General features: G+C 72.4%; 51 protein-coding genes (2 of these 51 only partly in view). 22 read left to right on the top strand and 29 right to left on the bottom strand.

Going from position 1 to position 56,918, the window contains the following annotated elements; all coding sequences use genetic code 11:
- Positions 1 to 1,099 carry the 3' portion of an acetyl/propionyl/methylcrotonyl-CoA carboxylase subunit alpha gene (locus Saso_RS23150; RefSeq protein ID WP_189920326.1) on the top strand. The gene continues 674 nt to the left of window position 1, outside the view, so 1,099 of the gene's 1,773 nt are visible here — the last part of the coding sequence; its start codon lies off the left edge, out of view; its stop codon occupies positions 1,097 to 1,099.
- A 170-nt stretch (positions 1,100 to 1,269) separates the two neighbouring features.
- Here the strand turns inward: Saso_RS23150 and Saso_RS23145 are convergent, their stop codons facing one another.
- Positions 1,270 to 2,235, bottom strand: a complete 966-nt coding sequence (locus tag Saso_RS23145) for a DeoR/GlpR family DNA-binding transcription regulator (RefSeq protein ID WP_189920328.1) — start codon at positions 2,233 to 2,235, stop codon at positions 1,270 to 1,272.
- Positions 2,236 to 2,422: 187 nt separating this feature from the next.
- Positions 2,423 to 3,871, bottom strand: a complete 1,449-nt coding sequence (locus Saso_RS23140; protein WP_189920330.1) for an NAD(P)H-quinone dehydrogenase — start codon at positions 3,869 to 3,871, stop codon at positions 2,423 to 2,425.
- Positions 3,872 to 3,968: 97 nt separating this feature from the next.
- Between Saso_RS23140 and Saso_RS23135 the strand changes: the two genes are divergently transcribed.
- The 4 genes from Saso_RS23135 (at position 3,969) to Saso_RS23120 (ending at position 7,437) form a co-directional block, all read left to right on the top strand.
- Entirely contained in the window at positions 3,969 to 4,415 is a 447-nt protein-coding gene (locus Saso_RS23135; protein WP_189920333.1) for a gamma-glutamylcyclotransferase, read from the top strand.
- Between the two features lie 52 nt (positions 4,416 to 4,467).
- Entirely contained in the window at positions 4,468 to 4,749 is a 282-nt protein-coding gene (locus Saso_RS23130; protein ID WP_189920335.1) for a type II toxin-antitoxin system RelE family toxin, read from the top strand.
- Between the two features lie 105 nt (positions 4,750 to 4,854).
- Positions 4,855 to 5,679: a purine-nucleoside phosphorylase gene (locus Saso_RS23125; RefSeq protein ID WP_189920337.1), complete on the top strand. Its 825-nt coding sequence runs from the start codon at positions 4,855 to 4,857 to the stop codon at positions 5,677 to 5,679.
- A gap of 126 nt (positions 5,680 to 5,805) precedes the next feature.
- On the top strand, positions 5,806 to 7,437 hold the full coding sequence (locus tag Saso_RS23120; protein WP_189920339.1) for a phospho-sugar mutase: 1,632 nt from the start codon (positions 5,806 to 5,808) through the stop codon (positions 7,435 to 7,437).
- 547 nt (positions 7,438 to 7,984) lie between these two features.
- Here Saso_RS23120 and Saso_RS23115 read toward each other — a convergent pair.
- The gene (locus Saso_RS23115; RefSeq protein ID WP_189920342.1) at positions 7,985 to 9,670 is read right to left on the bottom strand and encodes a hypothetical protein; all 1,686 of its coding nucleotides are present in this window, start codon (positions 9,668 to 9,670) and stop codon (positions 7,985 to 7,987) included.
- A 240-nt stretch (positions 9,671 to 9,910) separates the two neighbouring features.
- A complete protein-coding gene (locus tag Saso_RS23110) occupies positions 9,911 to 10,627 on the bottom strand; it encodes a PH domain-containing protein (RefSeq protein ID WP_189920344.1) in 717 nt (238 codons plus the stop codon).
- A gap of 123 nt (positions 10,628 to 10,750) precedes the next feature.
- Between Saso_RS23110 and deoC the strand changes: the two genes are divergently transcribed.
- From deoC to Saso_RS23095, 3 genes are read left to right on the top strand one after another with little or no spacing between them, the layout of a single operon-like run.
- A complete protein-coding gene (gene deoC / locus Saso_RS23105; protein WP_189920564.1) occupies positions 10,751 to 11,743 on the top strand; it encodes a deoxyribose-phosphate aldolase in 993 nt (330 codons plus the stop codon).
- Positions 11,744 to 11,748: 5 nt separating this feature from the next.
- Positions 11,749 to 13,185, top strand: a complete 1,437-nt coding sequence (locus Saso_RS23100) for an aldehyde dehydrogenase family protein (protein WP_189920346.1) — start codon at positions 11,749 to 11,751, stop codon at positions 13,183 to 13,185.
- A complete protein-coding gene (locus tag Saso_RS23095) occupies positions 13,178 to 14,065 on the top strand; it encodes an aldehyde dehydrogenase family protein (protein WP_189920348.1) in 888 nt (295 codons plus the stop codon). The genes Saso_RS23100 and Saso_RS23095 overlap by 8 nt, the downstream gene beginning before the upstream one ends.
- Positions 14,066 to 14,304: 239 nt before the next feature.
- Here the strand turns inward: Saso_RS23095 and Saso_RS23090 are convergent, their stop codons facing one another.
- Positions 14,305 to 14,712 carry a hypothetical protein gene (locus tag Saso_RS23090; RefSeq protein WP_189920350.1) on the bottom strand — a complete coding sequence of 136 codons (408 nt, stop codon included), beginning with the start codon at positions 14,710 to 14,712 and terminating at the stop codon, positions 14,305 to 14,307.
- A gap of 58 nt (positions 14,713 to 14,770) precedes the next feature.
- On the opposite strand from Saso_RS23090, the gene Saso_RS23085 reads away from it, so the two are divergent.
- On the top strand, positions 14,771 to 15,481 hold the full coding sequence (locus Saso_RS23085; protein WP_189920352.1) for a nucleoside/nucleotide kinase family protein: 711 nt from the start codon (positions 14,771 to 14,773) through the stop codon (positions 15,479 to 15,481).
- A 236-nt stretch (positions 15,482 to 15,717) separates the two neighbouring features.
- On the opposite strand, the gene Saso_RS23080 is transcribed toward Saso_RS23085, so the two are convergent.
- Positions 15,718 to 16,461 (bottom strand): SigE family RNA polymerase sigma factor, encoded by a 744-nt coding sequence (locus Saso_RS23080; RefSeq protein ID WP_189920354.1) that lies wholly within the window; start codon positions 16,459 to 16,461, stop codon positions 15,718 to 15,720.
- A gap of 574 nt (positions 16,462 to 17,035) precedes the next feature.
- Here Saso_RS23080 and afsQ1 point away from each other — a divergent pair.
- The 5 genes from afsQ1 to Saso_RS23055 all read left to right on the top strand — a co-directional run bounded on the left by afsQ1 (position 17,036) and on the right by Saso_RS23055 (position 21,005).
- Positions 17,036 to 17,713 (top strand): two-component system response regulator AfsQ1, encoded by a 678-nt coding sequence (afsQ1, locus tag Saso_RS23075; RefSeq protein ID WP_057584528.1) that lies wholly within the window; start codon positions 17,036 to 17,038, stop codon positions 17,711 to 17,713.
- Entirely contained in the window at positions 17,710 to 19,359 is a 1,650-nt protein-coding gene (locus Saso_RS23070; protein ID WP_189920356.1) for a sensor histidine kinase, read from the top strand. Before afsQ1 ends, Saso_RS23070 begins: the two co-directional genes overlap by 4 nt.
- Positions 19,360 to 19,361: 2 nt before the next feature.
- Positions 19,362 to 19,979, top strand: a complete 618-nt coding sequence (locus tag Saso_RS23065; protein WP_189920565.1) for a hypothetical protein — start codon at positions 19,362 to 19,364, stop codon at positions 19,977 to 19,979.
- 175 nt (positions 19,980 to 20,154) lie between these two features.
- On the top strand, positions 20,155 to 20,706 hold the full coding sequence (locus tag Saso_RS23060; RefSeq protein ID WP_189920358.1) for a VanZ family protein: 552 nt from the start codon (positions 20,155 to 20,157) through the stop codon (positions 20,704 to 20,706).
- 95 nt (positions 20,707 to 20,801) lie between these two features.
- On the top strand, positions 20,802 to 21,005 hold the full coding sequence (locus Saso_RS23055; protein WP_189920360.1) for a PspC domain-containing protein: 204 nt from the start codon (positions 20,802 to 20,804) through the stop codon (positions 21,003 to 21,005).
- Positions 21,006 to 21,087: 82 nt separating this feature from the next.
- Here Saso_RS23055 and Saso_RS23050 read toward each other — a convergent pair whose 3' ends face one another.
- Complete coding sequence (locus Saso_RS23050; protein WP_189920362.1) at positions 21,088 to 21,441, bottom strand: ATP-binding protein; 354 nt, start codon at positions 21,439 to 21,441, stop codon at positions 21,088 to 21,090.
- Positions 21,442 to 21,619: 178 nt separating this feature from the next.
- The gene (locus Saso_RS23045; protein ID WP_189920364.1) at positions 21,620 to 22,744 is read right to left on the bottom strand and encodes an adenosine deaminase; all 1,125 of its coding nucleotides are present in this window, start codon (positions 22,742 to 22,744) and stop codon (positions 21,620 to 21,622) included.
- Positions 22,745 to 22,857: 113 nt separating this feature from the next.
- On the opposite strand from Saso_RS23045, the gene Saso_RS23040 reads away from it, so the two are divergent.
- Positions 22,858 to 23,631 (top strand): alpha/beta hydrolase, encoded by a 774-nt coding sequence (locus tag Saso_RS23040; protein ID WP_189920366.1) that lies wholly within the window; start codon positions 22,858 to 22,860, stop codon positions 23,629 to 23,631.
- Positions 23,632 to 23,693: 62 nt separating this feature from the next.
- On the opposite strand, the gene Saso_RS23035 is transcribed toward Saso_RS23040, so the two are convergent.
- Positions 23,694 to 24,665 (bottom strand): LysR family transcriptional regulator, encoded by a 972-nt coding sequence (locus tag Saso_RS23035; RefSeq protein ID WP_189920368.1) that lies wholly within the window; start codon positions 24,663 to 24,665, stop codon positions 23,694 to 23,696.
- Between the two features lie 63 nt (positions 24,666 to 24,728).
- Between Saso_RS23035 and Saso_RS23030 the strand changes: the two genes are divergently transcribed.
- Positions 24,729 to 26,000 carry an MFS transporter gene (locus Saso_RS23030; protein ID WP_189920370.1) on the top strand — a complete coding sequence of 424 codons (1,272 nt, stop codon included), beginning with the start codon at positions 24,729 to 24,731 and terminating at the stop codon, positions 25,998 to 26,000.
- A gap of 218 nt (positions 26,001 to 26,218) precedes the next feature.
- Entirely contained in the window at positions 26,219 to 27,235 is a 1,017-nt protein-coding gene (locus Saso_RS23025; RefSeq protein ID WP_189920371.1) for a sigma-70 family RNA polymerase sigma factor, read from the top strand.
- On the opposite strand, the gene Saso_RS23020 is transcribed toward Saso_RS23025, so the two are convergent.
- The 13 genes from Saso_RS23020 to Saso_RS22960 all read right to left on the bottom strand — a co-directional run bounded on the left by Saso_RS23020 (position 27,119) and on the right by Saso_RS22960 (position 42,683).
- On the bottom strand, positions 27,119 to 27,505 hold the full coding sequence (locus Saso_RS23020; RefSeq protein WP_189920372.1) for an STAS domain-containing protein: 387 nt from the start codon (positions 27,503 to 27,505) through the stop codon (positions 27,119 to 27,121). The genes Saso_RS23025 and Saso_RS23020 overlap by 117 nt on opposite strands.
- A 49-nt stretch (positions 27,506 to 27,554) precedes the next feature.
- Positions 27,555 to 28,832 carry a thymidine phosphorylase gene (locus Saso_RS23015; RefSeq protein ID WP_189920567.1) on the bottom strand — a complete coding sequence of 426 codons (1,278 nt, stop codon included), beginning with the start codon at positions 28,830 to 28,832 and terminating at the stop codon, positions 27,555 to 27,557.
- Positions 28,833 to 28,947: 115 nt separating this feature from the next.
- Positions 28,948 to 29,352, bottom strand: a complete 405-nt coding sequence (locus Saso_RS23010) for a cytidine deaminase (RefSeq protein ID WP_189920373.1) — start codon at positions 29,350 to 29,352, stop codon at positions 28,948 to 28,950.
- A complete protein-coding gene (locus Saso_RS23005) occupies positions 29,349 to 30,611 on the bottom strand; it encodes an ABC transporter permease (RefSeq protein ID WP_189920374.1) in 1,263 nt (420 codons plus the stop codon). The genes Saso_RS23010 and Saso_RS23005 overlap by 4 nt, the downstream gene beginning before the upstream one ends.
- A complete protein-coding gene (locus Saso_RS23000) occupies positions 30,611 to 31,729 on the bottom strand; it encodes an ABC transporter permease (RefSeq protein WP_189920375.1) in 1,119 nt (372 codons plus the stop codon). The genes Saso_RS23005 and Saso_RS23000 overlap by 1 nt, the downstream gene beginning before the upstream one ends.
- Positions 31,726 to 33,414 carry an ABC transporter ATP-binding protein gene (locus Saso_RS22995; protein WP_189920569.1) on the bottom strand — a complete coding sequence of 563 codons (1,689 nt, stop codon included), beginning with the start codon at positions 33,412 to 33,414 and terminating at the stop codon, positions 31,726 to 31,728. Before Saso_RS22995 ends, Saso_RS23000 begins: the two co-directional genes overlap by 4 nt.
- Positions 33,415 to 33,660: 246 nt before the next feature.
- Positions 33,661 to 34,713 (bottom strand): BMP family lipoprotein, encoded by a 1,053-nt coding sequence (locus Saso_RS22990; protein ID WP_189920376.1) that lies wholly within the window; start codon positions 34,711 to 34,713, stop codon positions 33,661 to 33,663.
- 232 nt (positions 34,714 to 34,945) lie between these two features.
- Positions 34,946 to 36,010 (bottom strand): BMP family lipoprotein, encoded by a 1,065-nt coding sequence (locus tag Saso_RS22985; RefSeq protein ID WP_189920378.1) that lies wholly within the window; start codon positions 36,008 to 36,010, stop codon positions 34,946 to 34,948.
- A gap of 299 nt (positions 36,011 to 36,309) precedes the next feature.
- Positions 36,310 to 37,572, bottom strand: a complete 1,263-nt coding sequence (locus tag Saso_RS22980) for an amidohydrolase (protein WP_229901203.1) — start codon at positions 37,570 to 37,572, stop codon at positions 36,310 to 36,312.
- 352 nt (positions 37,573 to 37,924) lie between these two features.
- Positions 37,925 to 39,016, bottom strand: coding sequence for a hypothetical protein (locus Saso_RS22975; RefSeq protein ID WP_189920380.1), 1,092 nt, complete (start codon positions 39,014 to 39,016; stop codon positions 37,925 to 37,927).
- 46 nt (positions 39,017 to 39,062) lie between these two features.
- On the bottom strand, positions 39,063 to 40,010 hold the full coding sequence (locus Saso_RS22970) for an N-acetylneuraminate synthase family protein (protein WP_189920382.1): 948 nt from the start codon (positions 40,008 to 40,010) through the stop codon (positions 39,063 to 39,065).
- 13 nt (positions 40,011 to 40,023) lie between these two features.
- Positions 40,024 to 41,277: an acylneuraminate cytidylyltransferase gene (locus Saso_RS22965; protein WP_189920384.1), complete on the bottom strand. Its 1,254-nt coding sequence runs from the start codon at positions 41,275 to 41,277 to the stop codon at positions 40,024 to 40,026.
- A 20-nt stretch (positions 41,278 to 41,297) separates the two neighbouring features.
- On the bottom strand, positions 41,298 to 42,683 hold the full coding sequence (locus Saso_RS22960) for a DUF6716 putative glycosyltransferase (RefSeq protein WP_189920386.1): 1,386 nt from the start codon (positions 42,681 to 42,683) through the stop codon (positions 41,298 to 41,300).
- 198 nt (positions 42,684 to 42,881) lie between these two features.
- Between Saso_RS22960 and Saso_RS22955 the strand changes: the two genes are divergently transcribed.
- The 3 genes from Saso_RS22955 (at position 42,882) to Saso_RS22945 (ending at position 46,669) form a co-directional block, all read left to right on the top strand.
- Positions 42,882 to 43,895: a glycosyltransferase family 2 protein gene (locus Saso_RS22955; protein ID WP_189920388.1), complete on the top strand. Its 1,014-nt coding sequence runs from the start codon at positions 42,882 to 42,884 to the stop codon at positions 43,893 to 43,895.
- Positions 43,895 to 45,280, top strand: coding sequence for a polysialyltransferase family glycosyltransferase (locus Saso_RS22950; RefSeq protein WP_189920390.1), 1,386 nt, complete (start codon positions 43,895 to 43,897; stop codon positions 45,278 to 45,280). The genes Saso_RS22955 and Saso_RS22950 overlap by 1 nt, the downstream gene beginning before the upstream one ends.
- Before the next feature lie 210 nt (positions 45,281 to 45,490).
- A complete protein-coding gene (locus tag Saso_RS22945; protein ID WP_189920392.1) occupies positions 45,491 to 46,669 on the top strand; it encodes an acyltransferase family protein in 1,179 nt (392 codons plus the stop codon).
- A gap of 153 nt (positions 46,670 to 46,822) precedes the next feature.
- Here Saso_RS22945 and Saso_RS22940 read toward each other — a convergent pair whose 3' ends face one another.
- Positions 46,823 to 48,172, bottom strand: coding sequence for a polysialyltransferase family glycosyltransferase (locus tag Saso_RS22940; protein WP_189920394.1), 1,350 nt, complete (start codon positions 48,170 to 48,172; stop codon positions 46,823 to 46,825).
- Complete coding sequence (locus tag Saso_RS22935; protein WP_189920396.1) at positions 48,169 to 49,152, bottom strand: glycosyltransferase family 2 protein; 984 nt, start codon at positions 49,150 to 49,152, stop codon at positions 48,169 to 48,171. The genes Saso_RS22940 and Saso_RS22935 overlap by 4 nt, the downstream gene beginning before the upstream one ends.
- Positions 49,153 to 49,357: 205 nt before the next feature.
- Here Saso_RS22935 and Saso_RS22930 point away from each other — a divergent pair, with 205 nt between their 5' ends.
- Complete coding sequence (locus Saso_RS22930; RefSeq protein ID WP_189920398.1) at positions 49,358 to 51,142, top strand: hypothetical protein; 1,785 nt, start codon at positions 49,358 to 49,360, stop codon at positions 51,140 to 51,142.
- 91 nt (positions 51,143 to 51,233) lie between these two features.
- Here Saso_RS22930 and Saso_RS22925 read toward each other — a convergent pair whose 3' ends face one another.
- From Saso_RS22925 to Saso_RS22910, 4 genes are all read right to left on the bottom strand, one after another.
- Positions 51,234 to 52,502 (bottom strand): NAD(P)/FAD-dependent oxidoreductase, encoded by a 1,269-nt coding sequence (locus tag Saso_RS22925; RefSeq protein WP_189920400.1) that lies wholly within the window; start codon positions 52,500 to 52,502, stop codon positions 51,234 to 51,236.
- On the bottom strand, positions 52,499 to 53,008 hold the full coding sequence (locus Saso_RS22920; protein WP_229901186.1) for a GtrA family protein: 510 nt from the start codon (positions 53,006 to 53,008) through the stop codon (positions 52,499 to 52,501). Before Saso_RS22920 ends, Saso_RS22925 begins: the two co-directional genes overlap by 4 nt.
- Positions 52,998 to 54,026 carry a glycosyltransferase family 2 protein gene (locus tag Saso_RS22915; RefSeq protein WP_189920402.1) on the bottom strand — a complete coding sequence of 343 codons (1,029 nt, stop codon included), beginning with the start codon at positions 54,024 to 54,026 and terminating at the stop codon, positions 52,998 to 53,000. Before Saso_RS22915 ends, Saso_RS22920 begins: the two co-directional genes overlap by 11 nt.
- A gap of 169 nt (positions 54,027 to 54,195) precedes the next feature.
- Positions 54,196 to 54,846, bottom strand: coding sequence for a TetR/AcrR family transcriptional regulator C-terminal domain-containing protein (locus Saso_RS22910; RefSeq protein ID WP_189920404.1), 651 nt, complete (start codon positions 54,844 to 54,846; stop codon positions 54,196 to 54,198).
- Between the two features lie 70 nt (positions 54,847 to 54,916).
- Between Saso_RS22910 and Saso_RS22905 the strand changes: the two genes are divergently transcribed.
- Positions 54,917 to 56,284: an FAD-dependent monooxygenase gene (locus Saso_RS22905; protein ID WP_189920406.1), complete on the top strand. Its 1,368-nt coding sequence runs from the start codon at positions 54,917 to 54,919 to the stop codon at positions 56,282 to 56,284.
- A gap of 57 nt (positions 56,285 to 56,341) precedes the next feature.
- On the opposite strand, the gene Saso_RS22900 is transcribed toward Saso_RS22905, so the two are convergent.
- Positions 56,342 to 56,918 carry the 3' portion of an acyl-CoA mutase large subunit family protein gene (locus Saso_RS22900; RefSeq protein WP_189920408.1) on the bottom strand. Its footprint extends 1,004 nt past the window's final position, so 577 of the gene's 1,581 nt are visible here — the last part of the coding sequence; its start codon lies beyond the right edge, outside the window; the stop codon is at positions 56,342 to 56,344.

Below are 56,918 nucleotides of genomic sequence, written 5' to 3'. Positions count from 1 at the left end.
CCGTGACTGCTCCCTCCAGCGCCGCCACCAGAAGCTGGTCGAGGAGGCCCCGGCGCCGTTCCTCTCCGAGGCGCAGGTCGCCGAGCTGTACTCGTCCTCCAAGGCGATCCTGAAGGAGGCCGGCTACGTCGGCGCGGGCACCGTCGAGTTCCTCGTCGGTGGCGACGGCACGATCTCCTTCCTGGAGGTCAACACCCGTCTCCAGGTCGAGCACCCGGTGACCGAGGAGGTCGCCGGCATCGACCTGGTGCGCGAGATGTTCCGCATCGCCGACGGCGAGGAGCTCGGCTACGGCGACCCGGAGCTGCGCGGCCATTCGTTCGAGTTCCGCATCAACGGCGAGGACCCGGGCCGCGGCTTCCTCCCGGCGCCCGGCACGGTCACCGCGTTCGCCCCGCCGTCCGGTCCGGGCGTGCGGCTGGACGCGGGCGTGGAGTCCGGCTCGGTCATCGGCCCGGCGTGGGACTCGCTCCTCGCCAAGCTGATCGTCACCGGCGCCACCCGTGAGCAGGCGCTCCAGCGGGCGGCCCGCGCGCTGGAGGAGTTCCGCGTCGAGGGCATGGCCACGGCCATCCCGTTCCACCGCGTGGTGGTGAGGGACCCGGCGTTCGCGCCCGAGCTCACCGGCAGCCAGGACCCGTTCACGGTGCACACGCGCTGGATCGAGACCGAGTTCGTCAACGAGATCCCCGCCTTCGCCGCCCCGGCCGACGCCGAGGCCGAGGACGAAACGGACCGCGAGACGATCGTCGTCGAGGTCGGCGGCAAGCGGCTGGAGGTCTCCCTCCCGTCCTCGCTCGGCATGAGCCTGGCCCGCACCGGCCTCGCGGCGGGCGCCAAGCCCAAGCGCCGGGCGGCCAAGAAGTCCGGGCCCACGGCCTCCGGCGACACCCTCGCCTCCCCGATGCAGGGCACCATCGTCAAGGTGGCCGTCGAGGAGGGCCAGGAGGTCAAGGAGGGCGACCTGATCGTCGTCCTGGAGGCGATGAAGATGGAGCAGCCGCTGAACGCGCACCGCTCCGGAACGGTCAAGGGTCTCGCCGCGGAGGTCGGCGCGTCCATCACATCGGGTGCCGCGATCTGCGAGATCAAGGACTGATCCCACCGTTCGACCGTGTCGAGGCGCCCGCCCCGCGGGCGCCTCACCGCGTTCGGAGCCCGCTTCCGGCTCCGGCCGGTGGATCCGGCCCGTCCGGCGCTCGAGGACGCGGCCCGTTCAGGGCCGGGCCGGGGTCCGGGGACGCGGCCCCCGGGAGGCGGACCGCGCCGTCACCGACGACGCAGGTCCGCGACGCGCGCCCGCTCCCCGCCCGGGGCCTGCTCCCCGTGCATCGCGGCCGCCCGCAGGCCCGCGGCCGAGCCCGGCACCTGCCCCCTGCGCGGGGCCGGCAACGGAACGTCCCGGCGCTGCTGCTGATGCCGCGCCGGGACCGCGTCACCCCCCGGGTTCCCCGACGCCCCGGCCACGGCGATCTGCACCCCCTGGTCGGCCAGCGCCTGGAGCTCGGTGGCGGCACGGTCGTCGTGCGCGGGCGGCTCGTCCGTCACCAGGCGGGTGATGACGTCCGTCGGCACGGTCTGGAACATCGTGTCCGTGCCCAGCTTGGTGTGGTCGGCGAGGACGACGACCTCGGCGGCGGCCTGCACCAGCGCCCGGTCCACGGACGCCGACAGCATGTTGGACGTGGACAGCCCGCGCTCCGCGGTCAGTCCACTGCCGGAGATGAAGGCCCGTGACACCCTCAGCCCCTGGAGCGACTGCTCGGCGCCGCTCCCGACGAGGGCGTAGTTGGAGCCGCGCAGGGTGCCGCCGGTCATCACGACCTCGACCCGGTTGGCATGGGCCAACGCCTGTGCGACCAGCAGGGAGTTGGTGACGACGGTCAGTCCGGGCACCCGGGCGAGCCGGCGGGCCAGCTCCTGTGTCGTGGTGCCCGCCCCGACCACGATGGCCTCGCCCTCTTCGACGAAGCCCGCGGCGAGATCCGCGATGGCGGTCTTCTCGGCGGTCGCGAGATGGGATTTCTGCGGGAAGCCGGACTCTCGCGTGAATCCACCCGGCAATACCGCACCGCCGTGCCGGCGGTCGAGGAGTCCTTCTGCCTCCAGTGCGCGCACGTCCCGCCGCACGGTCACTTCGGAGGTCTGGACGACGCGGGCGAGTTCACGGAGCGACACGGCTCCGTTTGCTCGCACCATTTCGAGGATCAATTGACGACGTTCTGCAGCGAACACGAAACTGACAGTAACGCGGACGACCGTCTGCTTTCAGCTCTTTGCGCCGAATAGTAGAAGTTGTTCGCACAGGGGTAAGGGGAGTGGTATAGGGCCCGTTGGGGCGCCCGAAGCATCCACCCGCCCGGCAACCCGGCGACGACGCGTCGTCAACTCCCCGTGACCAGCGGGGAGTCGGAACCGGCCGTCAGCCCTCGTCCGCCGTCTTGCGGGTGTGCAGCTGGCGCGCGACCTCCGCGATCGACCCGGAGAGGGACGGGTAGACGGTGAACGCGTTCGCGATCTGTTCGACCGTCAGATTGTTGTCGACGGCGATCGAGATGGGGTGGATCAGTTCCGAGGCGCGCGGCGCCACGACCACACCGCCGACGACGATCCCCGTGCCGGGACGGCAGAAGATCTTGACGAAGCCGTCGCGGATGCCCTGCATCTTGGCGCGCGGGTTGCGCAGCAGCGGCAGCTTGACGACGCGGGCGTCGATCTTCCCGGCGTCCACGTCCGCCTGGCTGTAGCCGACGGTGGCGATCTCGGGGTCGGTGAAGACGTTGGAGGAGACGGTCTTCAGGTTGAGCGGGGCCACCGCGTCGCCGAGGAAGTGGTACATGGCGATCCGGCCCTGCATGGCGGCGACGGAGGCCAGGGCGAAGATGCCGGTCACGTCACCGGCGGCGTACACGCCGGGGGCGGTGGTGCGGGAGACCTTGTCGGTCCAGATGTGGCCCGAGTCGCGGACCTTGACGCCCGCCTCCTCCAGCCCCATGCCCTCGCTGTTGGGGATGGCGCCGACGGCCATGAGGCAGTGCGAGCCGGTGATGACCCGGCCGTCGGACAGGGTGACCTCGACCCGGTCGCCGACCCGCTTGGCGGACTCGGCGCGCGAGCGGGCCATGACGTTCATGCCCCGGCGCCGGAAGACGTCCTCGAGGACGGCGGCGGCGTCCGGGTCCTCGCCGGGCAGCACGCGCTCGCGCGAGGAGACCAGGGTGACCTTGGAGCCGAGGGCCTGGTAGGCGCCGGCGAACTCCGCGCCGGTCACACCCGAGCCGACCACGATGAGCTCCTCGGGGAGCTCGCCGAGGTCGTAGACCTGCGTCCAGTTCAGGATGCGCTCGCCGTCGGGCTGGGCGTCCGGCAGCTCGCGCGGGTGGGCGCCGGTGGCGAGCAGGACGGCGTCGGCGGTGAGGGTCTCCTCGGTGCCGTCGGCGGCAGCGACGACGACCTTGCGCGAGCCGTCGAGGGCCTGCATGCCCTCCAGCCGGCCGCGCCCGCGCAGCACACGGGCGCCGGCCCGGGTGACGGAGGCGGTGATGTCGTGCGACTGGGCGAGGGCGAGCCGCTTCACACGCCGGTTGACCTTGCCCAGGTCCACGCCGACGACCCGGGCCGCCTGCTCCAGCGGCGGGGTGTCGTCGGCGACGATGATGCCGAGCTCCTCGTACGAGGAGTCGAAGGTGGTCATCACCTCGGCCGTGGCGATCAGGGTCTTCGACGGCACGCAGTCGGTCAGCACCGACGCCCCGCCCAGACCGTCGCAGTCGACGACGGTCACCTCCGCGCCGAGCTGCGCGGCCACCAGCGCCGCCTCATAGCCGCCGGGTCCGCCACCGATGATCACGATCCGAGTCACGTACTCCATTGTCCCGCACCGGCGCGGGTGGTACCGCCCCGGGGGCCCGCGGGGGCCGCCACCGTTACGAGAGTGACGCGTGCGCGGGCTGCCGTACCCTCCTTGCATGTCGCTCTACGCCGCCTACGCCGGCAACCTCGACGCGCGGCTGATGAGCCGCCGCGCTCCCCACTCGCCGCTGCGCGCCACCGGCTGGCTCAACGGGTGGCGGCTGACGTTCGGCGGTGAGCAGCTGGGCTGGGAGGGCGCCCTGGCGACGGTCGTCGAGGATCCGGCGGACCCCGCCGCGCAGGTCTTCGTCGCGCTGTACGACGTCGCCCCGATGGACGAGGACTCCCTGGACCGCTGGGAGGGCGTCGGCCTCGCCATCTACCGGCGCACCCGGGTGCGGGTGCAGACCATGGAGGGCGAGGAGTCCGCCTGGATGTTCGTGCTGAACGGCTACGAGGGCGGTCTGCCCGCGGCCCGCTACCTGGGCGAGATCGCCGACGCCGCGGAATCCGCCGGGGCGCCACACGATTACGTGATGGAGCTGCGCAAGAGGCCTTGCTGAGCCCGGTCGACTCTAGACTCGGTGCGCATCAGCACACGAACGGGAGAGCGCGATGACCGGCAGGACTGCGTACACCGTCTTCTACACGGAGCAGGCGGCAGCGGCGCGCGATCGGCTGGACGAACAGCAGCGGGCCTCGTTCGACAAGGGCATCATGATGCTCGCCGCGGATCCGTTTCCCGATCTGTCCCGGCCCACAAGCTCCACCGGGGACGACCGGACGATCCGGCTGACCCAGAACATCCTCATCGAGTACACGGTCAGCATCGGCAGGCTGCTGATCTTCATCGTCGAGGTCTTCAACGACAAGGACATCTTCGTCACGGGCGAGTGACCGCCCGTCGCCGGGCGCCCTCGTTGGAAACGACAAGACAACGATCGCCATCCCGTCGGCTCAGTCATCTACGCGCGTAGGCCGGAAGCGGCTACCCTCAGTCGCGTGAACGCATCTCTCCTCCCGGACGACATCCAGGGCGACCCGCACGCCGCCGCCGACGCCGCCGCCGCGCGACTGCGCGAACTGACCGGCGCCGAGACCCACGACGTGGCCCTCGTGATGGGCTCCGGCTGGGCACCCGCCGTCGACGCCCTCGGCGCTGCCGACGCCGAGTTCCCCGTCACCGACCTGCCCGGCTTCCCGCCGCCCGCGGTCGAGGGCCACGGCGGCAAGATCCGCTCGTACTCCATCGGCGCGAAGCGCGCGCTGGTCTTCCTGGGCCGTACGCACTACTACGAGGGCCGCGGCGTCGCCGCCGTCGCCCACGGCGTCCGTACCGCGGTGGCGGCCGGCTGCAAGACGATCGTGCTGACGAACGGCTGCGGCGGCCTGCGCGAGGGCATGCGCCCCGGCCAGCCCGTGCTGATCAGCGACCACATCAACCTCACGGCGACGTCCCCCATCGTCGGCGCGAACTTCGTGGACCTGACGGACCTGTACTCCCCGCGGCTGCGCACCCTGTGCAAGGAGATCGACGCCACGCTGGAGGAGGGTGTCTACGCCCAGTTCCCCGGCCCGCACTACGAGACCCCCGCCGAGATCCGCATGGCCCGCACCATCGGCGCGGACCTGGTCGGCATGTCGACCGTGCTGGAGGCCATCGCCGCCCGTGAGGCGGGCGCCGAGGTGCTCGGCATCTCGCTGGTGACCAACCTCGCCGCCGGGATGACCGGGGAGCCGCTGAACCACGAGGAGGTCCTCCAGGCCGGCCGCGACTCGGCGACCCGCATGGGCTCCCTGCTGGCGCAGGTGCTGGGCCGGCTGTAAGCAGGCCGCTCCCGGGGGCTGCCGCCCCCGGCCCCCGCCCGGGCCCTGAAAGGGCCTCGTCCCCGATCGCCGGACGGGCCGAGTGACACCGGCCGGCGCCGACCCGCAACCGGAGGCTGACCCACCGTGCACGACGCTCTCCTCGCCCGCGCCCACGCCTGGCTCGCGGAGGACCCCGACCCGCAGACCCGCGACGAGCTCGCCTCGCTCCTCGCGGCCGGGGACGTCACCGAGCTCGCCGCCCGCTTCGACGGCACCCTCCAGTTCGGCACCGCCGGCCTGCGCGGGGAGCTCGGCGCCGGACCCATGCGGATGAACCGCTCCGTCGTGATCCGCGCCGCGGCCGGCCTCGCCGCGTACCTCACGAAGGAGGGCCGGGCCGGCGGCGTCGTCGTCATCGGCTACGACGCCCGGCACAAGTCCGAGGACTTCGCCCGCGACACGGCGGCCGTGATGACGGGCGCGGGATTCCGGGCCGCGGTGCTCCCCCGCCCCCTGCCCACGCCCGTACTCGCCTTCGCCATAAGGCACCTGGGCGCGGTCGCCGGCGTGGAGGTCACCGCCAGCCACAACCCGCCCCGCGACAACGGCTACAAGGTGTACCTGGGGGACGGCTCGCAGATCGTGCCGCCCGCGGACGCCGGGATCGCGGCCGAGATCGACGCGATCGAGTCCCTGAAGGACGTCCCCCGTCCCGAAAGCGGCTGGCAGATCCTCGACGAGGCCGTCCTCGACGCCTACCTGGCCCGCACGGACGCGGTCCTCGCCCCGGACTCCCCGCGCACGGCCCGCACGGTGTACACCGCGATGCACGGCGTCGGCAAGGACGTCCTGCTCGCCGCGTTCGCCCGCGCGGGCTTCCCCGAGCCGGTCCTCGTCGCCGAACAGGCCGAGCCCGACCCGGAGTTCCCGACCGTCGCCTTCCCCAACCCGGAAGAGCCCGGCGCGATGGACCTCGCCTTCGCGAAGGCCCGCGAGAGCGCGCCCGACCTGGTCGTCGCCAACGACCCGGACGCCGACCGCTGCGCCGTCGCGGTGCCCCACGAGGGCGACTGGCGCATGCTGCGGGGCGACGAGGTCGGCTCCCTGCTCGCCGCCCACCTCGTCCGGCGCGGGGCGCGGGGCGTCCTCGCCGAGTCGATCGTCTCCTCCTCCCTGCTCGGCCGCATCGCCGAGAAGGCGGGCCTGCCCTACGAGGAGACCCTCACCGGCTTCAAGTGGATCGCCCGTGTCGACGGCCTGCGCTACGGCTACGAGGAGGCCCTCGGCTACTGCGTGGACCCCGAGGGCGTGCGCGACAAGGACGGCATCACCGCGGCCCTGCTGATCACGGAGCTCGCCTCCGTCCTCAAGTCCGAGGGACGCACCCTCCTCGACCTGCTGGACGACCTCGCGGTCGAACACGGGCTGCACGCGACCGACCAGCTCTCGGTCCGGGTGGAGGACCTCTCGGTCATCGCCCGCGCGATGGAGCGGCTGCGCGAGCGGCCCCCGGCCTCCCTCGCGGGCCTGGCCGTCACCGGGGCCGAGGACCTCACCCGGGGCACAAAGAGGCTGCCGCCCACCGACGGCCTGCGCTACACGCTGGACGGCGCCCGGGTCATCGTCCGCCCCAGCGGCACCGAGCCGAAGCTGAAGTGCTACCTGGAGGTCGTGATCCCGGTCGCCGCCCGGACCGACCTCCCGGCCGCCCGCCGCACGGCGGACGACCTCCTCGCCGCGATCAAGCGGGACCTGTCGGCGGCAGCGGGCATCTGACCGGCTCCGCACGCTCCGCCTCGCGACGGGCGGCGCTCGCCCTTCCCCCGGGCGCGCCCGTCGCCGGGGCGTCCCGCACCCCCGGCGTCACGTCGGACGGCGCGCCCCGGTCCGGTCACCTCACCAGGAGCGGCCCTCGACGCGGCCTGCCGGCTGCGGGCTGTGTCGTCCGGGGGCCGCGCTCGACGACGGCGCCCGGGGTGCCCCGCTCGGCGAGGAAGAACGCGCACCGGTCTCAGACGCGGACGGCCTGCCGCATGCCGTGGGTGACGACCGCGATCGTCACGTCGTCGGAGAGTTCGCGGACCGTCTCCTCGACGCGGCGTCAGGCACTCCTCGACGAGCGTGTCCTCGGCGTCGCGGCACGCGGGCAAGGGGTTCGGCTTCCGGAACACCATGCCGATCTCGCGGCGGGCGTGGGTGATCCGCCGGTCGCGGGCGCAGCCGTCGTCGCCGTCGGCATGCGCCGGACTCGCCGCCCCGGTGACCCGGCACCGCACGCGGACCCCCGGCGTCTCACCGGACGGCCCCCGCCCGGTAGGGGCCGTCACGGCAGGAACAGCACCGCCACCGCGCCCAGGACACCGATCACGACCCCGACCGGCCACAGCGCGCGCCCCCGCTGCCGTTCGCCGGCGAGACCGGCCGGGCGGGCCCCCGGGTCCCGCACCATCGCGGTGATCTCGGCGGCCGTCCGCTCGTGAGGGTGCAGCAGGCCGAGCCTGGCCTCCAGCCGGGGCCAGCGGGGCGCGGCCACCCGCCACTCCTCGAACGAGGCCCGCCGGCTGCGGATCCGCAGCCGGGCGCCCTCGCACTCCACGGCCCGTACGTGCTCCCAGGCGAGGTGCCGGGCGGCGCCCAGGCCGTTGAACCACAGGCCTTCGCGGTCGGCGGTGATCCGCCAGCCGATCCGGCGCGGCACCATCAGGGCTGCGAGCAGGGTGACGGCCAGGCCGTAGCCGTACCTCCACCACCCGGAGTCCTCCCCGTGGACCGAGAGGAACAGCAGCACCAGCACCACGGCGGACCGGTCGGCCCATCCGGCACGCCACCGCCGCACCTGCACCGGGCCGCTCCTGCCTCCTGTCCGTTCGGCGACGGCGACCGCGGCGGCGGCCCCGCGCAGCTCCTCCTGGCGGGAATCCCGGAGCGCCCTGCCCCGCTCGGCCCTGGCCGTCCGCCGGAGCGCGGCGCCCGTCACCGGCCGCACCGGCCCCACGGACACCTCCAGCACCGGCGGCTCACCGGCCTTCTCGGCGGCGGCGAGGAACACGACCTCGGCCCCGTCGCAGGGGGACCCGTACAGCACGGCCTCCCGCAGCGGCCCGGCGCGCTCGTCGTCGATTTGTGCGATCAGCTCCCGCACACCCGCGTCGCCCTCGGTGGCGTCCGCGTCGTCGTCATCGCCGTCCGCCGTCCGCCCTCCGAGCTCGGTGGTGGCCACGGTGAACAGGGGGCGCAGCGCGGCGACGTCGTCGGTGGCGAAGACCTCCGTCTCGACCTCGCGGTTCTCCCGCACGAGCACGCGCAGCACCGGGACGGGCGCCCGGCGCAGACCGGCCGCCCGGCGGCGGGCCAGCGCCGCGGAGTGGAGCACGGTGAGACCGAGTCCGGCGAGGCACCAGCCGGCGGCGGGCACCACCTGCCGGTCCTCGGCCGGGTCCCAGAGGTCCGCGGTGGCGTACAGGATCCCGCCGGCGACGACCGTGACGAGCCCGGACCACAGCAGGAACGTGCCCCGCTCCGACCTCCCTCCCGTGGCTCCGGGCGCCGGGGGCACCGCGGCGCTCACTCCGCCGGCGGCCTCCAGCGCCAGCGCCCGCTGCCGCTGCCGCGCGGCCAGTCGCAGGCCCACGGCCGCCCAGACGCCCACGAGCGCGGCCGTGAGGCCCAGCCGCACGGGCCGCGCGAAGTCCCCCGACGTCGCGACGGCGAGGGCGGCGAAGGGCGCGAGGACGAGAGCCGCTTCGGGCCGCAGCACCAGCCACACCAGGGGCAGGGCGGTCAGCGCGGCAGCCCAGGCGGGCAGCCCGTCCGCCCGGTGCAGCAGCCCGGCAGCGGCCACGGCCGCCAACGGCAGCGCCACGAAGACCGACGTCCGCGCCCGCACGGGCACCCAGCGCGGCGGCAGCGCACGCGTCCAGCGCCCCGCCCGTTCGGCCTCCCAGGACCGGCACCCCTCGGGTATCGCCTCGCCCGGCAGCCGCAGAACCTCGGCAGAACCCGTTGTCATCTCTCCCCCGGCCGGCCGGCCACCAGTTCTCCGCCCGCGCGGCGTACGTCTCGGCCGGGGCACCTGCCGAGGACGACGGAAGGCCGTGCGCTCCACGGCACCGGCCCGATCACGAGCACTCCGCCCCGCGCGATCCCCTGTCCGCACCCGCCCCGGTCCCCGGACCGACGCCCCGCCGGGGCACGCCGCGCGACGTGCCGCCCGGCGGCGTCGCACGCCGCCACGCCCCGCCCTCCCGCGCTACCCCACCGCCAGCAGGATCGCCAGGACCACGGCGCCCGCGGCCGCCGGGCCCATGATCTCCCAGGCCCACCGGACGGTCACCTCGCCCTGGGCGCTCTCCTCCTTCTGGCGTGCCTCCCAGCGTTCCCGCAGCTCGTCCATGACGCGGTCGGTCTCGGCGCGCGCCGGTCCGTCCACCGCGGCGCCCGCGCCCCGCGACAGGCCGCCGCGGCCGCCGCCGAACCCGCCGAGGCCCCCGTCCCGGCCGCCGGTGCCGCCGTCGCGCCGGCCGGCCCGCTCCGCGGCCGCCGCCTTGGCCTCCCGCTGGTTCGCCCGCTTGCGCGCCCGCAGCGAGACGGGGACGGACCACAGCTGGAACTTGGTGCCCGAGGCGGCGACCACCTCGTTGGAGTAACCGGACCGCAGCGAGGTCACCTGGCCCCACGGCAGCACGACCACCCGGAACGGGTTGCGCACCCGCAGCCGGTCGTGACCGGAGAACACGGCGGGCCGCAGCGTGAAGGCGACGATCAGCGGCACGAGCAGGATCAGCGCGGCGAGCGCGAGCCACGGCGTGCGCCCCTCGCCCGCGACGATCGCGTCGATGCCGAGCCAGCCCACCAGGCCCAGGAGCAGCACGCCACCGGCCATCCCCGCGGGCGACCGGTAGATGCGGTCCTTGATCTCGGGTGCCGGCGGCTGCGGCGCGGGTGACTGGTCTTCCGGGGTCGTCATGGCCACGATTCTGCACGACGCCCCCCGGCCCGCTCATCCGCAGCCCCGCCGTACCCGGACCGCACGGATACATCCGCCGGGGTGTACACCTGCTACGCGCGTAGATATGCTCGTCTGGTGACCATGCCCACCAATGCACCTGCCCCCACCGCGGAGCGCTCGGGAGGTACCCCCGGCGCTCACGCGCTCATGGACGTGACCGCGTCCGACAGCTCGCTGCGCAGCTTCCTGCACGGGCTGCCCGGCGTCGACCCGGTCGGCCTGGAGGCGCGCGCCGCCGCTCTCGGCACGCGCTCCGTCAAGACCACCGCGAAGGCGTACGCCATCGACCTCGCCATCTCGATGGTCGACCTGACGACGCTGGAAGGCGCGGACACCCCGGGCAAGGTCCGGGCGCTCGGCGTGAAGGCGGTCCACCCCGACCCGACCGACCGTACGACCCCGTCGACCGCCGCGGTCTGCGTGTACCCGGACATGGTCGCCACCGCCAAGGCCGCCGTCGCGGGCTCGGGCGTCAAGGTCGCCTCGGTCGCGACCGCCTTCCCGGCCGGCCGCGCCGCCCTCGACGTGAAGCTCGCCGACGTCCGCGACGCGGTCGCCGCGGGCGCGGACGAGATCGACATGGTCATCGACCGCGGGGCGTTCCTCGCGGGCCGGTACCTGAAGGTGTACGACGAGATCACCGCCGTCCGCGAGGTGTGCGGGACGTCCGCCCGGCTGAAGGTCATCTTCGAGACGGGCGAGCTGTCGACGTACGACAACATCCGCCGCGCCAGCTGGCTCGGCATGCTCGCGGGCGCCGACTTCATCAAGACCTCGACCGGCAAGGTCGCCGTGAACGCCACCCCGGCGAACACCCTGCTGATGCTGGAGGCCGTGCGCGACTTCCGCGACCGCACCGGCGTCCAGATCGGCGTCAAGCCCGCCGGCGGCATCCGCACCACCAAGGACGCGATCAAGTTCCTCGTCCTGGTGAACGAGACCGCGGGCGAGGACTGGCTGGACAACCACTGGTTCCGCTTCGGCGCCTCCTCGCTCCTGAACGACCTGCTGATGCAGCGCCAGAAGCTGGCCACCGGCCGCTACTCCGGCCCCGACTACGTGACGGTGGACTGATCACCATGGCTTCCCAGTTCGCATACGCGCCGGCTCCCGAGTCCCGCTCGGTCGTCGACATCGCCCCCTCCTACGGCCTGTTCATCGACGGCGAGTTCGTCGAGGCAGCCGACGGCAAGGTCTTCAAGACCGTCTCGCCGTCCACCGAGGAGGTCCTCTCCGAGGTCGCCCGGGCGGGCGAGGCGGACGTCGACCGCGCCGTGGCGGCCGCCCGCAAGGCCTTCGAGAAGTGGTCCGCGCTGCCGGGCGCCGAGCGCGCCAAGTACCTCTTCCGCATCGCCCGGATCATCCAGGAGCGCAGCCGCGAGCTGGCCGTCCTGGAGACGCTGGACAACGGCAAGCCCATCAAGGAGACCCGCGACGCCGACCTCCCGCTGGTCGCGGCGCACTTCTTCTACTACGCGGGCTGGGCCGACAAGCTCGACCACGCCGGCTACGGCGCGAACCCGCGCCCGCTGGGCGTGGCCGGCCAGGTCATCCCCTGGAACTTCCCGCTCCTGATGCTGGCGTGGAAGATCGCCCCGGCGCTGGCGACGGGCAACACCGTGGTCCTCAAGCCCGCCGAGACGACCCCGCTGTCCGCGCTGTTCTTCGCGGACGTCTGCCGTCAGGCCGGGCTGCCCAAGGGCGTCGTCAACATCCTGCCGGGCTACGGCGACGCGGGCGCCGCGCTCGTCGCGCACCCGGACGTGAACAAGGTCGCCTTCACCGGCTCCACGGCGGTCGGCAAGGAGATCGCGCGGACCGTCGCCGGCACCCGCAAGAAGCTCACCCTGGAGCTGGGCGGCAAGGGCGCCAACATCGTCTTCGACGACGCCCCGATCGACCAGGCGGTGGAGGGGATCGTCACCGGGATCTTCTTCAACCAGGGCCAGGTGTGCTGCGCGGGCTCCCGGCTGCTGGTCCAGGAGTCGATCCATGACGAGCTGCTGGACTCCCTCAAGCGCCGGCTGTCCACGCTGCGCCTCGGCGACCCGCTCGACAAGAACACCGACATCGGCGCGATCAACTCCGCCGAGCAGCTCGCGCGGATCACCTCGCTCGTCGAGAAGGGCACGGCCGAGGGCGCCGAGGCCTGGTCCCCGGAGTGCGAACTGCCCTCCTCCGGTTACTGGTTCGCCCCGACGCTGTTCACCGACGTCACCCAGGCGCACACCATCGCGCGCGACGAGATCTTCGGCCCGGTGCTGTCGGTGCTGACCTTCCGCACGCCCGACGAGGCGGTCGCCAAGGCGAACAACACCCAGTACGGGCTGTCGGCGGGCATCTGGACCGAGAAGGGGTCCAGGATCCTGGCCGTGGCGGGCAAGCTGCGGGCCGGTGTCGTCTGGTCCAACACGTTCAACAAGTTCGACCCGACCTCGCCGTTCGGCGGATACAAGGAGTCGGGCTTCGGCCGCGAGGGCGGTCGTCACGGCCTGGAGGCATACCTCGATGTCTGATCGCCTGTCCGTCTTCAAGACCTACAAGCTGTACGTCGGCGGGAAGTTCCCGCGTTCCGAGAGCGGCCGGGTGTACGAGGTGACCGACGCAAAGGGCAAGTGGCTGGCCAACGCCCCGCAGTCCTCCCGCAAGGACGCCCGTGACGCGGTCGTCGCCGCGCGCAAGGCGTTCGGCGGCTGGTCAGGGGCGACGGCGTACAACCGTGGCCAGATCCTCTACCGCGTCGCCGAGATGCTGGAGGGCCGCAGGAGCCAGTTCGTCCACGAGGTCGCCGGCGCCGAGGGCCTGTCGAAGTCGAAGGCCGCCGAGCAGGTCGAGGCGACGATCGACCGCTGGGTCTGGTACGCGGGCTGGACCGACAAGATCGCCCAGGTCGTGGGCGGCGGAAACCCGGTCGCGGGCCCGTACTTCAACCTCTCCTCGCCCGAACCGACGGGCGTGGTCACGGTGCTGGCCCCGCAGGAGTCGTCCTTCCTGGGCCTGGTGTCGGTGCTCGCCCCGGTGATCGCGACCGGCAACACGGCGATCGTGATCGCCAGCGAGCGCTCCCCCCTGCCGGCGCTGTCGCTCGGCGAGGTACTGGCCACCTCCGACCTGCCCGCCGGTGTCGTCAACGTCCTCTCCGGCCGTACGGCGGAGATCGCGGCGCCCCTCGCCGCCCACCAGGACGTCAATGCGATCGACCTCGCGGGCGCCGACGAGGCGCTGGCGAAGGAGCTGGAGATCGCCGCGGCCGACAACCTGAAGCGCGTCCTTCGTCCACAGCCTGTGGACGACTGGTCGGCGACGCCGGGCACCGACCGCATGACGGCCTTCCTGGAGACCAAGACGGTCTGGCACCCCACGGGTTCCCTGGGCGCCTCGGGCTCGTCCTACTAGGGGGTGTCTGGCAAATGAGCGCGGGTGAAGGAGCGGCGTCTGGTGCGTGCGATCGCAAGGCGCCGGAGCGCCCTCGTGGCGGAGCCACGTGGGTGTTTCGGCAACGCGGCGAGCGTGCGTGCCAGACGCCGCGACGCCGCGGGCATTTGTCAGACACCCCCTAGGAACACCCCGCGGACACGGAAGCCGCGCCGCTCCTTTCGTCCGGGGGCGGCGCGGCTTCCGTCCGTGCGGGCCGCTCAGGCGCCCAGCAGCTTCGTCACCTCGCCCAGCACCGGGATCGAGCCGATCGACTGCGCCTGCGCCACCGGGCCGGTGAGCATCTGCGAGGTCAGCGGCTTGAAGTCGGCGAGCTGGGTGCCGACGCCGTTGTCCAGCGGGTCGACACCGGTACCCGCGAGGGGGTTGGGCTTGAGACCGGCGACGGCGCCGGTGACGTACGACAGGGAGCCGAGCGCCCCCTGCACCCCCGCCTGCGGGTCGAGCCGGCCGACCGAGGTGGGCCGCGTGTGCACCACGTCGAGGGCCGGCTCGCCGGTGGCGGCGGCGGCCGTCCCGGCCCCTGCGCCCAGCGCCACTCCCGCGGTCGCGAGGGCGGCGAGGGCGCGCCGGCCGGTGGAGGACTGGGGGGAAGCGTGTCGGGCCATCGCGTTGCCGCCTTCTGCTGCACAAGGTGATCGGGTCGACACGAAGGGTAGTTGAGGTGTGACGCGCGCATCAAAGCCGACCCGCGGGGTCGTTGACGGCCCGGGGCATGCCGCACACTGGTGTCCCGTGACCCCTCCGCCCATACCCACGCGAGTCGTGCTGCTCTGCGGCCCTTCCGGCTCCGGCAAGTCCCTGCTCGCGGCCCGCTCCGGCCTTCCGGTCCTGCGGCTCGACGACTTCTACAAGCAGGGCGACGACCCGTCGCTGCCGCTGGTCGCCGGGAGCTCCGACATCGACTGGGACGACCCCGCCTCCTGGGACGCGGACGCGGCCGTCGCCTCGATCGTGGAACTGTGCGGCACGGGCCGGACGAAGGTCCCCGTGTACGACATCTCGCGCAGCGCCCGCACCGGCGAGGACGCGGTCGACATCGGACGGACCCCGCTGTTCATCGCGGAGGGCATCTTCGCCGCCGAGATCGTGGAGCGCTGCCGGGAGTCGGGCGTCCTGGCCGACGCCCTGTGCCTGAGCCGCGGTCCGGTGAAGACCTTCCGCCGCCGCTTCCTGCGCGACCTGAAGGAGGGCCGCAAGTCGGTGCCCTTCCTGCTGCGCCGCGGCTGGCGCCTGATGCGCTCCGAACGCTCCATCGTCGCCCGTCAGTCGGCGCTCGGCGCGTACGCCTGCGACCGTGACGAGGCGATGGGCCGCCTCGCGGCCGCGGCGGCGGGCCGTCACCCGGCGGCGAAGAACACCGCACCCGTCCACTGAGGCTTGGTGGGCGGGGAAACGGAGAAAGAGGAGAGCGGGACCGGATGGACCCCCCGGCCCTCCAGCCCCGCTCACCCGGTGCTCCCCCGTGTCCCCCCGGGGTGGTGCTTCCCCCGTGCTGACGCGGTACCGCTCCCCTGACGTCCCCCGTCGGAGCCCCCCGGTACCGCTTCCCCCGTGCTTTCCCCCGTTCACCGGCTCCCCTGAGCGGAGCCGGGTCCTTCCCCCGTTCACCCTCAGGCGACAAGCTCCCCGAAGGCGTCCTCCTCGTCACGGCCGAAGCTGAGGACCTCGTCCTCGCGCAGCCGGCGGAGCGACCGCCAGATGCTGGACTTCACCGTGCCGACACTGATGTCGAGGATCTCCGCGATCTCCGGGTCGGTGCGGCCCTCGTAGTAGCGCAGGACCAGCATCGTCCGCTGGAGTTCGGGAAGCCGGGCGAGCGCCTGCCACAGGACCGCGCGCAGTTCCGTGCCGCGCATCGCGTCCGTGTCGCCGGGCGTCTCCGGCAGTTCCTCGGTCGGGTACTCGTTCAGCTTGCGGCGGCGCCACGCGCTGATGTGCAGGTTGGTCATCGTCCGGCGGAGATATCCGCCGACCGCGGCCTTGTCGCTGATCCGCTCCCACGCCCGGTAGGTCGAGAACAGCGCGCTCTGGAGCAGGTCCTCCGCCTCGAAGCGGTCCCCGGTGAGGTGGTAGGCGGTTGCGTACAGGGAGGCGCGGCGCTCCTGGACGTAGGCGGTGAACTCCGCCTCCGTCAGGGAGCGGCGCTCCCCCGGAGCCTCCCCGTACGCGGCTCCCCCGTGAGCCGCCTGTTCCCCCGCGTCGACCACCGTCATGAAGGTGGTGTGCTGACGCCCGGTGCCACGACCGCACCCCCGCCCGGTCGCAGCACCGGACTTCTCTGAACCCCGGTGTACGTCGTGCAGACGCGTGACGACCGCGACTGCGTTGGTGCTCATACCGTGCAGCGTGTTCATCTCGCGCCCCCCGTCGTGGACTTCCGGTGTTCGGTCCCGCTCCGGTCCGGCTTCGCTGTCGTTCGGCGCCGCCTTGCCCGTGACGAAAAGACTGCCGCTGTCACTTCATCGCCGTGTCCGCCGACTGTCACAGAGCTGTCACAGGGGTCCGTCACGGTGGCTCCACAGCCCGTTCACAACCGACGGCGGTACGACCCGCCCGCACGGTCGGCGCAGCGCGCGCCGACACCCCCCGGGGCGACCGGAGACGGGCCCGTGCCGGGTCCCCGCGACGCGCGCGCTGTTCCGGTGACCGGGCCCGCGCGGGGTCCGCGCGGGGTCCGCGCGGGGTCCGCCGGCGGCCCGTGCGCCGGTCCGCCAGGGGTCCCGGTCGATGCGCCCCGTCGTGTCCGGACGGGCCGGAACCGCAGGTCCGCGGCCTGCCGGGGGGACGGAAGTGCGGTCCCGGTACGGGCGTTCGAGGCCCTTTCCGGCCGTCCGTGGACGGCCCTGGCCGGCCGGGCGAACCCCCTCCGGGGCCTCGTCCCCTGCCCGCAGGTCGAACGACAGGCCCCTCATGGGCCAGAATGAGCCCGTGCCTTCCCTGTTGCTGATCGAGGACGACGACGCCATCCGTACGGCCCTGGAGCTCTCTCTGACCCGCCAGGGACACCGGGTGGCCACCGCTGCCAGCGGTGAGGACGGTCTGAAGCTGCTGCGCGAGCAGCGGCCGGATCTCATCGTGCTGGACGTGATGCTGCCAGGCATCGACGGTTTCGAGGTGTGCCGGCGCATCCGGCGCACCGACCAACTGCCGATCATCCTGCTCACCGCGCGCAGCGACGACATCGACGTGGTCGTCGGGCTGGAGTCCGGCGCCGACGACTACGTCGTCAAACCCATCCAGGGCCGGGTGCTGGACGCCCGGATCCGGGCCGTGCTGCGGCGCGGCGAACGCGAGTCGAGCGACGCGGCGACCTTCGGCAGCCTCGTCATCGACCGCGCGGCCATGACGGTCACCAAGAACGGCGAGGACCTCCAGCTCACGCCGACCGAACTGCGGCTGCTGCTCGAACTGAGCCGGCGACCGGGTCAGGCCCTGTCCCGGCAGCAGCTGCTGCGGCTGGTGTGGGAGCACGACTACCTCGGTGACTCACGGCTGGTGGACGCCTGTGTCCAGCGGCTGCGGGCCAAGGTGGAGGACGTGCCGTCCTCCCCGGTCCTCATCCGAACCGTGCGCGGCGTCGGCTACCGCCTGGACGCCCCTCAGTGACACAGCCGCAAGGGGGGCTCCGCGGCTGGTCCGCCGCGCGCAGAGGAAGACTGTCGCGGCTGCGTCTGACCAGCCTGCGGCTGCGGCTCGTCGTCGTGTTCGGGGCGGTGGCGCTGACCGCCGCCGTCTCCGCGTCCGGCATCGCCTACTGGCTCAACCGCGAGGCGGTGCTGACGCGTACCCAGGGCGCGGTGCTGCGGGACTTCGAGCAGGAGATGCAGAACCGGGCCGGTTCCCTGCCCGAGCACCCCTCCCAGGACGAGCTCCAGCACACCGCGGGGCAGATGGCCAACAGCAGCCAGCGCTTCAGCGTGCTGCTGGTCGGCGAGGACGCGGACGGCAAGACCGTCTTCGGCAATTCGGGCGGCCTGAACGGCTTCGCGCTGGAGGACGTGCCCGAGTCGCTGCGCACGGCGGTGAACCGGCAGCAGGACGTCACGGACGGCAACAAGTCGCCCTACCACCTGTACTGGCAGCGGGTGGTGACCCACGGGACGCCGTACCTGGTCGCCGGGACGAAGGTGATCGGGGGCGGGCCGACCGGGTACATGCGCAAGTCGCTGGAGCCGGAGGCCAAGGACCTCAACTCGCTCGCCTGGTCGCTGGGGATCGCCACCGGCCTCGCGCTGATCGGCGCCGCGCTGCTCGCGCAGGCCGCCGGGACGACCGTGCTGAAGCCGGTGCACCGGCTGGGCGTGGCGGCGCGGGAACTCGGCGAGGGCCGCTTCGACACCCGGTTGCAGGTGTCGGGGACGGACGAACTCGCCGATCTGTCACGGACCTTCAACCGGGCGGCCGAGTCCCTGGAGAAGCGGGTCGCCGACATGGCCGCGCGGGACGACGCCTCGCGCCGTTTCGTCGCCGACATGTCGCACGAGCTGCGTACGCCGCTGACCGCCATCACCGCCGTCACGGAGGTGCTGGAGGAGGAGCTGGACGCCGAGTCGGGCAGTATCGACCCGATGATCGAGCCCGCGGTGCGGCTGGTGGTCAGTGAGACGCGGCGGCTGAACAACCTGGTCGAGAACCTGATGGAGGTCACCCGCTTCGACGCGGGCACCGCACGGCTGGTCCTGGACGACGTCGACGTCGCCGACCAGATCACCCACTGCATCGACGCGCGCGCCTGGCTGGACGCGGTCGACCTGGACGCCGAGCGCGGCATCCACGCCCTGCTCGACCCGCGCCGCCTGGACGTGATCCTCGCCAACCTCATCGGCAACGCGCTCAAGCACGGCGGTTCGCCGGTGCGGGTGTCGGTGTCGGCGGCGGACGACGCGGTCGTCATCTCCGTGCGCGACCACGGGCCCGGTATCCCCGAGGAGGTACTGCCGCACGTCTTCGACCGGTTCTACAAGGCGAGTGCCTCCCGGCCGCGTTCCGAGGGCAGCGGGCTCGGCCTGTCCATCGCGCTGGAGAACGCCCACATCCACGGCGGCGAGATCACCGCCGCCAACTCCCCCGAGGGCGGTGCGGTGTTCACGCTGCGGCTGCCCAGGGGCGTGCTGGAGGAGCCGGACCAGGACGGCGAGGAGGCCGACGGGACGGTGCGCTCCGTGCCCTCCGGCCGGCCCGCGCAGCCCGGTCCGTCCGCGCAGCCCGTGCAGTCGGTGCAGTCCGGGAAGGACAAGGGGGAAGTGTCGTGACCATGGGCCGTGCGGCCGTACGGCGGCTGCTCGCGGTTCCCGTGCTGGCCGGTCTGCTCGCCGGCTGCGGGATCCGGGCGACCGAGGTGCCCACCGACTTCGGGCCCGCGCCCTCCCGGGTGCGCTGCTCGCTCGCCGATCCGGACGTCACGACCCAGGCGACCCGGGCCGGTGTGCCGGTGCAGGTGTTCCTGCTGTGCGGTTCCTCGCTGGTGGCCGTCGACCGGTCGGTGCGGGTGCCGAACGGCGCGGCGGACTTCGAGCGGCGGGTGCTGGTGGCCCAGGGCCTCCTCGACCAGCTCGCCGAGTCCCCGTCGGCGGCCGAGAAGGAGGCCGGCTACACGACGGACGTGCGCGGCGGCATGACGGTGAGCGGCCCGGGCGTCAGGGACCCGGACGACGCGCTGCGGCTGAGCACCTCGCCGGAGAACCTGACCTCGTACGCGCTCGCCCAGCTCGTCTGCACGTTCTCCGACTCGGCGGCGGCGGAGGGCGACGGCTCGGTGATCCTGGGCGGCCCGGGCACCGCGCCGCCGCACCGCTACCAGTGCACCGACGAGGTCCGTTCCCGTCCCGGTAGCACACAGCCCCCGTCCTCGGTGGTCACCGGCAGCGGCTGAGCCGCCGGGGCCGTCCCGCCCGTGTGGCGGACGCCTCACGCGGCGCCGGGCGCCCGCGGTCGCCGCAGGTCACCGCGGGCCGCGGGGCGCCGGCGGACCCCGCGGCCGGCCGGTCCCGGCGGGCTCCGCGCGGCGGTCCGGAACCGATCGTGCCGGGGGGCGCGTCTTGGGGGGCGTGCAGCGTCAAGGCTCCATCGGCGGCAGCGCCGCGATCCGCATCCGCGCGACCGGGATTCTCCTCCTGGCCGCCCACCTCGTGTTCGTCGCCTGGGTCGCGCTGCGCCCGCTGAACGTCCCCTGGGTGGTGCCGGCCAACCTCCATCTGTTCGACGGGATCCGGGCCGACCTGAGACTGGGCTGGCCCGAGGCGACCCGGCGGATCGGCGAGGGGATGGGGCTGCTGGCCCCGCTGGGTTTCCTGCTGCCGCTGGTGCACGGCAGGCTCCGGGTGTCGCGGCTCGCCTCCCTGGTCCGTACGGTCACGGCGGGCGCCCTGCTGTCGCTGGGCATAGAGCTGCTCCAGACCGGGGTGCCCGGTCAGGTCGTGGACGTCGACTCGCTGCTGCTGAACACGGTCGGCGTGGCGCTCGCGCATGTCGCCGTGGTGCCGCCGGTGCGGGCCTGGCTGCGCCGCAGGGCAGAGCACCGGGAGCCGTCGGCGGTCCGCCAGGAGGAAGCCGCTCAGGGTCCGACCCCGAGGATTACCAGGGTCGGGGTCGCACCGTAGAGCGACGCCGCGTCGCCCCGGGCGCCGTAGCGTCGAAGTCGGATGGAGGAGCCGCAAGGGGCCCCCTCCGACAGACGCTCACGAAGGAGCCGCAGATGTCCAGCCTCGCCCGCCCCACCCATGGCCGCATGATCGGCGGAGTGTGCGCCGCGCTGGCCCGGCGCTTCGGCACCTCCGCCACCACGATGCGCGTGATCTTCCTGCTCTCCTGTCTGCTGCCCGGCCCGCAGTTCCTGCTCTACATAGCGCTGTGGGTCCTGCTCCCCTCCGAGGACAAGGCGGCGCGCACCGCCTGGTGACGCCCGTCCCCGCCGACGCCGTCGGGGCGCACCCGGAAGCACCGGGTGCGCCCCGACGGCGCGTGGGCGTGTCAGGCGTCGTTCAGCCCAGGGGGAGGCCGTTCACCGGCAGACCGTGCGTGGGCAGGCCCTTCAGCGGCAGACCGCCGAGCAGACCGGCCACGGGGGCGGTCGGCCCCCCGGCGAGCAGCTTCCCGGCGACCGGCTGGACGGCGGTCAGACCCGCGCCGAGCGCCGGCTGGGCCTGCGACAGCGCCTCACCGGCACCGGGGAGCGCCTTGGCCACGTTCTCCGCGGGCAGCGTCTTCGTGATGCCGTCCAGGGCCTGGGCGGTGTCCGGGACGGCGGGGGCGGCGTTCGCGGCACCCGCGCCGACGGCGGCGAAGGCGGCACCGAGAGCGGCGACACCGAGGGTCTTGGCAGCAGACTGCTTCATGATGAATGCGTCCTCGAATGGGATACGGGGAACAGAGCGGTTCTCGACCGTAAACACGGAGAGGGGCCCGCGGCAAACATTGAAATGCGGACGGATGGTGAACACCCGTCCGCATCCCCGGCGCGAAGAAACCCGGCTCTCAGTCGCCCTTCGCCACGGATCCGCTGGTCGAAGCCGTCTACTGGAACAGCCATTCGGACTTCAGCTCGGAATATCCGGGCTTGATCACGTCATTGATCATGGCGAGTCGTTCATCGAAAGGAATGAATGCTGACTTCATAGCATTGACAGAGAACCACTGGAGATCGTCGAGCGTATAACCGAATGCGTCGACAAGGTGCTCGAATTCCCGGCTCATGCTGGTGCCGGACATCAGACGGTTGTCCGTGTTGACGGTCGCCCGGAAGTGGAGCCGGCGCAGCAGCCCGATGGGGTGCTCCGCGTAGGAGGCGGCCGCCCCCGTCTGGAGGTTGGAGCTGGGGCACAGCTCCAGCGGGACGCGCTTGTCCCGGACGTAGGAGGCGAGCCGGCCGAGCTTCACGTTCCCGTCGGCGGCGACCTCGATGTCGTCGATGATGCGCACGCCGTGGCCGAGCCGGTCGGCGCCGCACCACTGGAGCGCCTGCCAGATGGACGGCAGCCCGAACGCCTCGCCGGCGTGGATGGTGAAGTGGTTGTTCTCGCGCTTGAGGTACTCGAAGGCGTCCAGGTGCCGGGTGGGCGGGAAGCCGGCCTCGGCGCCCGCGATGTCGAAGCCCACGACCCCGAGATCCCGGTGGCGGTTGGCGAGTTCGGCGATCTCCAGGGCGCGGGCCGCGTGCCGCATGGCGGTCAGCAGCGCGCCGACACGGATGCGGTGACCGTTGTCCCGGGCGGCCCGTTCGCCTTCCCGGAAGCCCTCGTTGACGGCCTCGACGACCTCTTCGAGGTTCAGCCCTCCTTCGAGGTGCTGCTCGGGCGCGTAGCGCACCTCGGCGTAGACGACACCGTCCTCGGCGAGGTCCTCGGCGCACTCGCGGGCCACCCGGACGAGCGCGTCGCGGGTCTGCATCACGCCGACGGTGTGCGAGAAGGTCTCCAAGTACCTTTCCAGCGAACCGGAGTCGGCGGCCTCCCGGAACCAGAGGCCGAGCTTGTCCGGGTCGGTCTCGGGGAGCCGGTCGTATCCCGCGCGCCGGGCGAGGTCGACGATCGTGCCGGGGCGCAGCCCGCCGTCGAGATGGTCGTGCAGCAGAACCTTGGGTGCCCGCCGGATCTGGTCCGAGCTCGGGGTGATGCCCGCGTGGGTGCTCTGGCTCGTCATTTCCGCACTCTAACTCCTACGCGCGTAGACGGCGCGCTGTACAACTCAGCCGATATGTAACGGTGACCGCACGGACGGGTGGAGTACATCGACCCTTCTGACACTGTTCTGTCATGGCACAGGATGTGACGCCGGCCCGCACGGTCCGGCTGGGGAGGGCGCCCGGCCCGGCGCCGACGGCGGTGAGCGGGGTCGTGCTGCTGCTCCCTGGCGGCGAGGAGGTCTCCAGCCGCAGACCTTCCGCCGTGTGGACGGACGGCTCCGTGCGGGGTCTGGGGCGCAGGCTCGCCCGGGCGGGACGCGAGGAGGGACTCGCCCTCCACACCGTGCGCTACCGCTACCGGGGCTGGAACGGCAGCGAGGCGCACCTCGCGGCCGACGCGGTCTGGGCGGCCGACGAGGCCGTACGGCGGTACGGGGACGTTCCCGTGTGCCTGGCCGGCGTCGACATGGGCGCGCGGGCCGCGCTGCGGGCGGCCGGTCACGAGGCCGTCAACTCCGTGCTGGCGATCGCTCCCTGGCTCCCCGAGGAGGACATGGCCGCCGCACCCGAACCGGTGAAGCAGCTGGCGGGGCGGCGGGTGCTGATCGTGCACGGCACGAAGGACGAGCGGTGCGACCCCGAGCTGTCGTTCCGGCTCGCGTCGCGCGCCAAGAAGGCGAACCGGGACGTGTGCCGGTTCGAGGTGCACTCCGACGGTCACGGGCTGCACCAGTACCGTAGCGAAGTCCTCGCGCTGGCCGAGGACTTCGTCATGGGCGCGCTGTACGGACGGGCGATCTCGCGCCCCCTGGAGGACGCCCTGGCCGCCCCGCCGCCGCTCGGCCTGCGCATGCCGCTGGCCGCAGGCTTCGGCACGTCGTTACGGCGCCGGGCCCGGCCCTGACCCTCCTGGGCCGGCCCTGACCTTTGGGCCCGGCCCTGAACCTCCGTTCCCGGCACGGGGGTTCAGTGCGGCAGCAGGGCGCCCCTCCTCGACAGCAGGAACTTCTTGAAGGCCGCGACCGGCGGGGTGTCCGGATGGCCGTCCAGCCAGGCCACGCCGATCTCGCGGACCGCGCGGGGGGCCGTGACCGTCAGCTCCGCCACGCCCGGGCGGGCCACGGCGGGCGGCGGCAGCAGGGCCACGCCGAGACCCGCCGCCACCAGCCCGCGCAAGGTCTCCGCCTCCTCGCCCTCGAAGGCGATCCGCGGGCGGAACCCGGCCTCCTGGCACAGGTCGTCGGTGATGCGGCGCAGGCCGTAGCCGGGTTCCAGGGTCACGAAGGTCTCCTCGGCGGCCTCGGCGAGGCGGACCCGCCGGCGCGCCGCGAGACGGTGGTCCGCCGGGACCACCAGCCGCAGTCGCTGTTCGTCGAGACGGCGGCCCACGAGGTCCGGCGCGTCGGGCACCGGGGAGGTCAGGCAGAGGTCCAGCTCCCCCGCCCGCAGCCGTTCGAGCATCGCCTCGCCGTAGTTCTGGACCAGGCTGAAGCGGACCCGCGGGTGATCGGCGCGGAACGCGTGGATCAGTCCGGGGACGGTCTCGGCGCCCATGGTGTGCAGGAACCCGAACGCGACCTTGCCGGTGGCCGGGTCGGCGTCCGCGCGGACCTCCTCCGCGGCCCGTCCGATCTCCCCGAGGGCACGCTCGACGGAGACGAGGAAGGTGCGCCCGGCGGGGGTGAGCGAGACCGTGCGGCCGTGGCGGGCGAACAAGTCCACCCCCAGGTCCTGTTCGAGACGGACCATGGCCCGCGACAGCGTCGACTGCGGCACCTGCATCTCCTGCGCGGCCCGCGTGACGTGCTCGGTACGGGCGACCCCGGCGAAGTACGCGAGCCGGGGAGCCAGCACGCGCGACATCACCGCCGGGTCCGTCATGTCTTCTGTGTCACCGGACGGTGACAGGCGACTTCGTGACCTCTGCTGATGCACCATGGGAACGATTATGACGATTCCGTGCATTGGACGGATGAGCGCGGGCGTACGTAACTTCGAGGCATGTCTCCCGCCAGTACCGGGGCGTCCACGCTCGTGGGCGCCGCGTCCCCCGCTGCCCCGTCCTCCGACTCCCGCCTCGCCCCCGGTGGCCCCGGCTACCGCCGGATGAGCTTCGCGCTCTTCCTCGCCGGCGTGGCGACCTTTGCCCTGCTGTACTCCACGCAGGCGCTGCTGCCCCTGATCTCGGACGACTTCGGGGTCGCGGCGGGACGGGCGAGCTGGACGGTGGCGGCGGCGACCGGTGGACTGGCGCTGTTCGTGCTCCCGATGAGCGCCCTGTCGGAGCGTTACGGCCGCCGTACGGTGATGACGGCCTCGCTCGGTGTCGCGGTCGGCGTCGGCGTGCTGGTCCCCTTCGCGCCCTCCCTGGGCGCGCTGATCGCGCTGCGGGCGGTGCAGGGCGCGGCGCTGGCCGGCCTTCCGGCGTCGGCGACCGCCTACCTGGCCGAGGAGGTCAGGCCGAAGGCGCTCGTCACGGCGATCGGCCTGTTCGTGGCGGGCAACAGCGTCGGCGGGATGAGCGGCCGGGTCATCACCGGCTGGGTCGCCCAGGAGTGGGGCTGGCGGGTGGCCGTCGGGGTGATCGGGGCCCTCGCGGTGGCCTGCGCGATCGCCTTCCGGCTGCTGCTTCCGGCGCCCCGGCACTTCCGGGCGGGTTCCCTGGCGCCGCGGGTGCTGATCGGCACGGTCCGCGGGCACCTCGCCGACCCGCTGCTGCGCCGCCTGTACGCGATCGGCGCGCTGTTCATGACCGTCTTCGGCGGGGTGTACACGGTGATCGGCTACCGGCTGACGGAGGCGCCCTTCTCCCTCCCGCAGGGCATCGTCGGCTCGATCTTCCTGGTGTACCTGGTGGGCACGGTGTCGGCGTCGACGGCGGGCCGGCTGGTCGGCCGCCTCGGCCGGCGCGGAGCGCTGTACCTGGCGGGCGGCACCACAGCCGCCGGACTGCTGCTGTCCCTCGCGGACTCGCTGGTCCCGGTCCTGCTGGGCCTGGTCCTGATCACGGCGGGCTTCTTCGCGGGGCACGCGGTGGCGTCCTCCGCGGTCAGCAGGACGGCGACGACCGGCCGCGCGCAGGCGTCCGCGCTCTACCAGTCCGCGTACTACATCGGCTCCAGCACCGGTTCCACGGTCGGCGCGCTGGCCTTCCACTCGGGCGGCTGGGCGGGCACGGTCGGCGTGGGCGTGCTGGCTGTCCTGGGCGTCGTGACGATCACGGTGTCCGGATCACGGGCGGCCCGTCGCCAGGCGCTGGTCCCGGCGCACTGAGCCCCCCGGGGGAGGCTGCCCTGCGGTCTCCCCTGACGGCCCGCCCGTTCCCCGCCCGTACCCCGCTCGTACCCCGTGGCCCGTGCCCACCGCCGTCGCCGAACCGCTTCCACCTGCGCGTTCCCCGACTCGGGGGGCCATTGTCAGTGGGCTGCGGTAGCTTCCGAAGTGCCGGGCGCGAAGGCGCGTGACGCAACGGCCACAGGGGTGGGCTGACGATGAGCAACAGCACGGCGACGACGACCGGGATCGACGTCGCACTGGAGAAGCACCGGACCGAGCTGACCGGCTACTGCTACCGGATGCTCGGCTCCTCCTTCGAGGCCGAGGACGCGGTGCAGGACACCCTGGTCCGCGCCTGGCGCAGCTACGGGAAGTTCGAGGGCCGCTCCAGTCTGCGTTCCTGGCTGTACCGCATCGCGACCAACGTCTGCCTGGACATGCTGACGGCCGGCAACAAGCGGGCCCGGCCGATGGACCTCTCCGAACCGACCCCGCTCGCCCGCGCGGCCCTCTCGCCCCGCCCCGACCACACCTGGCTGGAGCCCATGCCCGACGCCCGTGTGCTGCCGACGGTGGAGGACCCGGCCGAGGCGGCGGTGGCCAAGGAGTCGGTGCGTCTCGCGTTCATGGCCGCGTTGCAGCAGCTCCCGCCGAAGCAGCGGGCGGTGCTGATCCTGCGGGAGGTGCTGGCGTGGAAGGCGAGCGAGGTCGCCGAGCTGCTCGACACCTCGGTCGCCTCGGTCAACAGCGCGCTCCAGCGGGCGCGGGCGACGCTCTCGGAGCGGGAGGCCTCCGGCGCGGACGCGGCGGTGTCCGACCCGCTCGACGAGGAGCAGCAGAAACTGCTCGAACGCTACGTGGCCGCCTTCGAGGGCTACGACATGGCGGCGCTGACGGCCCTCCTCCACGAGGACGCCGTGATGACGATGCCGCCGTTCGACCTGTGGCTGACCGGGCACGAGGACATCACGGGCTTCATGACCACGCTCGGCTCCGCCTGCGAGGGCTCGCGGCTGCTGCCCGTCCAGGTCAACGGTCTGCCGGGCTTCGCCCAGTACAAGCCGGACCCGGACCGGGGCGGGTTCACCCCGTGGGCGATCCAGGTCCTGGAGATCTCAGCGGGCCGTCTCACCGGGTTCCACTTCTACCTCGACACCCAGCGGTGGTTCCCGCTCTTCGGCCTGCCCCTCCACCTCGAAGCGGAGTCCGACGAGGTCGAGCAGGGCGCGTAGGGCCGGGTCGGGGGCGCGCAGCCGTATGTGCCCCCCGGCCCGCCGGGCGGCCAGCTGGAGCCGCGCCAGCAGGTCGACGGCGAGCAGGCCCGGCGGGCCGATCGCGGCGACGTCACAGACGACGACCGGTGCGCCGGCCGCCTCCATCAGCGCGCGTACGTCGTCGACGAGCCCCGCCACCCGGGGTCGGGTGACGGGGCCGGTCAGGGTGAGCACGGGCGGTGTCGTCGCTTCCACGATCGGTAGACCCCCGCGGGGCGGCCAACTCATCGGCGCGCCCCCAGGGCGGGCGGGCCCGGGGGCACCCCGGGCCTGCCGCTCAGGCGATGCGTTCGAGCACCACCGGGGACGCGGTGAACCCGGCGTCCGCCGCGCCGATGTCGTACGAGCCCTCGACCGCGCGCAGTGCGTAGTCGAAGCGCTCCGGGGTGTCGGTGTGGAGGGTCATGAGGGGCTGGCCCTCGCGCACGGTGTCGCCGGGCTTGGCGTGCAGCTCGACGCCCGCGCCCGCCTGCACCGGGTCCTCCTTGCGGGCACGGCCCGCGCCGAGGCGCCAGGCGGCGATACCGACGTCGTAGGCGTCCAGGCGGGTCAGGACACCGGAGGCGCCCGCCTTCACCACGTGCGTCTCCTTCGCGGTGGGGAGCGCGGCGTCGGGGTCGCCGCCCTGGGCCGCGATCATCCGGCGCCAGACGTCCATCGCCGAGCCGTCGGCCAGCGCCTTCGCCGGGTCCGCGTCCTTCACGCCGGCCGCGTCGAGCATCTCGCGGGCGAGCGCGAGGGTCAGCTCCACCACGTCCGCCGGGCCGCCGCCGGCCAGCACCTCGACCGACTCGCGGACCTCGAGGGCGTTGCCCGCGGTGAGACCGAGGGGGGTGGACATGTCGGTCAGCAGGGCGACCGTCCTCACGCCGTGGTCGGTGCCCAGGCCCACCATCGTCGAGGCGAGCTCACGCGCGTCCTCGATGGTCTTCATGAAGGCGCCGGTGCCGACCTTGACGTCCAGGACCAGGGAGCCGGTGCCCTCCGCGATCTTCTTCGACATGATCGACGAGGCGATCAGCGGGATCGCCTCCACGGTGCCGGTCACGTCCCGCAGCGCGTACAGCTTCTTGTCGGCCGGGGCGAGGCCGTCGCCCGCCGCGCAGATGACCGCGCCGGTGGTGTCCAGGACGTTCAGCATCTCCTCGTTGGAGAGCAGCGCGCGCCAGCCCGGGATGGACTCCAGCTTGTCCAGGGTGCCGCCGGTGTGGCCGAGGCCCCGGCCGGAGAGCTGCGGGACCGCCGCGCCGCAGGCCGCCACCAGCGGGGCCAGCGGAAGCGTGATCTTGTCGCCGACACCGCCGGTGGAGTGCTTGTCGGCCGTCGGGCGCGACAGCGCGGAGAAGTCCATGCGCTCGCCGGAGGCGATCATCGCGGCCGTCCAGCGGGCGATCTCACGGCGGTTCATGCCATTGAGCAGGATGGCCATGTTGAGGGCGGCCATCTGGTAGTCGGCGACCTCACCGCGGGTGTAGGCGTCGATGACCCAGTCGATCTGCTCGTCGCCGAGCTCACCGCGGTCCCGCTTGGTACGGATGACGGAGACGGCATCCATCGACAACTGCGTCATGGCTTTCCTTCCGGTGGTGCACCGCGGTGCACGGTGGTGCGACAAGACGTCGGAAACGGTGCGCGGCCCCTCCGCACTGGTCGGAGGGGCCGCGCGGGAGTCACTTGGCGAGGTGGTCCGGGCCGAAGGCCTGCGGGAGCATCTCGGCGAGCGGCAGGATCCCGGCCGGTGTCTCCAGCAGCAGCTCGGGGCCGCCGAACTCGTGGAGCAGCTGGCGGCAGCGGCCGCACGGGACGAGGACGGCGCCCTCGCCGTCGACACAGGTGAAGTGGGTGAGCCGGCCGCCGCCGGTGTTCTGGAGCTGCGAGACCAGTCCGCACTCGGCGCACAGGCCGAGTCCGTAGGAGGCGTTCTCGACGTTGCAGCCGGACACGATGCGGCCGTCGTCCACGAGAGCCGCCACACCGACCGGGTAGCCGGAGTACGGGGCGTACGCCCGGGACATGGCGTCCCGGGCCACCGTACGCAGCCGCTCCCAGTCGACCTCGACGGCGGGCGGGGTCACTTGCCCTGCCCCTTCCGGTAGGGCATGCCGTCCGCCTTGGGCATCCTGAGGGACTGGGCGGAGAGCGAGAGCACCAGCAGGGTGACGACGTACGGCGCGGCCGTCACGACCTGGCGCGGGACCTCGTCGGTGCCGACGTACCAGACGAACATCAGGGCGGAGATCAGCGCGGTGACGACGGCGGGGACGTACTTCTTCTTCCACGCCAGGTAGGCCGCGCCGAACACCAGCACGATGGCGAGCAGCAGGATCAGCGCGTGCACGTTGGTGGTGCCGCCGCGCAGGTTGAGGCTGTCGGTGTAGCCGAACAGGCCCGCGCCGAGGGCGAGGCCGCCCGGCATCCAGTTGCCGAAGATCATCGCCGCGAGGCCGATGTAGCCGCGGCCCGCGGTCTGGCCGTCGAGGTAGACGTTCGAGGCCACGATGGACAGGAACGCGCCGCCGAGGCCGGCGAAGCCACCGCTGATGATCACGGCGATGTACTTGTACTTGTAGACGTTGACGCCGAGCGACTCGGCGGCCACCGGGTTCTCGCCGCAGGACCGCAGGCGCAGGCCGAAGGCCGTGCGCCACAGCACCCACCAGGTGGCCGGGACGAGGGCGACGGCGATGACGGTGAGCGGCGACAGGTCGGTGATCAGACCGCCGACCAGGCCGGCGATGTCCGAGATCAGGAACCAGTGCTTCTCGTTGAGCGTGTCCAGCCAGCCCGACAGGCCGGGGATGTCGAAGGTGCCCAGCGAGTCGATCGGCGGGGACTGCTTGGAGGAGCCCTGCGGGGCGCCCTCGAAGGTGAACTTCGACAGGTAGCGGGTCGTGCCGACGGCGAGGATGTTGATGGCCACACCGGAGACGATGTGGTTCACGTTGAAGGTGACGGTCGCGACGGCGTGCAGGACGGCGCCGAGCGCGCCGCCGATGATGCCGAAGACGACGCCGGTCCACGGGCCCCACTGGTAGCCGGCCCAGGCGCCGAACCAGGTGCCGAGGATCATCATGCCTTCGAGGCCGATGTTGACGACGCCCGCGCGCTCGGCCCACAGACCGCCGAGACCGGCGAGGCCGATGGGCACGGCGAGGCGCAGTGCCGTGGACATCTGGCCGGTGGAGGTGATGCCGTCCGCGCCGGTGATCAGACGGACGATCGAGGTCAGCACCAGGACGCCCGCGATGATCAGCAGGAGGACCGGGAGCGAGAGTCGGCGGCCGCCCTTGCCGGGCTGCTTGGCCTTCGGCTTGGCGATGGTCGTGGTGCTCATCAGACCGTCACCTCCTTCTTGGTGTTCTGGGCGGCGGCGGCCAGCTCGGCGCCGACGCGCTTTTGCTGACGGCGCAGGCCCCACTGGCGGACGGCCTCGTACGAGATGACGACCGCGAAGACGATGAGGCCCTGCATGATCGTGGCGATCTCCTTCTCGTACGCCACCGGGGTCGCGTAGTCGAGGGCGGGAGAGGCCTTGTCGAGGAAGGCGATCAGGAGCGCGGCGAAGGCGATGCCGACCGGGTTGTTGCGACCCAGCAGGGCGATGGTGATGCCGGTGAAGCCGAGGCCCGTGGGGAAGCTCAGGCTGTAGGTGTGGGCGTCGCCGAGCAGCAGGGGCAGGCCGGAGAGGCCCGCGATGCCGCCGGAGATGAGCATGGCGGTGAGCACCATCTTCTTGGCGTCGACGCCGGAGGCCGCGGCGGCCGTCTCGGACTCGCCGGTGGCCCGCAGGTCGAAACCGAAGCGGGTGCGGTTGAGGACGACCCAGTAGGCGATGCCCAGGGCGACGGCGAGGAAGACCAGGCCGTAGATCTCGCCGACGTCCGCGCCGAGATCGATGCCGGGCACCCAGCCGGACTCCTTCATGATGCCGGTGGTGTTGTTGTTGCCGACCTGCACGCCCCAGATGTTGTCGAGGGTGAGGTAGCCGATGACGCTGGTGGCGATCGCGTTCAGCATGATCGTCGCGACGACCTCGCTGACGCCCCGGGTGACCTTCAGGACGCCCGCGATGCCGGCCCAGAACGCGCCCGTGAGCACGCCGACCAGGAGCAGCAGCGGGATCTGGAGGAAGGACGGCAGGGCGATGTTGGCGCCGACCACGGCCGTCATCATCGCGGCGAGGCGGTACTGGCCGTCGACACCGATGTTGAACAGGTTCATGCGGAAGCCGATGGCGACCGCGAGGGCGGCGACGTAGTACATCGAGGCCTGGTTGACGATCAGGACCTGGACGTCGGAGTAGCCGGCCTGCTCCAGCATGAGCGTGTACGGCTCGATCGGGCTCTTGCCCGAGGCGATCAGCACGACCGAGGTCAGCAGGATCGCCGCGACGAGCGCGATGACCGGGCCGGCCACCGCGAGGAGCACGCGCTCCTTGTCGAACTTCTTCATCGGGCCTCGTCCTCCGGACCGGCAGCTTCCTCGGTGGTTTCCGCGTCGTCCACGTGTTCCAGGTGACCGGTCGCGGCGCCGGTCATGGCGGAGCCGAGCTCCTCCGGGGTGATGGTGGCGGGGTCGGCGTCCGCGACCAGGGTGCCGTTGTAGATCACGCGCAGGGTGTCCGACAGGCCGATGAGCTCGTCGAGGTCGGCGGAGATCAGGAGGACGGCCAGTCCCTCGCGGCGGGCCTCGCGGATGCGGTCCCAGATCTGCGCCTGCGCGCCGACGTCCACACCGCGGGTGGGGTGGGCGGCGATCAGGAACTTCGGGTTGTGGCTCATCTCGCGGCCGACGATCAGCTTCTGCTGGTTGCCGCCGGAGAGCGAGGCGGCGGTGACGTCGATGCCGGGGGTGCGGACGTCGTACTCCTCGACGATCCGGCGGGTGTCGGCCTGGGCGCCCTTGGGGTTCAGCCAGAAGCCCTTGGCGTTGGGCGCCTCGGTGACATGGCCGAGGATGCGGTTCTCCCAGAGCGGGGCCTCCAGGAGCAGGCCCTGGCGGTGGCGGTCCTCGGGGATGTAGCCGACGCCGGACTCGCGCCGCTTGCGGGTGCTCCAGGGGGTGATGTCCTCGCCGAGGAAGGCGATGGTGCCGGAGTCGGCGTTCTTGGTGCCGATCAGCGCGTCGATCAGCTCGGTCTGGCCGTTGCCCTCGACGCCGGCGATGCCCATGACCTCACCGGCGTGGATGGTGAAGCTGACGTCGTCGAGCGCCTTCTTGACCTCGCCGCCGAGGGCGACCTCGGGGGAGATCATGCCGCTGACGCCGCCGGTCGTGGGCTCGGCCTCGACACCCAGGGAGGCGCCGCCGCTCGCGTACACGGTGAGGTGGGCGACCTGGACGACCGGCTTGTCGGTGACCGTGGACTCGGCGGTCTCCGGGGTGGGCAGCTCGCTGCCGACCATCATCTCGGCGAGCTGGCGCGGGGTCGTCTCGGCCGGGACCGCGGTGCCGACGGTGGTGCCGCGCCGGATGACCGTGATCTCGTCGGCGACGGACAGCACCTCGCCCAGCTTGTGGGAGATGAAGATGACGGACAGGCCCTCGGACTTCAGCTCGCGCAGGTTGTCGAAGAGCGCGTCGACCTCCTGCGGGACGAGCACGGCCGTCGGCTCGTCGAGGATGAGGGTCGTGGCGCCGCGGAAGAGGACCTTGAGGATCTCCACGCGCTGCCGGTCGGCGACACCGAGGTCCTCCACGAGGGCGTCGGGGCGGACGCCGAGCCCGTAGCGGTCGGAGATCTCCTTGATCTTCCTGCGGGCGTTGCCACCGATGCCGTACAGCTTCTCGCTGCCCAGCACCACGTTCTCCAGCACGGTCAGGTTGTCGGCCAGCATGAAGTGCTGGTGGACCATGCCGATCCCGCGCGCGATGGCGTCGGCGGGGCTGGAGAAGGTCACCTGTTCGCCGTCGATCGCGATGGTGCCCTCGTCCGGCTTCTGCATGCCGTAGAGGATCTTCATCAGCGTCGACTTGCCGGCGCCGTTCTCGCCGACGAGGGCGTGCACGGTGCCTTTGCGGACGGCGAGGTGGATGTCGTGGTTGGCGACGACACCGGGGAAGCGCTTGGTGATCCCCGCCAGCTCTACCGCGATCGTCGACGGTGCGGTGAGCGGAGGGCTGCTGGACGCGTCGATGGCGCACTCTCCTTGAAAAAGGGGCCGCTCTACGCGCGTAGCGCCCCTGCTTTAAATAGTGCCCGGATCAGACCGTTACTGAATGATCTTGATAGCCGTCCTGGCGGCATCCCGATCACGTGTCGATCTGTTCCGAGCATTCTGCCGCGCGAACCGGGCGCGGGGAGGACATCCTTCCCGCGCCCGGTTCCGTGGCCGTAACGCTGCCATTACAGCGGTTCCGCGGCCAAGGCCTCTGACGGAAGGTCAGGAGGTCTTCACCGTGATCGTGCCGTTCTTGATGCCCTCTTCGGCCTTCTTGAGCGCGGCCTGGATGTCGGCGTTGCCGGCGAAGGCCGGGTTCGAGTTCGACACGCTCACGCCGCCGTTCTCGAGGCTGCCGCGGACGACGCCCGTCGCCGGCTTGCCGTCGTGCACGGACTTGGCCAGCGTGTAGACCGCGCCCTCGACGTTCTTCATGGCCGAGGTCAGGATCGAGTCCTTGTACGCCTTCAGCGCGTCCTGCTTGTACTGGTCGGAGTCGACGCCGATCGCCCAGACCTTGTGGGCGTTGGCGGCCTTGATGACACCCTGGCCGGACAGGCCGGCGGCGGCGTAGACGACGTCCGCGCCGGCGTCGATCTGGCCCTCGGCCGCGCTCTCGCCCTTGTCGGGGCTGGAGAAGCCGCCCTCGGCCGCGGTCTCGGTCAGGTACTGCGACTTGACCGTGACGCCCTTCTTGGTGTCCTGGACGCCCTGCTTGAAGCCCGCCTCGAACTTGTGGATCAGCGGGACGTCCACGCCGCCGACGAAGCCGACGGTGTTGGTCTTGGTGGCCTTGGCGGCCGCGACACCGGCGAGGTAGGAGGCCTGCTCCTCGTGGAAGACCAGGTCGGCGACGTTGTCGGCCTTGATCTGCTCGTCGTCGACGATGCCGAAGGTGGTCTTCGGGTACTTGGCCGCGACCTCCTTGACGGCCGGCGCGTAGGCGAAGCCGACGCCGATCACCGGGTTGTAGCCCTGCTTGGCGAGGCTCTCGAGGCGCTGCACCTTGTCCGCGTCGGACTCGCCGTCCTGCGGCTCCACCGCGGAGGACTTGTAGCCGAACTCCTTGTCGGCCTTGTCCAGGCCGGCGGTGGCGGCGTCGTTGAAGGACTGGTCGCCCTTGCCGCCGACGTCGTACGCGAGCGCGAGGCCCAGGTTCTTGTCGCTGCTGTCGGAGGACGAGGACGACGTGGAGGAGCTTCCGCAAGCGGAAACGGTCACGGCGAGAGCTGCGGTGGCAACGCCCGCAGCCGCGATTCGGGACACCCGGCGCATGGAACTTGACTCCTTTGTGCAAGCGCCCAAACCAGGCGCTGGTTCCGCCGCAGCGTAACGCGCGTAGACCAGACGGAAAAACCCTTCTGTCCGGTCCGTTACCGAGCTGTGGCCGCAGTCGCGGTCAACGTTACGGACAGCAGTACGCCCCTTGCGGGAGGCAAGGGGCGTATGGGCTGCAGAGACGCCCGTAAGGACGTAGACAGGGCCCGGTGGAGCGGGACGGGGACCGTTACTTGGTGTTTACCGTGATCTTGCCGTCGATGATGTCCTTCTTGGCCTTGTCGACCGCCGCGACGACGTCCGTCATGGCCTTGTACTTCGGGTTGGTGTCGGCGAAGCCGACACCGTCGTTGGAGAGGCTGCCGCGGACCACACCGGACAGCGGCTTGCCCGCGTGGACGGACTTCACCAGGTCGTAGACGGCGCCGCCCACGTTCTTCAGCGCGGAGCCGAGGATGTAGTCCTTGTACGCGGCCAGCGCGCTCTGGCTGTACTGGTCGGAGTCGACGCCGATGGCCCACACCTTCTTGGCCGCGGCCTCGGTGATCACGCCCTGGCCGGAGAGGCCGGCCGCGTGGTAGATCACGTCGGCGCCCGCCTCGATCTGCCCGCTGGCCGCGTCCTTGCCCTTGTCGGGGCTGGAGAAGCCGCCCTCCTGGGCCGTCTCGGTCAGGTACTGGGACTCGATCTTGATGTTCGGGTTGACCGACTTGGCGCCCTGGACGTAGCCGGCCTCGAACTTGTGGATCAGCGGGATGTCCACGCCGCCGATGAAGCCGATGTGGGCCTTCTTGCTGGCCTTGGCGGCGGCGACTCCGGCGAGGTAGGAGGCCTGCTCCTCGTGGAAGACCAGGTCGGCGACGTTCTTGGCCTGGACCTGCTCGTCGTCGATGATGCCGAAGGTGATCTTCGGGAACTTGGCCGCGACCTCCTTGACGGCCGGCGCGTAGACGAAGCCGACGCCGATCACCGGGTTGTAACCGGCCTGCGCGAGCTGGGTCAGCCGCTGCACCTTGTCCGCGTCGGACTCGCCGTCCTGCGGTTCGATGTCCTGGCCGCCGATCTTGAATTCCTTCTCGGCCTTCTGGAAACCGGCGAAGGCGGCGTCGTTGAACGACTGGTCGCCCTTGCCGCCGATGTCGTAGGCGAGGCCGATGCCCTTGCCCGAGTACGAGCCGGACTCCGCGTCGTCGGACTTGCCGGAGTCGGTGCTGGACTTGCCGCAGCCGGCGGCGGCGAGCGCGACGACCGCGACGGTCACCGCGGCACGGGAGAATCTCGTCCTCCGAGACATCGAACGCATAGCAAGCACCCCTTCATCCCCACGGCGCCGTCACCGGCCCGCTTTCCCCTTGGTGGCGCCGTGCGGTAGGGCTTCCCCGACAAGCCTTTCCCGGTGGCGATTCCGGCGCACAGTAACGCGCGTAGAAGCGGAGGGGAACGGGGTTTCTCCGGGCCGTTATCGATTCGTGCCGACGTACGGTCACAGGGACGTGTCCGGGGTTACGGGCGGGTGACACAAGCGGACGAAGGGGCGCCTTTCCGGCACCCCTTCGTCCTCGTCCCGTGCCCGGCCGCCGCGCCGGGATCCCGTCAGTGCGAGCGGGTCGCCGCGTCCAGCAGCGCGGCCGCCGTGAAGAGCTCCACGCCGACGGTGATCGCCGACTCGTCCGCGTCGAAGTCGCCCTGGTGCAGGTCGCGGACGGTCCGCTCGCCGGGGGTGCGCACCCCGAGCCGGGCCATCGCGCCGGGCACCCGCTCGAGGTACCAGGAGAAGTCCTCGCCGCCGAGACTCTGTTCGGTGCCCTCCACGCCGGCCTCGCCGCGCCGGGCGACCATGGCGTCACGCAGCAGTCCGGTGACGTCGGCGTCGTTGACCACCGGCGGCACTCCGCGCACGTAGGTGATCTCGGACTTCGCCCGGTGCAGGTTGGCGACCTCGTCGATCGCCGCGACGACGATGTCCGGGGCCTGCCGCCACGCCTCGATGTCCAGGCAGCGGACGGTGCCCGCGAGCTCGGCGTGCTGCGGGATCACGTTCGGCGCGTGACCGCACTCGATCCGGCCCCAGGTGACGGCGAGCCCGGCCCGGGTGTCGACCCGCCGGCCGACCAGGGCGGGCACGTCGGTGACGACCCGGGCGGCGGCCGTGACCAGGTCGGTGGTCAGGTGCGGGCGGGCGGTGTGGCCGCCGGGACCGTCCAGGGCGATCTCCAGCCGGTCGCACGCGGAGGTGATGGCCCCCTCGCGCAGTCCGATCCGGCCGGCGTCGACGCGCGGGTCGCAGTGCACGGCGATGATCCGGCCCACGCCGTCCAGAGCGCCGTCCTCGATGGCGTCGGCGGCGCCGCCGGGCAGCACCTCCTCGGCGGGCTGGAAGACCAGCCGCACGGGACGCGGGAGCCGGCCCTGGCGGTGCAGCTCGGCGAGGACGAGCCCGGCACCGAGGACCACCGTGGTGTGCACGTCGTGGCCGCATGCGTGCGCGCGGTCCGGCACCGTCGAGCGGTAGGCGCTCTCGGTCTTCGTGTCCGGGATGGGCAGCGCGTCGATGTCGGCGCGCAGGGCGAGGACGGGAACGCCGTCGCCCCCCGCACCCACCGGGCCGATGTCACAGACGAGGCCGGTCCCGACGGCCAGTACACGTGGCTTCAGACCCGCCTTCTCCAGGCGGGCCTTGATCGCGGCCGTGGTACGGAACTCCTGGTTGCCGAGCTCAGGGTGCATGTGCAGGTCGCGGCGGAAGGCCACGAGCTCTGCGCGCAGCGCCTCCGGCAAGGTGCCGGGAAGGGCGCCGGAAAGTGCACCGGGGAGCACGTGTTCCCCTGACGGATCGGCCTCGGACTCTCGGGACATCAGTTGCTTCACCCTCTGAAGGGTAGGACGCCGGGGCGGTCAACTGACGCGATCAACAAAAGTTCAACCCGTTAGGCGAAGAAAAGTTGGCCGCGCGGCGCATGGCTGCTGGGGGTCGTGGGTAAACTCACCGGCTTTTGGCCGGCACCCACACTTCTTCCTTCCCTCCACGGATACCACGGACCACTGGAGGAACGCTGGGGCCGTCCACCCACCGGAACCCGGGGACGGTCCCGGAATCATCACCTCCGTGCGGCGATCGCGGCACGGCCGGTTCGGCCGTCGGAAGGGAAATCGCCACGGGCCGCCGCCCGGGTGGGGCGGCGGCCCGTAGCCGGCCGGTGGGGCTTCCTCAGACCACGCTCACCGCGGCCAGCCGGTGCACGTCCCTGGCGGTGCCCGTCACCCCGGACAGGAACCCCTGCGCCCTCGGCGAGGCGTGCTCCGTCAGCCAGGCCGGGTCGATGTCGCAGACCGCGACGCGGACGTCCGTGCCGGACAGGGCCAGCGGCAGGGTGTGGACGACCGTGGAGGGGAAGCTCAGCACCGTCCGGCCGATGGGGCCCCGGCGGGCGATCAGCTCCAGCGGGAGGTCGGGGCGGACGATCTCCAGTCCCGTCTCCACGGCCAGCCGGTGCAGCTTGTCCGTGCTCTCCCGCCGGTGGGCGAAGTAGCGGGTCGCGCCGTGGGCCCCGGCGAGCGCCCGGACGGCCTCCAGGTAGCGGTCGCCGTCCACCACGCCGGTCTCCACCAGCGAGGTGCCCACCATGTCCGCGCTGCTCTTCACGCGCGGGGGGCCGAAGCGCTCCCGGGTCCAGGCGAAGACGTGGGGCGTGAGCGTGACCCCGTCGGGGGCCTGCCGTATCGGCATGGACGAGAACACCTCGACCCGGCGGTCGGGGCCCGGGGCGAGGCGGCGGCGGGCGGCGGCGGAGACCGGGCCGAAGAGCAGGTCGCGGGGGCCCGAGCGGCCGCCCTTGCGGTGCCAGCGCACGAGGCGCTCGCCGCGGGCCAGCTGGCCCACGAACTCCATGGTCGCCGTCCCGTCGTCGACCACGACCAGATCGCTCGCCCCGGTGATGGTCAGCAGGAGCTGGACGTAGCGGGAGAACGGGTCGCCCATCACCATCCGTTCCGCGCGCCGCAGCAGCCCGGTGAGGCCGCCGATCGTGCGGAAGGGGGCCGTGGTGCCGCCGCGGGCCTCCTCCCAGCGCACCGTGTGCCCTTCCCGGCGGGCCAGCTCGGCCATCCGGCGCAGCTGGCCGCGGGTCATCGGATCGGTCGGGGACAGGACGACGAGGGTCAGCCCCGCGCCGGGCTCCTCCCCCGGGTGGAGTTCCCGGGCGTACGCCCACTCCAGGACGTTCAGGAGCTGCACCGGACTCTCGACGAAGGCGAGGGTGTGGGGGGTGGGGCCGGTGTTCTTCCCGGCGCGAGGACTCATCGTCGGACGACCATCCTGTAAGGCACTCGGAGAGGTGGTACTCAGGTCACACCGCGACCGGTTCGCCCGCCGCCGCCGCGATCTCCGACTCCGCGACGACGCCCGGCACGCGGCGCAGCTTCTTCATGGGGCCGAGCTCGGAGTCGTAGACCTTCTTGACGCCGTCGCCGAGGGAGGCCTCGATGGTGCGGATGTCGCGCACGAGGCGGGTCAGGCCGCCGGGCTCCACGGAGGCCGCCTGGTCGGAGCCCCACATCGCGCGGTCGAGGGTGATGTGCCGCTCGACGAAGACCGCGCCGAGGGCGACGGCCGCGAGGGAGGTCTGGAGGCCCGTCTCGTGGCCGGAGTAGCCGATCGGGACGTTCGGGTACTCGAGCTCCAGCGTGTTGATCACGCGCAGGTTGAGCTCCTCGGCCCTGGCCGGGTAGGTGGAGGTGGCGTGGCAGAGCAGGATGTTGTCCGAGCCGAGGACCTCGACCGCGTGCCGGATCTGCTTCGGGGTGGACATGCCGGTGGAGAGGACGACCGTCCGGCCGGTGGCGCGCAGGGTGCGCAGCAGTTCGTCGTCGGTCAGCGAGGCGGAGGCCACCTTGTACGCGGGCACGTCGAACTTCTCCAGGAAGGCGACCGCCTCGGTGTCCCACGGGGACGCGAACCAGGCGATGCCCTTCTCCTTGCAGTACGCGTCGATCCGCCGGTACTCGTCCTCGCCGAACTCGACGCGGTGGCGGTAGTCGATGTACGTCATCCGGCCCCAGGGCGTGTCGCGCTCGATGTCCCACTGGTCGCGCGGGGTGCAGATCTCGGGGGTGCGCTTCTGGAACTTGACGGCGTCGCAGCCGGCTTCGGCGGCGGCGTCGATCAGGCGGAAGGCGTTGTCGAGGTCGCCGTTGTGGTTGATGCCGATCTCGCCGGTGACGTAGACGGGGTGGCCGGGGCCGACGGGGCGTGTACCGAGGAGGCGCACACGGGAGTCGATGCTGCTCGTGCTCATGGCGGAACGTTCCTTACTCGGGGAGGGTGTCGAGGGAGGGGCCGAGGATCCAGCCGGCGATCTCCCGGATCGCGCCGGAGCCACCGGGGACGGTGGTGACGGCGCGGGCGGCGCCGCGTACGACGTCATGGGCGCCGGCGACCGCCACGGGCCAGCCGACGAGGGCGAAGCAGGGCAGGTCGTTGACGTCGTTGCCGACGTAGAGCACGCGCTCCGGGGCGACGCCCTGTTCCTCGCACCACTGCTTGAGCGCGAGGTCCTTGCGGTCGATGCCGTGCAGGACGGGGAGCCGGAGCTTGCGGGCCCGGGCGGCGACGACGGGGTTCTGTTCGGTCGACAGGATCAGCATCCGCAGGCCCGACCTGCGCAGGGCGGCGATGCCGAGGCCGTCGCCGCGGTGGACGGAGACGAACTCCCGCCCGTCGGAGTCGATCAGCACCCGGTCGTCGGTCTGGGTGCCGTCGAAGTCGAGGACGACGGCGTCGATGTCGTCGGCGGTGGGGAGGTAGCCGCGGGCGGACGCGCCGCCCGGGCGGAACCGGGAGTGGGGGAGGTCGGCGTCGAAGACGGGCGCGAGGGCGCGGGCCCGTGCCAGGTCGTGCGGGTCGTCGATCTCCAGTACGCGGGCGGGGTCGGTGCGCACGAGTTCGGTGCGGCCGAAGAAGCGGTGCCGGTGCTTGCGGAACCCGGCGGCGTCCATGGCGTAGGCGGCGCCGGTCTCCAGCAGGTCCTGGGGGCGGTCCTGGCGGCGGGGGCGGTGCGACTTGTCGTGGTTGACGCCGAAGCCGCCCTCGGCGGTCTCCTCCGAGTGGCGCCAGACGAAGCCGTGGAAGGGGGCGACCGTGACGGCCGTGTCCGCGCCCTGTTCGGCGACGGCTGCGGCGACCCCGTCCACGTCCTCGCGGACGAGGAAGGGGCTGGTGCACTGGACGAGCAGGACGACGTCCACAGGGGCGCCGCGCAGCGCCTCGTGGGCGTCCAGGGCGTGCAGGACGGCGGCCTCGGAGGTGGCGGTGTCGCCGGCGATGGCGGCCGGCCGCAGCACGACCTCCGCGCCCGCCTCGCGCGCCGCCGCCGCGATGGCGTGGTCGTCGGTCGAGACGACGACGTCGGTGACGAGCCGGGTGGCCCGGCACTCGCGGACCGCGCGGGCGACGAGCGGTACGCCGCCGACCGGGGCGAGGTTCTTGGCGGGGACGCCCTTGGAGCCGCCGCGCGCGGGGATCACGGCGAGCACCCGGCGTGTCCCGGCTGGTGAGTCGGACATGGGCTTCTCTCCTCGAAGGGTCACAGCTCCCCCATCCGCCGGATGACCGGCGCCACCCGCTGCACCCCGTGGCGGTAGGCGCCGCGCGCCGCCCGGCGCACGATCTGCCGGACCGGGCCCGGCGCGCGGTCGGCGGCCGGTCCCCCCGGCAGCGGGCTGCCGTCGGGGGCGAGGTGGTGGCGGGCGAGGACGCCGGGCAGATAGCCGGGCGCGGTCGCGGGCGTGTAGTACGGGTCCAGGGGCGGCAGTCCGCCGGGGAGGCCGAGCAGCGCGGTGATCCGCTCCCGGGCCGTGTCGAAGGCCGTCGCGTAGGCGGCGCCGCCGGAGGGCGTCCCGCCCGCGGCGACGCCCTGGCGGGTCACCCACTCCTCGTCGGGGACGGGCCGGTGCCCGGCGTCCAGCCGGTCCCACGAGGCGAGGCAGCCGGAACCGACGAAGTGGTGGTTGCCGAGCGCCTCGCGCACCCCTAGGTCGGTCAGCACGACGGTGGGGATACGGCGGTGCAGGGACTCCAGGGCGGCCGTCGAACTCACCGTGACCATGAGGTCGGTGCGGTCCAGGACCTCGCCCATGTTCCCGTACACCAGACGGAAGTTGGGCGGCGGATCGAGCCGCTGCGCCAGTTTCTGGTAGGGCAGTTCCTCGATGTGGGTGGTGTGTTCGCCCGGCTTGGAGCGGAGCTTCAGCAGGACCTCGCGCCCGGGGTGCAGACGCGCGTGGCGCACCAGCCGGTCGAGCAGGTACGCCCGGTCCCGGCGGTTGTCCGGCACGGAGGGCTGCGCGGCGAAGACGACGGTGTAGGGCCGTCCTCCTCCCGCCTCGGGCTCCCCCGCGTACGGGGCGCCGCCGAGGAAGGGCAGGGCCACCTCGGTCACCGACGAGGCGTCGGCGCCGACCCCCTCGTACACGGCGCGGAAACGCTCGGCGTCCTGGCGGGAGTTGGCGAGGACGAGGTCGGCGCCGTGCCGCAGCAGCAGGCCGTCGGCGAGCTTCTCGTAGACGACGCCGACATAGCCGGTGACGACGACGGGACGCTCGGTCCGGCCCTCCCAGACCCGCTTCAGGCCGTGCAGGAGCGCCTGGACGCCGCCGCCGACCAGCGCGAGGACCAGGACGTCGTACGAGGTCCGCGCCATGGCACGCAGGAACTCCGGGGCGGTCACCTCGCGCAGCGAGTCGGCTTCCACGCCGACCTCGGCCAGTTGGCGCGGGGTGGGGGTGGCGCGGCCGCGCAGCAGGAATCCGTCCAGGACGGGGGCGGCTCCCGTCCCGCTCCCGGCTCCGGCATCGGCTCCGGCTCCGGTGGAGGGCGCGATCCGCCGGGCGGTGAGCGCACCCCACTTCCACCGGGTGTCGGAGTCCGCGAGGACGGCGATCCGTGGGGGGTTGGCAGTACTTGCTGGCACGGACAGGACGCTAGAAAGCGAAAGCCAGGCTTTGCCCAATCACCCCTCAACAAAAAGTTAACAGCGGGCCACCGGACGCCCAACCGGCCCGCGAATTACGTAAATGTGCGGGGGGTGCACCATTCCGACACATCGAGTTCACCCCCCGTATCCGCACCGGAAAGTTCCGCTGCCGGGGGTGCCCCTAGGGTTTCCCGGGTGCCCAAGCTTTCCGTGATCGTGCCGTTCTTCAATGTCCAGCAATACGCGCCTGACACCCTTGCGAGCCTGCGTGCGAACACCCGTGAGGATTTCGAGTTCGTCCTGGTCGACGACTGTTCGACCGACGCCACCTCGGACATCCTCGCCCGTGCCGAGCGTGAACTGCCGGGCGCGGTGGTGGTCAGACATGAGAGGAACGCGGGACTCGCGACCGCGAGAAACACCGGAATCGACACCGCGCGTGGCGATTATCTGACTTTCCTGGACGGCGATGACTGGCTCGCTCCCGGGTATTTTCCCCGGCTTCTCGACGTCATCGAGGAACTCGACTGCGACTTCGTCCGCACCGACCATGTGCAGTGCACCGGGCGGGCCCGCAGCATTCACCGCGTCCCGCACGGCCGGCGCGGGGTGGTGATGGACCCGCGCGAGGCCATCCTGCCCGCCGACCGGTCCACCTCCGTGGACTACGCCTACGCCTGGGCCGGTGTCTACCACCGCCGGCTGGCCGACCGCGGACTGCTGCACTTCACCGACGGGCTGCGCACCGCGGAGGACCGGCCCTGGATCTGGAGGCTCCACCGGGAGGCGGAGACCTTCGCCGTCACCGGACTGCTGGGCGTCTACTACCGGCGCGGTGTGGCCTCCTCGCTCACCCAGATCGGCGACGTGCGGCAACTGGACTTCATCCGCGCCTTCGACCAGGTGCTCGCGGAGACGGCGGCCGACCCCGAGGGCGCACGGCTGCTGCCCAAGGCGGTGCGCACCTACTGCGCGATCATGAGCCATCACCTCGGCTCGATCGAACGGTTCGAACCCGCCGTGGCCCGCAGACTGCGCTCCCTGTGCGCCGCAGCCCTGCGGAGGATGCCGCAGGACGTGCTCGCGGAGGTCATGGACACGATGGACGCGCAGCGGGCGGGAGTGCTGCGGCGGGTGCGTCGCAGGCCGGTGACGGCGCGCGGGGCCGGTCCGGCGGGCACGGCCCCGGCGCGGACGGTGGCCGTCTGATGCCCGGCACGACCCAAGGCGCCACCGTACGGCGCACCACCCGGATCTTCTGCGTCTCCACCCTGTACGGCGCCGCGACGCTGGCCGCGGCCCTCGACGCCGGGCTCTTCGGACCGACCGACCGCCGGCTGCTGCTCGTCAGCAACAACGCGGTCAATCCGGAGACCGCCCCGTCCGTCGACACCATGCCGGGCTTCGCCCGGATCCGTGAGCGCTTCGACGAGGTCCTGTCCTGGAACGAGACCGTCTCCCCCTTCCACCCGGGCGCCTGGGGCCCGCGCGGGGACGACGTCCCCCTGTGGGAGCGGTACGTCCGGCTGCTGTGGGACCTGGAGGACGACGAGGTGCACCTCGCCGTGGAGTCCATCCAGGTGAACCCGGCCCTGGCCCTGTGCCAGCTGTTCACCGGCGCGCCCGTCGACGTCTACGCCGACGGCCTGATGAGCTACGGCCCCACCCGCGACAGGATCGATCCGCTGGTCGGCACCCGCGTCGGCCGGCTGCTGCACCTCGATCTGGTCCCGGGCCTGACCCCCGTCCTGCTCTCCGAGTTCGGCGTACCCCCGGTACTGGTGCCGTCCGAGGCCTTCCTGAAGGTGCTGAACGAACTCGCCGCCGACGAGAGCGGGCCGGCGGTCCCCGGGGAGCGGCCCGCGCTGCTCCTCGGGCAGTACCTCTCGGCGCTCGGCATCCTCGGCGACGCCGAGGAGGAGGCGCTGCACGTGGACATGGTGCGCGGCGCCGTGGCGCTCGGGCACCGCAGCCTCGTCTTCAAACCGCACCCCGTGGCGCCCGCCCGCTGGACGCGGCTCCTGGAGGACGAGGCGCGGGAGCTGGGCGCCGAACTCCACGTGCTCGAACGGCCCGTGCTCGCCGAGGTGGTCTACCAGCGGCTGCGGCCCGCCCTCGTCGTCGGCTGCTTCTCCACCGCGCTGCTCACGGCCGCCGGCCTGTACGGTCTGCCCGTCGCCCGGACCGGCACCGGCATCGTGCTGTCCCGGCTCGCGCCCTACCAGAACAGCAACCGGGTGCCTCTCACCATCGTCGACGCGCTGCTTCCGGACCTGGCGGACGGGGCGGCGGTGCGGGCGTGGACGGTGCCGCCGCCGGAGCGGGTGGCGGAACTGTCCGCGCTCCTGACGGCGGTGGGCTACGCGATGCAGCCCAAGATCTACCCGGGACTGCGGGAGGACGCGGAGCGGTACCTCTCCACCCGCCTCGACCCGCACACCTGGCGCTACTTCAAGCGCCGGCGGCTGGCGGCGCTGGCCCTGCCCGGTGCCGTACCGAACCAGCTCGCCTTCCTCCCGCGCAACGCGACCGTCCGCCGGCTCGCCCGGCGGGCGCGGGCCCTGAAGCGGGCGCCGGGCGGGAACAGGACATAACGGGGCAGCAGTTCATCGGATCGTCATTCCCGTGCCGTCCCCGGGTCAGCCGTCACTCATCCCGCCCACGTCGAAGCTGCCTAGCGTCCAGTCGACGCGGGGGCGGGGCGGTCCCGTACGGCGGGGCCGTCCCCCACGGCGGGGCAGCTTGCCCGGCCCCGCGACGCGACGACCGTCCACGACTCGACGACTCCCACGGAGGGGCCCAGGATGAGCGCGGCTGACCAGGCGGCGGCACCGGTGCCGGCCCACGCACCGGCACCGACGACACCGGCACTGCGGCTGGACCTCCTGGTCCCCGACCGGGCGCCGGTCCGGCCGCGGACGGAGGGCCGGCTGCGTGCCCTGGACGGACTGCGGCTGCTGGCGGCCCTGATGGTCTGCTTCTACCACTACGCCGGCAAGAACGGCGAGGTCGCCCAGTCCTGGCAGCAGTCCCCGGCCCTCCGGTTCCCGACGCTGTCGCAGTTCGCGACCTACGGCAGCCTCGGCGTGCAGTTCTTCTTCCTGATCAGCGGGTTCGTGATCTGCATGAGCAGCTGGGGCCGGAGCATCGGCGACTTCTTCCGCTCCCGGGTCGCCCGGCTGTACCCCGCGTACTGGGCGGCGATCGTCCTGGTCACCGCCGCGGGGATCGCCCTGCCGGTGGTCGCGGGGCCGCTGCGCCCGGACGAGATCCTCACCAACCTGACCATGCTCCAGCAGCCGATGGGCGTGCCCAGGGTGCTGGGGGTGGACTGGACGCTCTGGGTGGAGGTGCGCTTCTACGCCCTGTTCGCGCTGTTCGTGGTCTGGCGTGGCGTCACCTACCGCAGGGTGGTGATGTTCTGCTGTCTGTGGACGCTGGCCGGCGTCTTCGCCCGGGTCGCCGACAACCCGCTGACCGACGAGCTGGTCATGCGCGACCACGCCCCGTACTTCATCGGCGGTCTCGCGCTCTACCTGATCCACCGCTTCGGCCACAGCCTGCTGCCGTGGGGCATCGTGGTCTTCAGCTTCCTGCTCGGCCAGCGCTACTCCGTCACCGCGCTGTGGCACCCCGGCCCGCAGGGGGCCTTCCACCGCAGCCCCTACGTCATCCAGCTGATCGTGCTGGTCGCCTTCGTCGCCGTCGCCGCGGTGGCCGTCGGCTGGACGAGCCGGGCGAACTGGCGGTGGCTGACGGTGGCCGGGGCCCTGACGTACCCCTTCTACCTGATCCACGAGCATCTGGGCTGGTTCTTCATCCGGGTGCTGTACCGGGGGCTGGGGCTGGACGCGTGGGTGACGTTCGGGGCCACGGTGCTCGCCGTGCTGGGTATCGCCTGGCTGCTGCACCGGGTGGTGGAGCGGCCGGTGGGGCCGCGTCTGAAGAGGGCGCTGGCCGCTCGGGCCGGGGGTGCGGGCTGACCCACGGGGGTCTTGGCGGGGCGCGGCCTGGGCTGCCGCCGGGTCGCGGTCGGTAGGTCGTCGGCTGCGGCGCCGTCGTGGCCGGTCGCGCAGTTCCCCGCGCCCCCAAGAAGCGGGGTCGCACCTGGCCTGGGTCGGGGTGGCATCGCGAGGTCAGGTTGTTGTTCGGCGTAGGTGGCGGGCCGCTCGGCGGAGGGTCGGGTTGCGGCGGAGGGCTTCCGCACGGACGGGGGCGCCGCCCGGGAGGCGGAGGCTGGTGAGGCGGCGGCGCTTGAAGTAGCGCTGGTAGCCGGTCTCCCCCGTCAGGTTCGCGGCGAGCCAGGCCGCCGTCTCCGCCCGCAGGGCGTGGTGCTTGCGGGACTGCATGCAGTACCCCACGGCCCGCAGCAGCGGTGTCAGTTCCCCGGCCGCCCCCATGAGGTCGACGGCGGCGCCCGGCTCCGCGGCCTCCGCGTCGGGCAGCGCGGCGTCGATGATGGTGAGCGGGACGCGGTTGCTGTTCTCGTACGGGGTGATGCGCTCCAGGAGCGCTTCCGTGCCGACGCGGGCGACGGGGATGCCGTAGAAGGCGGCGGCGGTCATCAGGGCCGTGGAGAAACAGCCGATGACGAGTTCCGGCTTCAGGAAGGCGAACACCGTCTCGGCGAGCACCGGTTCGTCGAGCACCGTGAGCCGCACGCCGAGTTCACCGGCGGCCGTCTCCAGGGACTCGCCGTAGACGGCGGGCGCGCTGGGGTGCGGCTTGAACAGCACGTCCCGGTGGCCCGCGCGCGCCGCCGCCCGCAGCATGCGCACGTGCAGCCGCTCCTCCTCCTCCTGGCTGATCAGGTCGATCGCGGAGAGGTACTGGCCGAGGAGTACGGCGGTGGCCCGGCGCTCGGCGGGCAGGCGGGCGGCGAGCAGGGCGGCGCCGGACTCGCCGATCCGCGCGAGGACGTCGACCATCGCCTCCCGGGGTACCGCCTCGGGCCGTACCCCGTACTCGGACAGGAGCATCGGACGCAGCCCGGGGACGAGGTCGAGGTGGAGCACGCGCGTGATGCGGCTGCTCAGACCGTGCGGGATGCGGTTGCGGGTCGGGCCGTAGCTCATCAGGCCGTCCGCGTAGACGTGGACCGGGCTGTCCGCGAAGATGTCGGCGATCGCCCGGGAGGGGTTGGCCTGGATGGACTCGCAGGCGATCTCCACGGGCTCGTCGCCCAGGTCCCAGGCGAGGCGTACGGCCTTCTCCCACAGCCCGAGGTCCTGGGCGCGCGGCGACCAGCCGGCCGGGTGGTGCGGGGAGATGAACTCGTTCCAGGAGTACACCTGGTCGAACTCGGGCCGCAGCCGCTCGAAGCCCGCCATCCGGTCCAGCGGGGTACCGACCTCCGGCGCGGCGGCGGTGTTGCTGACGACGAGGACGCGGCGGACGCCCTCGCGCGGGCCGAACTGCCCGGCACGGATGGCAGCGGTGACGGTCGCGGCCGCGTACTGGGTCGCCGAACAGAAGATCTGGATCATGCCGCCACACCCTTCATGCCACCGCGGACCCGGCGCAGTACATGGACGCGTTCCTCGCCCATCCCGACCACCGCCTCGCTCAGTTCCTCCTCGCTCATCGCGCCCAGCGCCTCGGCGGCCAGCTGTTTGAGCCGGACGGCCACCCCGCGTTCGAACCGGCGCCGGTCGAGCAGCTGGTGGGCGATGACGACGCAGAAGTTGCGCAGCGCCTTCGCGCGCAGCCGGCCGGCCTCGGGGTCGGCGGCGAGTTCACCGAGGACGAGGTCGAAGGAGCGGAAGAAGTCCAGTTGGCGCAGGTCGCCGATCTGGGTGAGCGAACCGGCGAGGCCCCGGCGGTAGAAGACCCCGTGGAGGCTTGCGACCACGTAGGACTCGGCCCGGCGGTGCAGGTCCCAGATCCACGGCCGGTCCTCGGCGGTGCGCAGGCCGTCGTGGAAGCGGAGCAGGCCCCGGTCGAGGAGCCGGCGGTGGTAGATCCCGGCCCAGGCGTAGGGGTAGTCGACCATCGTGGTGTCGTCCACGGGGAGGATGGAGGAACGCGGGTCGAGCAGGGTGTGGCGGCGGCCCTCGGGGGCCCGGTGGAGCGCCCGCTCGACGCCGGTGACCTGGACGTGGTCGGTGCGCACGAAGTCGGCGTCGAACCGCTCGATCACGTCGACGAGCCGGGCCAGATATCCCGGCGCCAGCCAGTCGTCACCGTCGAGGAAGGTGAGATAGCGGCCTTCCGCGAGGTCGATCCCGGTGTTGCGCGCGGTCGCCAGTCCGCCGTTGTTCTCGTGCCGGACGATCCTGCTGTTCCCGAGCCGCCGCGTCAGGGCGAGGAGCGCCTCGTAGGTCCTGTCCTTGGTCGATCTGTCCTCGACGAAGAGGAACTCGAAATCGTCCCGCGCGTTGTTGACCAGGCTGGTCACGGTCTCGGGCAGATAGGACTCGATGTGATAGCAGGGAACGACGACGGACAGGGTCGGAGTGTTGGCCACGTGTGCGCACCTGGATTCTCGGCGGGAAGTCAAGTGATCCTAAGAAAATCGCATCGGGCTCCGATGTCCCGTCACCGAAACCCAGGTGAATTCGGCGTGACATCCGGATCCGGCCGGAGAATGCCGGATGAAGAACTGGTGAGCCCGCTTCACGCCTTTTCCACCGCGCCCTTTCACCGCTGAATTCGGTGCTACGTTCGCGCACGTGACCGATATATCCACCGCATCTCCGCCCACCGCAGAACGCGGGCGGACCGGGCCGGGAACGGCACCGCGCCGGCTGCGCCTCACCTCTCCGGCGGGGTGGACCACCATCGTCACCACGGCCGCCCTGCTGATCCACACCACGCTCACCGCCGGTGTCTTTCTCGACATCCGTTATGTGCTCGCCGCGCTGCGGACCACGGGCGCGAGCGGGATCTCGCCCTCCGAGACCTTCGCCCACCGGCCCTTCTTCTACCGCTGGACGATCCACGCGCTGGACTCCGTCACCGGGGGGACGGACGCGGTGCGCGAGGCCCTCATGCGGTCGGCCGGCCTCGCCCTGTGCGCGGCCGCAGGCCTGCTGCTGCACCACGCCCTGCGCCGGCGGATGCCCGGACGGGACGCGCTGCTCGTCGCGGGCCTCACCGCTCTCACCCTGGCGTTCGCGCCGGTCATCGACTACCTCCAGCCGGAGTGGTTCGCACTCGTCCTCGCGGCGGTCGCCGTCGCCGCCGCGCTCGGTGTCCGCGACCGGTCGCGGGCCGTCGCGCTCGCCGCGCTGCCGCTCGCCCTCGCCGTGCTGATGAAGTACTCCACCGCGGGCACCGCCGCGATGGCGCTCCTGGTGGTCTTCGCGGTCGACCGCGCCCGGGGCCTGCTGCTCGCCGCCGCGACCGCGGTCGGCACCGGTGCGCTGTTCGCGTTCAGCGCCTGGTCGGGCTCGCGCGAACTCCAGTGGCTGCGCGACATGCCGTACATCAACGCGCACGCCCTGGGCAACGGGCCGGTCGTCCTGCCGGACCTGCTGCTGAGGACCGTCTACTACCTGGGCGACCGCACCGCGCTGACGCCGGTGCTCGCCCTGCTGCCCGGCGCGCTGCTGCTGTTCGCCGCCACCCTTGCGGCGCGCCGGCAGCGGGTCGAGGCCGCGCTCGTCACCCTGCTGCTCGTCGTCCTCGGCCTGGCCGTCGTGGTCTACCAGGGCAACTGGTTCGCCTACCACGGCGAGAGCCTGCCGGTGGTGGCCGCGGCGCTCACCGGCCTGGCGATCGGCCGCTGGTACGGCGCCCACGGCCGTCCCCCGCTGTGCCTCACCGTGCTCGCCCTGCTGTACGGCGTGCTGGCCCCGCTGCTCGCCTTCGTGCGGGCCGACGTCGACACGGCGGCGCTCGCGGGGCTCGCCTGGGCCGCGGCCCTCCTCGCCGGTGCGGCGGACCTGCTGAGGGCGCGGGCGGACCGGCCGGGAGCGGCGGCGGACCTGCCGGGGGCGAAGGCGGAGGCACCGGGGGCGCGCGGCCGCCGTGTCCCGGTCGCCCTGCCGGTCCTCGCGCTCGTCGCGTGCCTGGCCGCCACGGTGTGGCCCACCTCGGGGGTCCGGATCGTCGAGGGGAACATCGTCACGACCAACGCCGAACTCACGGAGCAGGCGCGGTCGGCGGAGGCGGCCGCCCGGCAGGTGGACGCCGAACTCCCGCCCGGCGCGCCCGTGCTGTATCTGACCTTCGGTCAGCAGGCGTACTACATCGGCCGTCCCACGGCCTGCCGCTATCCGTTCCCCACCTTCGTCAACGTCCCCCGGCAGCTCACCGAGGTGCCCTCGCTGGAGTCGACCCGGGAGAACGTGCGCTGCATCACCCAGGAACACCCGGCCGCCTACGCCGTCTACCAGCCCAGCTGGCTGTCGCTGGGGGTCATCGACCCGCGGATCGCCGCCGACATCCGCCGGACGTACGCGTGCCCCGCGCCGCGGGGCCGGCAGCTCGTGGTGTGCAGGGCGCGCCGCTGAGAGGCCCCCGGCACGGCACGTCCGTGCGGCGCCCCGGCACCCGCCGCGCGCACGACGGCCCCGGCGGGACCCGCCCGCCGGGGCCCGCGGGTCAGGCCACGCCCGCGATGCGGGCCGCCTCGTGGCCCAGCTCCACCGAGTAGCTCTGGCCCCGGTCCTGCGGGTGGATCTGCGCCATCGTGGCCAGGGTCACCCGGCTGAGGTGGGTGCGGTGTCCGGGGATCAGCGCCTTGTAGCCGGGGGTGACCACCGGCTGGGCGAAGGGCGCCCGGGAGAAGTGCCAGGCCTGGATCCAGGAGCGGTCGAACTCCGGGTTCAGCCGCCGGAGGTACGGCAGATACCGCTCCAGCAGCTCGGCCGGGTCGGTGGTGAAGCGCCAGTCGTCCCGTTCGACGTAGTTGCCCACGTAGAGGAGGTGACGGCCTCCGTAGTGGGCCGGGTCGATCATCTGCGTGTGCTCGACGACCGCGAGGAAGGGGAACTCCGGCTCGTTGATGTTCAGCCAGTAGTACGGGACGGCGCTGCGGTCGAGCTCCAGGACGAAGCAGGTCGCGCCCAGGTACTGGTTGCGCCAGACGGCGTCGTCGGACGGCGCGTCGGCGGCCTTGGCGAAGGCGGGCTGGGGCGTGGTGACGATCAGGTGGTCGAAGGTGTGGGAGGAGCCGTCGGCGGTGCGCACGGTGACCGGCCCGTCGTCGCCGTCCTGACGGACCGTCTCCATCCGCCTGCCGAACTCGATCTTGCCGCCGTGCTCGGCGATCCGGTCGGCCAGCGTGGCGTAGACCCGCTCGAACCCGCCGTCCAGGTAACCGAGTTCGAAGGTCCGGCAGTGCACCCGGGCCCACAGCCAGGCCATCGACACCTCGTCGGCGCGGTCGCCGAACTTGCCGCGCAGCAGCGGCTCCCAGACGGCCTCGGTGGCACGGCGCCCGGCCCACTTCCGCAGCCAGGCCAGGGCGGTCCGGTCGGCGAACCGCTCCCCGTCGCGCACGATCTTCAGCCAGGCGGAGGACAGTCCGAAGCGGATACCGGCGGGCAGGCCGTACAGCGGGGAGGTCAGCATCTGCCGCGGTGTGCTGAAGGGGTGCGTCCGCCCGCCCCGGAAGACACCGGTGGTGGTCCGGTGGAAGCGCAGCTCACCGCCGAGGCCCAGCTCCTCGATGAGCTCGATCATCTGCCGGTCGCTGCGGAAGATGTGGTGGTAGTAGCGCTCCAGCGGCACTCCCCCGACCGGGATCGACGCGGCGAGCCCGCCGAGTTCGTCGGCGGCCTCCAGGACGGTGACCGCGTGCCCCCGCTTGACCGCGTCGTACGCGGCGGTGAGGCCGGTCGCTCCCGCGCCGATGACGCCGAGATTCATGCGAAACTCCACTTTCTGTTGAGCGCGAACTGGAAGACCAGCACCAGGGGCAGCGAACCGGCCTTGACGAGGTTCGGGTCGATGTCGAGGCCCCGGGAGCACACCGCGAGCAGCACGAACGTCAGGGCGATGCCGGTCAGGCCGACGGAGTAGAAGCGCAGCCAGCGCAGCAGCAGACGGTCGCGCTTGCCGAAGGTGAACAGGGCGTTCAGGACGAAGTTGTTGGTGATGCCGAGGCTGGTGGAGAGCACGTTGGCCACCTGCTCGTGCAGCCCGGCGACGTTGTAGAGCAGCAGGAAGGCGCCCAGGTCCAGCAGGACACCGCTGCCGCCGACCAGGGCGTAGGTGATCAGCTGCCGCAGGTCACGGGTACGGGTCGCGGCGGCGGACGGGGGGCCGGTGGCGGGCGGAGAGCCGGTGACGGAGGGGGTGCCGGCGGCCGCCGGGGAGGAGGCGGGACCGGGGTCCGTGCGAGGGCCGGCGTGCGCCCCGGCCTCAGCGGCCATGTCCGGTGCCGTCGCCGCCGGCGGCCTCCGGGTCGTGCGAGATGACCTGCCGCACGGTGTACAGGGGCCGGCCCTGCACCTCGTTGTACGTACGGCCCACATAGCTGCCCAGCACGCCGAGCGACAGCATCTGCACACCGCCCATGAACAGCACGACGACCATCAGCATCGTCCAGCCGGAGACCGTGATCTCGGGCCGCAGGACCTTCATGGCCAGCGCGTAGCAGATGCCGACGAGGGAGAGCGCGAGCACCGCGAAGCCCAGCTTGGTGATCATCCGCAGGGGCGCGGTGGAGAAGCCGGTCAGGCCGTCGACGGCGAGCCGCGCCATCTTGCGCAGCGGGTACTTGGTCTCCCCGGCGAACCGCTCGTCGCGGTCGAAGCGCACCTCGCTCTGCCGGAAGCCGATCGAGGCGACCATGCCGCGCACGAACCGGCTGCGCTCGCGGAAGCGGCGCAGCTCGTCGGCGGCACGCCGGTCCATGAGCCGGAAGTCGCCGGTGTCCAGCGGGATGTCCACGTCGGTGGAGGACCGCAGGAGCCGGTAGTAGGCGTGCGCGGTGGCCCGTTTGAAGAACGTGTCCTGACGGCTGCGCCGGCGGGCGTGCACGATCTCCGCCCCGTCCCGCCAGGCGTCGATCAGCCGCAGGCTGACGGCGGGCGGGTCCTGGAGGTCGGTGTCCATGACGATGACGGCGTCGCCGCGCGCCTCGTCGATGCCGGCCGTGATGGCCATCTGGTGCCCGAAGTTGCGGGCGAAGTCGACGACCCGGACGCGCCGGTCGTTCTTCGCGATGTCTTCCAGGATCCCGGGCGTTCCGTCGCTGGAGCCGTCGTTGACGTACACCAACTCGTAAGTGAATTCCGGGCGTTCGCCCAGGGCCGCCACGAGTTCCTCGTGGAAGTGGCGGATTCCGTCCTGTTCGTCGAAGACGGGCAGCACATAGGAGACGAGCGCGGCGCCGCCGGGCTGACGCGGTACGCGAGACTCCTGCACCCGGCTGGATATGTCAGGCATTCGGCGAACGTAGGGGCGCGATGTGAACGCGGCCCGAACGCGCGATGAGTGGTGCAATGCCGTGAATCGACGGACACGGCGGGCGTCACCGCGGGCGTCACGGCCGCCGCCCGCGGCGCCCCGGGCGAGCCGTCAGGACCTGGCGCCGGAGCCGTCGTCGGAGCCGCGGTCAGCGGACCCCGTAGCGCGCGGCGACACCGGCCACGACGATCTCCAGGCCTTCCTCGAACTGCCGGTCGTAGTCCTCGAAGATCTCCGCGCCCACCTCCGCCGACAGGGGGAACTCGGCGAGCAGCCGGGCGCGTTCGCCGACGTCGTACCCTTCGCGCCGCTCACCCGGCAGCGGCTGCACGCCCTGCTCCTCGGTGACGAACCCGATGGTGTACGCGTAGGAGGCGGACAGGGCGCGTGCGGCGTCGGCCAGGGCGAACCCGGCGACCGTGAACAGCCGCAGGTTGTCCTCCATCTGTGCCGCGTGGTCGGTGCCGGTGAAACGCGAGCCGCTGAAGACCTTGGCGCCGTCGCGGTGGGCGAGGAGTCCGGCGCGCAGCCCGCGGTTGGCGCCGCGCAGCCGGTCCTGCCAGCTGTCGGCGGGGTCGAGCGCGGTGCCCGCGGCCATCCGCCGGTACATCTCGGTCGCCATCTCGTCCAGCAGGGCCTGCTTGTCCTTGAAGTGCCAGTAGAGGGCGGGGGCCTTGACGTCCAGCTCGCGGGCGATGGCGCGCAGGCTCAGCCCGTCGAGACCCACTTCGTCCAGAAGCCTGAGCGCGGTGTCCGCGACCCGTGCGCGGTCGAGGGGGGCGCGTCGTTCGGTACTCACACTTGACAGCTTAACGCCGTTAAGGCCACTCTCGTGGGCGTCGGAACTTAACAGCGTTAAGGAGAGTGGCATGGACAGGGACATGGACGTCCTGATCGTCGGCGCGGGCCCCACCGGCCTCGTCCTGGGCATCGACCTGGCCCGGCGGGGCGTGCGGGCGCTGGTGGTGGAGCGGGGCGAGGGCCTGGCGCCCGGCTCCCGCGGCAAGGGCCTGCAACCGCGCACGCTGGAGGTCTGCGAGGACCTCGGCGTCCTGGACGAGATCCTCGCCGCCGGTGGCGCCTACCCCGTGGGCATGGTCTGGGCGGACGGTGAGCAGGTCGGCGAGCACGCGATGTTCGACCCGATGGAGGACGGCGAGGAGGGCTGCCGCTTCACCACCCCGTGGATGGTCCCGCAGTGGCGCACCCAGGAGATCCTGCTGGCGCGGCTGACGGAGCTGGGCGGGACCGCGGCCTTCGGCCGTGAGGTGGTGCGGCTCGAGCAGGACGGCGCGGGGGTGACGGCGCACTTCACCTCCGGCGGGCCGGTCCGCGCCCGGTACGCCGTCGCCGCGGACGGCGGTCGATCGGCGGTGCGCCGCGCGCTCGGCACAAAGATGCGCGGCGAGACTCTCGACCCGGACGCGGCCCTGGTGGCGGACGTGCGGATCCCGGATCTGGACCGGACGTGGTGGCATCTGTTCCCGCCGAGCGAGCCGGAGTCGGGCTTCCTGGCGCTGTGCCCGCTGGCCGGGACGGACCAGTTCCAGCTGATGGCGCGGCTCCCCGGCGGGGCGGCTCCGGATCTGTCCCTGGAGGGCGTCCGCAAGCTGGTCTCGGAGCGCACCCACCTCGCGCCCGGCGCGGTGACGGAGCTCTTCTGGGCGTCCGACTTCCGCCCGCGCGCCGCCCTGGCGGACCGCTTCCGCGAGGGACGGATCTTCCTGGCCGGCGACGCGGCGCACGTGCACTCCCCGGCCGGCGGCCAAGGGCTGAACACCAGCGTCCAGGACGCGTACAACCTGGGCTGGAAGCTGGGCGCGGTGCTGGCCGGACACGCGCCCGACAGCCTGCTGGACACCTACGAGGAGGAGCGGCGCCCTGTCGCCGAGCAGGTGCTCGGCCTCTCCACCGCGATCCACCGGGACGAGGCGCGCCGGGGCGCGAAGACACGGCAGCTGGGCCTCGGCTACCGGCACTCGTCGCTGAGCGAGGAGACCCGGGAAGACCCCGGCCCGCTGCGCGCCGGTGACCGCGTCCCGGACCTGACCGTCGACGGCGTGCGCCTCTTCGACCGGCTCAGGGGGCCGGACTGGACCCTGCTGACCCTGGACAGCGGTGTGTACCTGGTCCGCCCCGACGGCCACGTGGGCTGGGCGGGCGACACGCGGGAGGGACTCGGGGAGTACCGCGCGCGCCTCGGCCTCCCCCGGGAAGCACTCGAAGAGCCCCGGTGAGCCCGTCGGGAAGCACCCCGGCAAGCACTTCGGTGAGCACCCCGGGAGCCGACCGGCTCAGAACGCGTCCGAGGGCACGTACGTCCCCCAGACCTCCCGCAGCGCGTTGCACACCTCGCCCACCGTCGCCCGCGCCCGCAGCGCGTCCTTCATCGGGTAGAGGACGTTGTCCTCGCCCTCCGCCGCCTTCTTCAGGGCGTCCAGGGCCGCGTCCACCGCCGCCGTGTCGCGCTCGGCCCGCAGCTTCGCGAGCCGCCGCGCCTGCTGCGCCTCGATGGCCGGGTCCACGCGGAGCGGCTCGTAGGGCTCCTCCGCGTCGAGCTGGTAGCGGTTGACGCCCACCACGACCCGCTCGCCCGCATCGGTCTCCTGGGCGATCCGGTAGGCGGACCGCTCGATCTCGCTCTTCTGGAAACCGTGCTCGATCGCCGCCACCGCGCCGCCGAGGTCCTCGACCTTCTCCATCAGCCCGAGGGCCGCCGCCTCGACGTCGTCGGTCATCCGCTCCACGACGTAGGAGCCGGCGAAGGGGTCGACCGTCGCCGTCACGTCGGTCTCGTACGCGAGCACCTGCTGGGTGCGCAGGGCGAGGCGGGCGCTCTTGTCCGTGGGCAGCGCGATCGCCTCGTCGAAG

It is taken from the genome of Streptomyces asoensis (assembly GCF_016860545.1).
Lineage (GTDB): Bacteria > Actinomycetota > Actinomycetes > Streptomycetales > Streptomycetaceae > Streptomyces > Streptomyces asoensis.
The sequence above is the reverse complement of the archived record's forward strand: the minus strand, read 5'-3'. Positions and strand labels throughout refer to the sequence as shown.

Coding starts and splice junctions, on each gene's coding strand:
- Saso_RS23140 (WP_189920330.1), bottom strand. CDS start 3,871: ATGGAGTACGTGACTCGGATCGTGATCATCGGTGGCGGACCCGGCGGC.
- Saso_RS23135 (WP_189920333.1), top strand. CDS start 3,969: ATGTCGCTCTACGCCGCCTACGCCGGCAACCTCGACGCGCGGCTGATG.
- Saso_RS23130 (WP_189920335.1), top strand. CDS start 4,468: ATGACCGGCAGGACTGCGTACACCGTCTTCTACACGGAGCAGGCGGCA.
- Saso_RS23115 (WP_189920342.1), bottom strand. CDS start 9,670: ATGACAACGGGTTCTGCCGAGGTTCTGCGGCTGCCGGGCGAGGCGATA.
- Saso_RS23110 (WP_189920344.1), bottom strand. CDS start 10,627: ATGACGACCCCGGAAGACCAGTCACCCGCGCCGCAGCCGCCGGCACCC.
- deoC (WP_189920564.1), top strand. CDS start 10,751: ATGCCCACCAATGCACCTGCCCCCACCGCGGAGCGCTCGGGAGGTACC.
- Saso_RS23100 (WP_189920346.1), top strand. CDS start 11,749: ATGGCTTCCCAGTTCGCATACGCGCCGGCTCCCGAGTCCCGCTCGGTC.
- Saso_RS23095 (WP_189920348.1), top strand. CDS start 13,178: ATGTCTGATCGCCTGTCCGTCTTCAAGACCTACAAGCTGTACGTCGGC.
- Saso_RS23090 (WP_189920350.1), bottom strand. CDS start 14,712: ATGGCCCGACACGCTTCCCCCCAGTCCTCCACCGGCCGGCGCGCCCTC.
- Saso_RS23080 (WP_189920354.1), bottom strand. CDS start 16,461: ATGAACACGCTGCACGGTATGAGCACCAACGCAGTCGCGGTCGTCACG.
- Saso_RS23065 (WP_189920565.1), top strand. CDS start 19,362: ATGGGCCGTGCGGCCGTACGGCGGCTGCTCGCGGTTCCCGTGCTGGCC.
- Saso_RS23055 (WP_189920360.1), top strand. CDS start 20,802: ATGTCCAGCCTCGCCCGCCCCACCCATGGCCGCATGATCGGCGGAGTG.
- Saso_RS23050 (WP_189920362.1), bottom strand. CDS start 21,441: ATGAAGCAGTCTGCTGCCAAGACCCTCGGTGTCGCCGCTCTCGGTGCC.
- Saso_RS23045 (WP_189920364.1), bottom strand. CDS start 22,744: ATGACGAGCCAGAGCACCCACGCGGGCATCACCCCGAGCTCGGACCAG.
- Saso_RS23040 (WP_189920366.1), top strand. CDS start 22,858: ATGGCACAGGATGTGACGCCGGCCCGCACGGTCCGGCTGGGGAGGGCG.
- Saso_RS23035 (WP_189920368.1), bottom strand. CDS start 24,665: ATGGTGCATCAGCAGAGGTCACGAAGTCGCCTGTCACCGTCCGGTGAC.
- Saso_RS23030 (WP_189920370.1), top strand. CDS start 24,729: ATGTCTCCCGCCAGTACCGGGGCGTCCACGCTCGTGGGCGCCGCGTCC.
- Saso_RS23025 (WP_189920371.1), top strand. CDS start 26,219: ATGAGCAACAGCACGGCGACGACGACCGGGATCGACGTCGCACTGGAG.
- Saso_RS23020 (WP_189920372.1), bottom strand. CDS start 27,505: ATGAGTTGGCCGCCCCGCGGGGGTCTACCGATCGTGGAAGCGACGACA.
- Saso_RS23015 (WP_189920567.1), bottom strand. CDS start 28,832: ATGGATGCCGTCTCCGTCATCCGTACCAAGCGGGACCGCGGTGAGCTC.
- Saso_RS23005 (WP_189920374.1), bottom strand. CDS start 30,611: ATGAGCACCACGACCATCGCCAAGCCGAAGGCCAAGCAGCCCGGCAAG.
- Saso_RS23000 (WP_189920375.1), bottom strand. CDS start 31,729: ATGAAGAAGTTCGACAAGGAGCGCGTGCTCCTCGCGGTGGCCGGCCCG.
- Saso_RS22990 (WP_189920376.1), bottom strand. CDS start 34,713: ATGCGCCGGGTGTCCCGAATCGCGGCTGCGGGCGTTGCCACCGCAGCT.
- Saso_RS22985 (WP_189920378.1), bottom strand. CDS start 36,010: ATGTCTCGGAGGACGAGATTCTCCCGTGCCGCGGTGACCGTCGCGGTC.
- Saso_RS22980 (WP_229901203.1), bottom strand. CDS start 37,572: ATGTCCCGAGAGTCCGAGGCCGATCCGTCAGGGGAACACGTGCTCCCC.
- Saso_RS22975 (WP_189920380.1), bottom strand. CDS start 39,016: ATGAGTCCTCGCGCCGGGAAGAACACCGGCCCCACCCCCCACACCCTC.
- Saso_RS22970 (WP_189920382.1), bottom strand. CDS start 40,010: ATGAGCACGAGCAGCATCGACTCCCGTGTGCGCCTCCTCGGTACACGC.
- Saso_RS22965 (WP_189920384.1), bottom strand. CDS start 41,277: ATGTCCGACTCACCAGCCGGGACACGCCGGGTGCTCGCCGTGATCCCC.
- Saso_RS22950 (WP_189920390.1), top strand. CDS start 43,895: ATGCCCGGCACGACCCAAGGCGCCACCGTACGGCGCACCACCCGGATC.
- Saso_RS22945 (WP_189920392.1), top strand. CDS start 45,491: ATGAGCGCGGCTGACCAGGCGGCGGCACCGGTGCCGGCCCACGCACCG.
- Saso_RS22940 (WP_189920394.1), bottom strand. CDS start 48,172: ATGATCCAGATCTTCTGTTCGGCGACCCAGTACGCGGCCGCGACCGTC.
- Saso_RS22925 (WP_189920400.1), bottom strand. CDS start 52,502: ATGAATCTCGGCGTCATCGGCGCGGGAGCGACCGGCCTCACCGCCGCG.
- Saso_RS22920 (WP_229901186.1), bottom strand. CDS start 53,008: ATGGCCGCTGAGGCCGGGGCGCACGCCGGCCCTCGCACGGACCCCGGT.
- Saso_RS22915 (WP_189920402.1), bottom strand. CDS start 54,026: ATGCCTGACATATCCAGCCGGGTGCAGGAGTCTCGCGTACCGCGTCAG.
- Saso_RS22905 (WP_189920406.1), top strand. CDS start 54,917: ATGGACAGGGACATGGACGTCCTGATCGTCGGCGCGGGCCCCACCGGC.